General features: G+C 41.3%; 60 protein-coding genes, 11 tRNA genes, 1 rRNA gene and 1 riboswitch (1 of these 73 running past the window's edge). Of the genes, 16 read left to right on the top strand and 56 right to left on the bottom strand.

What is annotated here, in order from left to right; genetic code table 11:
* The 13 genes from J2S07_RS09535 to J2S07_RS09595 all read right to left on the bottom strand — a co-directional run.
* Positions 1–381: ribosomal RNA gene (locus J2S07_RS09535) — 16S ribosomal RNA — on the bottom strand; the annotation flags it as partial.
* Between the two features lie 112 nt (positions 382–493).
* Positions 494–567: transfer RNA gene (locus J2S07_RS09540), tRNA-Gly, on the bottom strand.
* A gap of 177 nt (positions 568–744) precedes the next feature.
* A tRNA-Pro gene (locus J2S07_RS09545) sits at positions 745–821 on the bottom strand.
* Positions 822–830: 9 nt separating this feature from the next.
* Positions 831–907: transfer RNA gene (locus tag J2S07_RS09550), tRNA-Arg, on the bottom strand.
* A 61-nt stretch (positions 908–968) separates the two neighbouring features.
* A tRNA-Leu gene (locus J2S07_RS09555) sits at positions 969–1054 on the bottom strand.
* 60 nt (positions 1055–1114) lie between these two features.
* Positions 1115–1199: transfer RNA gene (locus tag J2S07_RS09560), tRNA-Leu, on the bottom strand.
* A gap of 37 nt (positions 1200–1236) precedes the next feature.
* Positions 1237–1312: transfer RNA gene (locus tag J2S07_RS09565), tRNA-Lys, on the bottom strand.
* Positions 1313–1319: 7 nt separating this feature from the next.
* A tRNA-Gln gene (locus J2S07_RS09570) sits at positions 1320–1394 on the bottom strand.
* Between the two features lie 28 nt (positions 1395–1422).
* Positions 1423–1499, bottom strand: a tRNA-Asp gene (locus J2S07_RS09575).
* A 44-nt stretch (positions 1500–1543) separates the two neighbouring features.
* Positions 1544–1618: transfer RNA gene (locus J2S07_RS09580), tRNA-Glu, on the bottom strand.
* Between the two features lie 17 nt (positions 1619–1635).
* Positions 1636–1726: transfer RNA gene (locus J2S07_RS09585), tRNA-Ser, on the bottom strand.
* A gap of 3 nt (positions 1727–1729) precedes the next feature.
* Positions 1730–1804, bottom strand: a tRNA-Asn gene (locus tag J2S07_RS09590).
* A gap of 284 nt (positions 1805–2088) precedes the next feature.
* Positions 2089–2550: a SprT family protein gene (locus J2S07_RS09595; protein ID WP_307150174.1), complete on the bottom strand. Its 462-nt coding sequence runs from the start codon at positions 2548–2550 to the stop codon at positions 2089–2091.
* 93 nt (positions 2551–2643) lie between these two features.
* Here J2S07_RS09595 and cmpA point away from each other — a divergent pair, with 93 nt between their 5' ends.
* Positions 2644–2757 carry a cortex morphogenetic protein CmpA gene (cmpA, locus tag J2S07_RS09600; protein ID WP_136833854.1) on the top strand — a complete coding sequence of 38 codons (114 nt, stop codon included), beginning with the start codon at positions 2644–2646 and terminating at the stop codon, positions 2755–2757.
* Positions 2758–2962: 205 nt separating this feature from the next.
* On the opposite strand, the gene J2S07_RS09605 is transcribed toward cmpA, so the two are convergent.
* The 14 genes from J2S07_RS09605 to acpS all read right to left on the bottom strand — a co-directional run bounded on the left by J2S07_RS09605 (position 2963) and on the right by acpS (position 14189).
* Positions 2963–5140 carry a Tex family protein gene (locus J2S07_RS09605; protein WP_307150175.1) on the bottom strand — a complete coding sequence of 726 codons (2178 nt, stop codon included), beginning with the start codon at positions 5138–5140 and terminating at the stop codon, positions 2963–2965.
* 138 nt (positions 5141–5278) lie between these two features.
* On the bottom strand, positions 5279–5875 hold the full coding sequence (locus J2S07_RS09610; protein WP_307150176.1) for a PP2C family serine/threonine-protein phosphatase: 597 nt from the start codon (positions 5873–5875) through the stop codon (positions 5279–5281).
* Entirely contained in the window at positions 5872–6666 is a 795-nt protein-coding gene (gene sigB / locus J2S07_RS09615) for an RNA polymerase sigma factor SigB (RefSeq protein ID WP_307150177.1), read from the bottom strand. Before sigB ends, J2S07_RS09610 begins: the two co-directional genes overlap by 4 nt.
* Entirely contained in the window at positions 6644–7120 is a 477-nt protein-coding gene (rsbW, locus tag J2S07_RS09620) for an anti-sigma B factor RsbW (RefSeq protein WP_307150178.1), read from the bottom strand. Before rsbW ends, sigB begins: the two co-directional genes overlap by 23 nt.
* Positions 7117–7449 (bottom strand): anti-sigma factor antagonist, encoded by a 333-nt coding sequence (locus J2S07_RS09625; protein ID WP_307150179.1) that lies wholly within the window; start codon positions 7447–7449, stop codon positions 7117–7119. Before J2S07_RS09625 ends, rsbW begins: the two co-directional genes overlap by 4 nt.
* A 55-nt stretch (positions 7450–7504) precedes the next feature.
* Complete coding sequence (locus tag J2S07_RS09630) at positions 7505–8515, bottom strand: PP2C family protein-serine/threonine phosphatase (RefSeq protein WP_307150180.1); 1011 nt, start codon at positions 8513–8515, stop codon at positions 7505–7507.
* 11 nt (positions 8516–8526) lie between these two features.
* A complete protein-coding gene (locus J2S07_RS09635; protein ID WP_307150181.1) occupies positions 8527–8928 on the bottom strand; it encodes an anti-sigma regulatory factor in 402 nt (133 codons plus the stop codon).
* 4 nt (positions 8929–8932) lie between these two features.
* The gene (locus J2S07_RS09640; RefSeq protein ID WP_307150182.1) at positions 8933–9289 is read right to left on the bottom strand and encodes an STAS domain-containing protein; all 357 of its coding nucleotides are present in this window, start codon (positions 9287–9289) and stop codon (positions 8933–8935) included.
* Positions 9270–10118, bottom strand: coding sequence for an RsbT co-antagonist protein RsbRA (gene rsbRA, locus J2S07_RS09645; RefSeq protein WP_307150183.1), 849 nt, complete (start codon positions 10116–10118; stop codon positions 9270–9272). The genes J2S07_RS09640 and rsbRA overlap by 20 nt, the downstream gene beginning before the upstream one ends.
* A 290-nt stretch (positions 10119–10408) precedes the next feature.
* Positions 10409–10759, bottom strand: a complete 351-nt coding sequence (ndoA, locus tag J2S07_RS09650) for a type II toxin-antitoxin system endoribonuclease NdoA (protein WP_016201246.1) — start codon at positions 10757–10759, stop codon at positions 10409–10411.
* Positions 10760–10763: 4 nt separating this feature from the next.
* Positions 10764–11045, bottom strand: a complete 282-nt coding sequence (locus J2S07_RS09655) for a CopG family ribbon-helix-helix protein (RefSeq protein WP_307150184.1) — start codon at positions 11043–11045, stop codon at positions 10764–10766.
* 226 nt (positions 11046–11271) lie between these two features.
* Entirely contained in the window at positions 11272–12453 is a 1182-nt protein-coding gene (gene alr / locus J2S07_RS09660) for an alanine racemase (protein WP_307150185.1), read from the bottom strand.
* Between the two features lie 139 nt (positions 12454–12592).
* The gene (locus J2S07_RS09665; protein ID WP_307150186.1) at positions 12593–13615 is read right to left on the bottom strand and encodes a LolA family protein; all 1023 of its coding nucleotides are present in this window, start codon (positions 13613–13615) and stop codon (positions 12593–12595) included.
* 205 nt (positions 13616–13820) lie between these two features.
* Entirely contained in the window at positions 13821–14189 is a 369-nt protein-coding gene (acpS, locus tag J2S07_RS09670) for a holo-ACP synthase (RefSeq protein ID WP_307150187.1), read from the bottom strand.
* Positions 14190–14269: 80 nt separating this feature from the next.
* On the opposite strand from acpS, the gene J2S07_RS09675 reads away from it, so the two are divergent.
* Positions 14270–14866, top strand: a complete 597-nt coding sequence (locus tag J2S07_RS09675; RefSeq protein WP_307150188.1) for a rhomboid family intramembrane serine protease — start codon at positions 14270–14272, stop codon at positions 14864–14866.
* Positions 14867–14880: 14 nt separating this feature from the next.
* On the opposite strand, the gene J2S07_RS09680 is transcribed toward J2S07_RS09675, so the two are convergent.
* The 8 genes from J2S07_RS09680 to J2S07_RS09715 all read right to left on the bottom strand — a co-directional run bounded on the left by J2S07_RS09680 (position 14881) and on the right by J2S07_RS09715 (position 22137).
* Positions 14881–16317 carry a PH domain-containing protein gene (locus J2S07_RS09680; RefSeq protein WP_307150189.1) on the bottom strand — a complete coding sequence of 479 codons (1437 nt, stop codon included), beginning with the start codon at positions 16315–16317 and terminating at the stop codon, positions 14881–14883.
* A complete protein-coding gene (locus tag J2S07_RS09685) occupies positions 16310–16789 on the bottom strand; it encodes a PH domain-containing protein (RefSeq protein ID WP_307150190.1) in 480 nt (159 codons plus the stop codon). Before J2S07_RS09685 ends, J2S07_RS09680 begins: the two co-directional genes overlap by 8 nt.
* Positions 16790–16895: 106 nt before the next feature.
* Complete coding sequence (gene cshA / locus J2S07_RS09690) at positions 16896–18368, bottom strand: degradosome RNA helicase CshA (RefSeq protein ID WP_307150191.1); 1473 nt, start codon at positions 18366–18368, stop codon at positions 16896–16898.
* A gap of 453 nt (positions 18369–18821) precedes the next feature.
* Positions 18822–19505, bottom strand: coding sequence for an alpha/beta hydrolase (locus tag J2S07_RS09695; protein ID WP_307150192.1), 684 nt, complete (start codon positions 19503–19505; stop codon positions 18822–18824).
* Positions 19506–19645: 140 nt separating this feature from the next.
* Positions 19646–19951, bottom strand: coding sequence for an STAS domain-containing protein (locus J2S07_RS09700; RefSeq protein WP_307150193.1), 306 nt, complete (start codon positions 19949–19951; stop codon positions 19646–19648).
* A 25-nt stretch (positions 19952–19976) separates the two neighbouring features.
* Positions 19977–20381, bottom strand: coding sequence for an ATP-binding protein (locus J2S07_RS09705; RefSeq protein ID WP_307150194.1), 405 nt, complete (start codon positions 20379–20381; stop codon positions 19977–19979).
* Between the two features lie 2 nt (positions 20382–20383).
* The gene (locus tag J2S07_RS09710) at positions 20384–20701 is read right to left on the bottom strand and encodes a hypothetical protein (protein ID WP_307150195.1); all 318 of its coding nucleotides are present in this window, start codon (positions 20699–20701) and stop codon (positions 20384–20386) included.
* 62 nt (positions 20702–20763) lie between these two features.
* Positions 20764–22137, bottom strand: a complete 1374-nt coding sequence (locus J2S07_RS09715) for a globin-coupled sensor protein (RefSeq protein ID WP_307150196.1) — start codon at positions 22135–22137, stop codon at positions 20764–20766.
* A gap of 191 nt (positions 22138–22328) precedes the next feature.
* Between J2S07_RS09715 and J2S07_RS09720 the strand changes: the two genes are divergently transcribed.
* The gene (locus J2S07_RS09720; protein ID WP_307150197.1) at positions 22329–23468 is read left to right on the top strand and encodes a PP2C family protein-serine/threonine phosphatase; all 1140 of its coding nucleotides are present in this window, start codon (positions 22329–22331) and stop codon (positions 23466–23468) included.
* A gap of 159 nt (positions 23469–23627) precedes the next feature.
* Here J2S07_RS09720 and J2S07_RS09725 read toward each other — a convergent pair whose 3' ends face one another.
* The 15 genes from J2S07_RS09725 to J2S07_RS09795 all read right to left on the bottom strand — a co-directional run bounded on the left by J2S07_RS09725 (position 23628) and on the right by J2S07_RS09795 (position 36971).
* Positions 23628–25004, bottom strand: coding sequence for a UDP-N-acetylmuramoyl-tripeptide--D-alanyl-D-alanine ligase (locus J2S07_RS09725; protein WP_307150198.1), 1377 nt, complete (start codon positions 25002–25004; stop codon positions 23628–23630).
* A 61-nt stretch (positions 25005–25065) separates the two neighbouring features.
* Entirely contained in the window at positions 25066–26142 is a 1077-nt protein-coding gene (locus J2S07_RS09730) for a D-alanine--D-alanine ligase (RefSeq protein WP_307150199.1), read from the bottom strand.
* A gap of 274 nt (positions 26143–26416) precedes the next feature.
* Entirely contained in the window at positions 26417–27037 is a 621-nt protein-coding gene (locus J2S07_RS09735; protein ID WP_307150200.1) for a histidine phosphatase family protein, read from the bottom strand.
* Between the two features lie 12 nt (positions 27038–27049).
* Positions 27050–27745, bottom strand: a complete 696-nt coding sequence (locus J2S07_RS09740) for an AIR synthase related protein (RefSeq protein WP_307150201.1) — start codon at positions 27743–27745, stop codon at positions 27050–27052.
* Positions 27742–28236: an ECF transporter S component gene (locus J2S07_RS09745; protein WP_307150202.1), complete on the bottom strand. Its 495-nt coding sequence runs from the start codon at positions 28234–28236 to the stop codon at positions 27742–27744. The genes J2S07_RS09740 and J2S07_RS09745 overlap by 4 nt, the downstream gene beginning before the upstream one ends.
* Complete coding sequence (locus J2S07_RS09750) at positions 28217–28807, bottom strand: cob(I)yrinic acid a,c-diamide adenosyltransferase (protein WP_307150203.1); 591 nt, start codon at positions 28805–28807, stop codon at positions 28217–28219. Before J2S07_RS09750 ends, J2S07_RS09745 begins: the two co-directional genes overlap by 20 nt.
* 6 nt (positions 28808–28813) lie before the next feature.
* Positions 28814–29224 (bottom strand): bifunctional adenosylcobinamide kinase/adenosylcobinamide-phosphate guanylyltransferase, encoded by a 411-nt coding sequence (locus J2S07_RS09755; protein ID WP_307150204.1) that lies wholly within the window; start codon positions 29222–29224, stop codon positions 28814–28816.
* Positions 29176–29802 (bottom strand): histidine phosphatase family protein, encoded by a 627-nt coding sequence (locus tag J2S07_RS09760; RefSeq protein ID WP_307150205.1) that lies wholly within the window; start codon positions 29800–29802, stop codon positions 29176–29178. The genes J2S07_RS09755 and J2S07_RS09760 overlap by 49 nt, the downstream gene beginning before the upstream one ends.
* A complete protein-coding gene (gene cobS / locus J2S07_RS09765; RefSeq protein WP_307150206.1) occupies positions 29760–30563 on the bottom strand; it encodes an adenosylcobinamide-GDP ribazoletransferase in 804 nt (267 codons plus the stop codon). The genes J2S07_RS09760 and cobS overlap by 43 nt, the downstream gene beginning before the upstream one ends.
* The gene (locus J2S07_RS09770; protein ID WP_307150207.1) at positions 30560–31117 is read right to left on the bottom strand and encodes a bifunctional adenosylcobinamide kinase/adenosylcobinamide-phosphate guanylyltransferase; all 558 of its coding nucleotides are present in this window, start codon (positions 31115–31117) and stop codon (positions 30560–30562) included. The genes cobS and J2S07_RS09770 overlap by 4 nt, the downstream gene beginning before the upstream one ends.
* Positions 31114–32181: a threonine-phosphate decarboxylase CobD gene (gene cobD, locus J2S07_RS09775; protein WP_307150208.1), complete on the bottom strand. Its 1068-nt coding sequence runs from the start codon at positions 32179–32181 to the stop codon at positions 31114–31116. Before cobD ends, J2S07_RS09770 begins: the two co-directional genes overlap by 4 nt.
* A complete protein-coding gene (cbiB, locus tag J2S07_RS09780) occupies positions 32138–33118 on the bottom strand; it encodes an adenosylcobinamide-phosphate synthase CbiB (protein ID WP_307150209.1) in 981 nt (326 codons plus the stop codon). Before cbiB ends, cobD begins: the two co-directional genes overlap by 44 nt.
* Positions 33112–34584, bottom strand: coding sequence for a heme ABC transporter ATP-binding protein (locus tag J2S07_RS09785; protein ID WP_307150210.1), 1473 nt, complete (start codon positions 34582–34584; stop codon positions 33112–33114). The genes cbiB and J2S07_RS09785 overlap by 7 nt, the downstream gene beginning before the upstream one ends.
* Position 34585: 1 nt before the next feature.
* A complete protein-coding gene (locus tag J2S07_RS09790) occupies positions 34586–35650 on the bottom strand; it encodes a FecCD family ABC transporter permease (RefSeq protein WP_307150211.1) in 1065 nt (354 codons plus the stop codon).
* A gap of 309 nt (positions 35651–35959) precedes the next feature.
* A riboswitch (cobalamin riboswitch) is annotated at positions 35960–36141 on the bottom strand.
* Positions 36142–36194: 53 nt separating this feature from the next.
* The gene (locus J2S07_RS09795; RefSeq protein ID WP_307150212.1) at positions 36195–36971 is read right to left on the bottom strand and encodes a hypothetical protein; all 777 of its coding nucleotides are present in this window, start codon (positions 36969–36971) and stop codon (positions 36195–36197) included.
* Positions 36972–37213: 242 nt separating this feature from the next.
* On the opposite strand from J2S07_RS09795, the gene mgtE reads away from it, so the two are divergent.
* From mgtE to J2S07_RS09810, 3 genes are all read left to right on the top strand, one after another.
* Complete coding sequence (gene mgtE, locus J2S07_RS09800; RefSeq protein WP_307150213.1) at positions 37214–38572, top strand: magnesium transporter; 1359 nt, start codon at positions 37214–37216, stop codon at positions 38570–38572.
* Between the two features lie 169 nt (positions 38573–38741).
* Entirely contained in the window at positions 38742–39914 is a 1173-nt protein-coding gene (locus tag J2S07_RS09805) for an FtsW/RodA/SpoVE family cell cycle protein (protein ID WP_307150214.1), read from the top strand.
* Positions 39915–40072: 158 nt separating this feature from the next.
* Positions 40073–40507, top strand: a complete 435-nt coding sequence (locus J2S07_RS09810) for a Dps family protein (RefSeq protein WP_307150215.1) — start codon at positions 40073–40075, stop codon at positions 40505–40507.
* Positions 40508–40561: 54 nt separating this feature from the next.
* Here J2S07_RS09810 and J2S07_RS09815 read toward each other — a convergent pair whose 3' ends face one another.
* The gene (locus tag J2S07_RS09815) at positions 40562–41407 is read right to left on the bottom strand and encodes a hypothetical protein (protein WP_307150216.1); all 846 of its coding nucleotides are present in this window, start codon (positions 41405–41407) and stop codon (positions 40562–40564) included.
* Between the two features lie 182 nt (positions 41408–41589).
* Between J2S07_RS09815 and J2S07_RS09820 the strand changes: the two genes are divergently transcribed.
* The 5 genes from J2S07_RS09820 (at position 41590) to J2S07_RS09840 (ending at position 47504) form a co-directional block, all read left to right on the top strand.
* On the top strand, positions 41590–41817 hold the full coding sequence (locus J2S07_RS09820) for a hypothetical protein (RefSeq protein WP_307150217.1): 228 nt from the start codon (positions 41590–41592) through the stop codon (positions 41815–41817).
* A gap of 52 nt (positions 41818–41869) precedes the next feature.
* Entirely contained in the window at positions 41870–44464 is a 2595-nt protein-coding gene (gene adhE / locus J2S07_RS09825) for a bifunctional acetaldehyde-CoA/alcohol dehydrogenase (protein WP_307150218.1), read from the top strand.
* Positions 44465–44674: 210 nt separating this feature from the next.
* Positions 44675–45691 carry an AI-2E family transporter gene (locus J2S07_RS09830; protein ID WP_307150219.1) on the top strand — a complete coding sequence of 339 codons (1017 nt, stop codon included), beginning with the start codon at positions 44675–44677 and terminating at the stop codon, positions 45689–45691.
* Positions 45692–45785: 94 nt separating this feature from the next.
* Complete coding sequence (locus J2S07_RS09835; protein ID WP_307150220.1) at positions 45786–46346, top strand: FAD-dependent oxidoreductase; 561 nt, start codon at positions 45786–45788, stop codon at positions 46344–46346.
* A 135-nt stretch (positions 46347–46481) separates the two neighbouring features.
* On the top strand, positions 46482–47504 hold the full coding sequence (locus J2S07_RS09840; RefSeq protein ID WP_307150221.1) for a DUF1646 family protein: 1023 nt from the start codon (positions 46482–46484) through the stop codon (positions 47502–47504).
* A gap of 51 nt (positions 47505–47555) precedes the next feature.
* Here J2S07_RS09840 and J2S07_RS09845 read toward each other — a convergent pair whose 3' ends face one another.
* The 5 genes from J2S07_RS09845 to J2S07_RS09865 all read right to left on the bottom strand — a co-directional run bounded on the left by J2S07_RS09845 (position 47556) and on the right by J2S07_RS09865 (position 51611).
* A complete protein-coding gene (locus J2S07_RS09845; RefSeq protein WP_307150222.1) occupies positions 47556–48644 on the bottom strand; it encodes a GGDEF domain-containing protein in 1089 nt (362 codons plus the stop codon).
* A gap of 280 nt (positions 48645–48924) precedes the next feature.
* On the bottom strand, positions 48925–49584 hold the full coding sequence (locus J2S07_RS09850; RefSeq protein WP_307150223.1) for a hypothetical protein: 660 nt from the start codon (positions 49582–49584) through the stop codon (positions 48925–48927).
* Positions 49581–50321 (bottom strand): hypothetical protein, encoded by a 741-nt coding sequence (locus tag J2S07_RS09855; protein ID WP_307150224.1) that lies wholly within the window; start codon positions 50319–50321, stop codon positions 49581–49583. Before J2S07_RS09855 ends, J2S07_RS09850 begins: the two co-directional genes overlap by 4 nt.
* Positions 50302–51204, bottom strand: a complete 903-nt coding sequence (locus J2S07_RS09860) for an ATP-binding cassette domain-containing protein (RefSeq protein ID WP_307150225.1) — start codon at positions 51202–51204, stop codon at positions 50302–50304. Before J2S07_RS09860 ends, J2S07_RS09855 begins: the two co-directional genes overlap by 20 nt.
* A complete protein-coding gene (locus J2S07_RS09865; protein WP_307150226.1) occupies positions 51201–51611 on the bottom strand; it encodes a GntR family transcriptional regulator in 411 nt (136 codons plus the stop codon). Before J2S07_RS09865 ends, J2S07_RS09860 begins: the two co-directional genes overlap by 4 nt.
* Positions 51612–51718: 107 nt before the next feature.
* Between J2S07_RS09865 and J2S07_RS09870 the strand changes: the two genes are divergently transcribed.
* The 5 genes from J2S07_RS09870 to J2S07_RS09890 form a co-directional block, all read left to right on the top strand.
* Entirely contained in the window at positions 51719–52654 is a 936-nt protein-coding gene (locus tag J2S07_RS09870; RefSeq protein ID WP_307150227.1) for a nuclease-related domain-containing protein, read from the top strand.
* Positions 52655–53162: 508 nt separating this feature from the next.
* Positions 53163–53735: a TetR/AcrR family transcriptional regulator gene (locus J2S07_RS09875; protein WP_307150228.1), complete on the top strand. Its 573-nt coding sequence runs from the start codon at positions 53163–53165 to the stop codon at positions 53733–53735.
* Between the two features lie 110 nt (positions 53736–53845).
* On the top strand, positions 53846–55954 hold the full coding sequence (locus tag J2S07_RS09880) for an MMPL family transporter (RefSeq protein ID WP_307150229.1): 2109 nt from the start codon (positions 53846–53848) through the stop codon (positions 55952–55954).
* 147 nt (positions 55955–56101) lie between these two features.
* On the top strand, positions 56102–57040 hold the full coding sequence (locus J2S07_RS09885) for an EamA family transporter (RefSeq protein WP_307150230.1): 939 nt from the start codon (positions 56102–56104) through the stop codon (positions 57038–57040).
* Between the two features lie 13 nt (positions 57041–57053).
* Positions 57054–57671, top strand: partial view of an endonuclease I family protein gene (locus tag J2S07_RS09890; protein ID WP_307150231.1) — the 5' portion only. It continues 330 nt past the right edge of the window; 618 of the gene's 948 nt are visible here — the first part of the coding sequence; its start codon is at positions 57054–57056; its stop codon lies beyond the right edge, outside the window.

Genomic DNA, 57671 nt, shown 5'->3' on the forward strand with positions numbered 1-57671 from the left:
TGCGGAAGATTCCCTACTGCTGCCTCCCGTAGGAGTCTGGGCCGTGTCTCAGTCCCAGTGTGGCCGATCACCCTCTCAGGTCGGCTACGCATCGTCGCCTTGGTGAGCCATTACCTCACCAACTAGCTAATGCGCCGCGGGCCCATCTGTAAGTGATAGCCGGAGCCATCTTTTAGCAAGAAACCATGTGGTTTCTTGAGTTATCCGGTATTAGCTCCGGTTTCCCGAAGTTATCCCAGTCTTACAGGCAGGTTGCCCACGTGTTACTCACCCGTCCGCCGCTACATCTTCGGGGGCAAGCCCCCAAAGATATCGCTCGACTTGCATGTATTAGGCACGCCGCCAGCGTTCGTCCTGAGCCAGGATCAAACTCTCCAATAAAGAGTTGATTAGCTCATAAAAATTTGTTGTTTAAAACAACTAGAATTAACGTTGACGTATGATTTGTTTAGTTTTCAAAGAACAATGATTATCCACGAAAGTGGAAAATTCTTGGAGCGGGTGATGGGAATCGAACCCACGACAACAGCTTGGAAGGCTGTGGTTTTACCATTAAACTACACCCGCATAATGATTGTAAATTCATTCATTTTTGCTTACGTATTCTGGCCTTATCATGCCTCTTCCTCTACAAGCCAATTCAATGATGATTGATGTGTCGAGGCAACTCGCAGCATATTCATAGATGCGTAGCTCGTGGCTGTGGTTTTACCATTAAACTACACCCGCATTCTATGACCTTCATGGTCGGGAAGACAGGATTCGAACCTGCGACCCCTTGGTCCCAAACCAAGTGCTCTACCAAGCTGAGCTACTTCCCGATTAATTTATGGCGCGCCCGAGAGGAGTCGAACCCCTAACCTTTTGATCCGTAGTCAAACGCTCTATCCAATTGAGCTACGGGCGCGAATCTTTTTGAAGCGACCTATTTATTATATCAAAATAATAACTTTTGTCAACACTTTTTTTGGTGCGGCCGAGAGGACTTGAACCTCCACGGGGTTGCCCCCACTAGGCCCTCAACCTAGCGCGTCTGCCATTCCGCCACGACCGCTTAAATTAGCAACAAAAAATATTATATCATTTTTCTTAGCTGTTTTCAACTGAAAATACTTGGTGCGGGTGAAGGGAGTCGAACCCCCACGCCTCGCGGCGCTAGATCCTAAGTCTAGTGCGTCTGCCAATTCCGCCACACCCGCATATATTAATAGTTGTTTTCGCTAAAGCGAAAAAACATGGTGAGCCATGAAGGACTCGAACCTTCGACCCTCTGATTAAAAGTCAGATGCTCTACCGACTGAGCTAATGGCTCTAAGAAATGGCTGGGCTAGCAGGATTCGAACCTACGAATGACGGAGTCAAAGTCCGTTGCCTTACCGCTTGGCTATAGCCCATTGATAACACTTCATTTATGATAGAAAATGGCGGTCCGGACGGGACTCGAACCCGCGACCTCCTGCGTGACAGGCAGGCATTCTAACCAACTGAACTACCGGACCAATGTTTTTTCTAGATAAGTGAAAATGATGTTTCTCTATAAAAATGGTGACCCCTACGGGATTCGAACCCGTGTTACCGCCGTGAAAGGGCGGTGTCTTAACCGCTTGACCAAGGGGCCATGCAAAGGAAATGAAATGGCGGAGAAGGAGGGATTTGAACCCTCGCGCCGCTCGCGCGACCTACACCCTTAGCAGGGGCGCCTCTTCAGCCTCTTGAGTACTTCCCCTAATGGCTCCGCGGGTAGGATTCGAACCTACGACCGATCGGTTAACAGCCGATTGCTCTACCACTGAGCTACCGCGGAATATTAAGATTTGGCTATACGCCTTAGGCTTTCTTTGATTGTCCTCATCTCAGAAAGAGCATTCAAGTAGCATCTCGATGAGTACAACTCGTAGACTATTCATGATGTTTCGCTCGTTGCTCTACCACTGAGCTACCGCGGAATAATCTGCTTTTGAATGTTACTGTCTTATCGACTCTTCATATTATAATGAGATGTATTCTTCAAGTCAAGAACAAAATTTCGATTCAGTTCTTCGTTTTTTTGAGCCGAGGTTTATAAGATAACACCGTTTTTTTTGAAAGTCAACTATCCATTTTAATTAATTTCCCACGACATTTTCCGCACACGTAGCGTGTAACATTAATAGCCCTTTTTCTTTTAAATACAAGACCGCATTTAGAGCATCGGTAGCGAAGTATCTTATGACTTCGATTTGTAGCAGGTCTATCCGGCAGCATATTACAAAAGCGTGGGGCGCCCACCTTTTTCAATAGAGCCTTAAATTCTTGATCACGATGCTGATATCCTTTGCCTTCAAGATGCAAATGATAATGACAAAGCTCATGCTTGATAATCCCAATGAGTTCTTCTTCCCCCAGCTGTTCTAAATATTTTCGATTGATTTCAATATCATGAGATTGTAATAGATATCGCCCACCTGTCGTACGTAAGCGATGATTAAAAACAGCTCGATGCTTAAACGGCTTTTGAAAATACTCCATGGACAATCTTTCTACAAGCGCCTGAAGCTGATAATCTTCCATTATGACGAAATCCCCTCTAATTTAGTAAACATGACAACCCATTATAGCATACATTGTATATACCCTTTCATATCTTGAATTGGAGGTATTAATATGCCTACTTGGTTTCAAAATCAGATGCAAAGAGCCTTTCTTGAGAAAAATCGCTACCAAATTAAACTGCTTAATCAATGCTGGTTTTTTTACAGAAAAAAACACTGCTCATAGGAAAAGCGCAAGCGCCTCGTTCATCGCCGTACAAACTGGAAGGACCTGTTCTTTCGATAAAGGAAACTTGAATTGCGTTAGCAATTCTTAGTTGACGCAATCGTTGCGGAGGGGGCCTGAAGTTTGATAGGCGATAGGCGCTGGAGCTAGACAGTATTCAAATTTCAAAATTCATTCTTAATTGCAATTAGGCAGTGTTTCTACATTACTCTTGAGGAGAGAGCATCGTTAGTGCCACCCTTCCCTTCTTTATATCTACAGATTCCACCCAAACGGTCACAACGTCGCCAACCGAAACGACATCCATCGGATGCTTCACGTAACCTTTTTTTAGCTTAGAAATATGAACGAGGCCATCCTGCTTCACCCCAACATCTACAAATGCACCAAAATCGACGACATTTCTAACCGTACCCTGCAATTCCATTCCAGGCTTTAGATCCTCTAACTTCAAAACATCTTTCTTGAGCAATGGTCTCGGAAGATCATCACGCGGATCCCGTTCAGGACTCATCAAGGCTTCGATAATATCATGTAAGGTTAGCTCTCCAATTTCTAATTCTGCTGCCATCTCTTTTACTTGAATCTTTGAAAGTGCCTCCTTCAGTGCATCCGTGCCGAGATCCTTCGCAGTAAATCCTAGATTTTTTAACAACCTTTTAACCTCGGAGTAGCTTTCAGGGTGAATGCCTGTCCGATCTAAGGGTTCCTTTCCATCAATTACCCTTAAGAATCCGATTGCTTGCTCATAGGTTTTGGCACCAAGGCGAGGAATTTTCTTCAATTGATTTCGCTCAACAAATTTCCCTTCCTCTTCGCGCTTTTTCACAATATTATTTGCAACCGTCTTTGAAAGACCTGCGACATACTGTAGTAGAGATGAGGAAGCTGTATTCACATTGACTCCTACCTGGTTTACCGTTGTTTCTACGACGAAGGTTAAGGATTCACTGAGTTTTTTCTGAGACACATCATGCTGGTATTGCCCGACTCCAACTGATTTCGGGTCGATTTTTACCAGCTCAGCCAGTGGGTCCTGGAGTCTGCGTGCAATAGAAACGGCGCTTCTTTCCTCAACCTGAAAATTAGGAAACTCCTCACGGGCAATATCGGATGCAGAATAGACACTCGCTCCCGCTTCGTTGACAATCAAATAAAAAATAGGTGCCTCTTGTTCTTTAAGAATATCCGCAACAAACTGCTCGGTTTCCCTTGATGCTGTCCCATTTCCAATCGCAACAACCTCTACCTGATATTCCTTCAATATGGCATCCACCTTTTGCTTGGCCTCCCTTGGCTTTGCACTTGGTGGATGTGGATAGATTACATCAATTTTCAGAACCTTCCCTGTTTCGTCCACAACGGCAAGCTTACAGCCTGTCCGATAAGCAGGGTCAACACCAAGAACCACCTTGCCTTTAAGTGGAGGCTGAAGTAATAGATTTCTTAGATTCTCCGAAAAAATATGGATTGCTTGTTCCTCCGCTTTCTCTGTTAACTCGCTTCGAATCTCTCTTTCAATGGAAGGCTGAATTAACCTTTTGTACCCGTCCTCAATAGCTTCTAGAGCAGAGGAAGCCGTTATAGATGCAGGATTCTTGATCCACTTTTTCTTCAAATAATCGATCATTAAGTCCACATTAGGCTTAATGGTAGTTCTCAAGATCTCTTCTTTTTCCCCACGATTAATCGCAAGTATCCGATGGGGCACAATCTTTGATACAGGCTCTGAATACTCATAGTACATTTCATAGACATTTTTTTCGTCTTTTTCTGCGTCCTTTACCGCACATTCAACTACCCCTGTTTTAAAGGTTTCTCTCCTAATCCACTTTCGTCCATCTGCATCATCAGAAACCCACTCTGCAATAATATCCCTTGCCCCTGAGATGGCATCCTCTACTGAGGAAACCTCCTTCTCCTCTGATAAGAACTCCTCGGCTTTCCCCTCTAGCGAGCCGGAAGTCGGAAAAGACATCATCCACTCTGCTAATGGTTCCAATCCTTTTTCCTTAGCAATAGTCGCTTTTGTTCTCCTCTTCTGCTTATAAGGTCGATAGAGGTCCTCTACCTCCTGGAGCTTAATAGAGGCTTCGATAGCTTGTTTGAGTTCAGGGGTTAGTTTCCCCTGCTCTTCAATTAAACGGACAACCTCTTCCTTTCGTTGCTCGAGATTTTGGATATAATTCCACCGCTCCATAATGTCACGAATTTGCACCTCATCAAGAGCTCCTGTTGCTTCCTTTCGGTAACGCGCAATAAACGGAACTGTATTTCCATCATTCAATAAGGAAATCACGTTTTTAACCGATTTCAAGGGAATGGATTGTTCAGTAGAAATAATCTTTAGAAAATGATCTTGCTTATCTATTGTTTGCTCCACAAGACTAGCCTCCAGACAAATAATTTATCCTCTTCATTATTTTAACAGACATCTACTCTCAATTGCACATTCCAAAGGGGAGTGTCCGCCCCAGGTGGACACTTTCGCTCATTTGTCCACCGGGCGTACCTGGTACCGTTATAAGAGGCTGCCGATGATGAAGGTGGCGTCGTCTGAAGAGGAGGAGGGCCTTCCCTTAATATCTTCAGCGATGGAATGAAGGGGTTTTTCTACGTTTAAGATGGTTTTTAAGCCATTAAAATGAAAGCCATCTGAATATAGAAGGAATTTTGAAGCTGATTCATAAGGATAGCATTGCGTACGAAAAGTCTGCGGCTTTCCAGACAGATATCCTGTTACAGGTAATGGGTAGGTCAGTTTTCCGGAAGAGGAGTAGAGGAAAAAGCGGATATTCCCAACACAGCTATAGACAAATTCTTTTTTCAAAAAATATACTTTCAGAATGGCAACTGCTGCGCCTCTCTTTTGAGCAAGTGCTTCATTACACCTTCTCATGACCGAGTCCACATTTTCATGATGGTACTCTTTTGCGATTGAAATAACGGCCGTTGATGAATCATGAGCATTATATCCACTGCCTAAGCCATCTGCGAGGATACAAAAAAAATACTCATCAGTGCTGGTATAGTAGTACCCGTCGCCGCACTGCTCATTGCCTTCCTTTGTTCGTTGATGCGCAAGCACTTCAACTTCTTCACTACAAAAATGTTTCATGATAGACACTCCGTACTTTTATCATCATTTAGAATGGCTTCTCTTAGTTTTTTAATCGCCCTTCGCTGCAGGCGCGATACGTGCATTTGTGATATCCCCAATTTTTCGCCTGTCTCCTTTTGGCTCAGATTATCCAAAAACGCGCACTGAATGATTGCTTTTTCTCGTTTTGTTAACACATGCAGAACCCTTTCAAGTACTAGCCGCTGATTGACCTTCTCATACCCATCATCCACATTGCCCACAATGTCGAGTAACGTCACTGTGCCGCCATCTGAATCGACCTCTAAAGGGTGATCAACCGACAAGGCAGAATAGCTCTTTCCCATCTCCATCGCCTCAAGCACGTCTTCCTCTGAGATCTTCAAGGCCTCGGCGATTTCGTGAATTTTGGGCGAGTGGTGAAAAACCGTCGTTAATTCCTCTACCGTCTTATTAATTTTGGGGCTTAGCTCTTTTATTCTTCTAGGAACATGGACACTCCATGTCTTATCTCTCATAAATCTTTTGATCTCTCCCACGATCGTGGGGACTAGAAACGCCTCAAAGCTCTTTCCGATCGAAGCATCATACCGCCTTATCGCCCCCAGTAATCCAATAATGCCAACCTGAACGATGTCCTCATGGTAGGATCTACCCTTTGAGTACTTCCTGGCAATATGATCAATAAGAGCTTTATAATGGAGAACCAATAATGTCTGCGCCTCTTCATCCTGATGCTCCTGAAAGTATTTGATGTATTCTTCAATCTCCTCTTTAGTGAGGGAATTAGGTTGAGACGGTCTCTGCATCAAGCTCCACCTTCTCTCCCTCCAGGTATTTCGTCATATAGACCGTAACACCTTCCTTATGCTGAATTCTTACTTCATCCATCAAGGACTCAATCAAATACAGCCCTAATCCTCCCTCACGCATGATTTCAACGGAGACACCCTCTTGGTCATAAGGACCAAGCTGGCTCTTTAGCTCTTGAAAATTGAAACTCTCCCCATGATCAGCCACCATCACCTCAAGCCGATCTTTGAAAAGTGCAAAGCCAATCACGACCTCACCAATATTGGTTGATTTATAGGCATGCTGAACAGCATTTGTGCAGGCCTCACTAATCGCGATTTTCAAATCCTCAATATCATCGTAGGAAAATCCCATTCTCCCTGCTATGCCAGATGACGTTAATCTCACCACTCCAACATATTCAGGTTTCGCAGGAATTTTTATCTCGATGTAATCAAATGGCTGACTCATTCCGCTTCACCCTCAATCCGACTATTAATATTCATGATATCTGCTAATCCTGTTATCTCGAAAAGTCTTTTGAGGCGTCCTGTTAATCCAATGATTTGAAGTTCGCCCTGATTGGAACGGATATTCTTAAAAATCCCAACCAATACCCCCAGCCCCGTACTGTCCATATAAACGACATCTTTAAGATTGACGATTATCTTCATTTTCTCTTTTGTTGAGAACGGATAGAGGGCATCCCTGAGCTTTGGGGCGGTATAAGCATCTATTTCACCACACACATTTACCTCTACTGAGTTGTTATGCTCTAGTACCTCTATCTCGATATTCATCCTTAATCCCTCTCCCCCTAACAATCTTCTTTTCCATTACCCTCTGCATGGAGGATTAAACACTCCTTTTTAAAATAATCAAGGTAAAGTCGTCTCTTAATCGAAAATTCTGCAGCTTCTCAACATCCTTAAAAATATGGTTCACAATTTCTTGTGCAGACAAATGAATGTATTTCCGAATATTAGAAAGAATAAATTCCTTTTCAATAAACCCGTCAGCCGTCTTGCATTCCGTAACTCCATCAGATAAAAGGATAATCATATCACCAGGATGGACCATTTTTTCATATTGTGGATATTTGGTTTTTTTTTCGATACCAAGCAACAGTCCCTTTGCCTTGATTTCTTCAAACTCTTTCTTGCTCCCATCATAATAAAATCCCGGCTCATGTCCTGCCGAGGCATAGGAAAAAATATGATGTTCAAAATTGTACATTCCATAAAACATCGTCACAAACATGCTCGGGTCCACATTCTGTTCTACTACACGATTTAGATTTTCCAATAAAATGCTCGGTTCATTTCGATGCTCAGGCAAGCTATCCATCGCGTACTTTATCATGGACATACAGAGGGCCGCTGGAATTCCCTTCCCAATCACATCTGCAATCGCAATGCTAATGCTTTTGTTGTCATCCTGGACAAAATTATAGTAATCCCCGTTCATATGTCTGGCAGGTACACTAATCGCCCCGATATCTAGCCCTTCAATAGTGGGTATTTCCGTTTCAAGAAGAACCTGCTGAACGTTGGCGGCGATTTCCATTTCCGAGCGAAGCTCTTTTTGCTGATCCCTTAGGCTTTGATGCTCGCGATAGGCAAAGCCGTAACCGAGCATAATTTCAAGTAGGATGTCAAACGAATGGACGACATAATCTGGCATGTCGGGATACATCTTCTGCAAAAGCATTTTATGAAGACTGATAATTTCTTCAGGAGTAATCTGATTTTCTATGGATTTTCTGCTGAATTTTTGCCCGAGATAAAGGGTTGACTCCGATTGCTCATTAATATATCTAGTTAGAATATCTCGGTATTTCGCTTCCATCACATCACGAAAAGGCATAAGTACCCCTCCTACCGTATCCATTTGATGGCATTGATTTCTGTCCCGGTTTCTGGTGATGAAACAATTTGAAATTCATCCATAAGCCTTTTTACACCCGGAAGTCCCGCACCAAGACCACCAGAGGTAGAATATCCGTCCTCCATAGCCAACCGTATATCCATAATTCCAGGTCCATTGTCTATTGCTACAATACGTAATCCCGCATGTCCTTTTTCATATATTTTCTCAATACATACCTTTCCTTTATCTGCATAAATGAAAATATTTCTTGCCAGCTCACTAATGGCAGTAGTGATGCGCGCTTGATCCACAATTCCAAATCCAAGCTCTTTGGCAACATTGCGACCCAATTGTCTTGCGGCTACGATGTCCCATTCAGTCTGGATTCTCACGCAGGATTGGTTACTCATGTAGTTATTCCCCCAATTCCTGTTGTAATTTCTCCAGGCCCTTTTCTAAATCCAAGGAGGTCAAAACATCATCCAGTCTTATTCCTAACTCTATTAAAGTAATCGCCACGGCAGGCTGTATCCCTGTTATGACCACCTGTGCTCCCATTAGCTTTGACATGCTTATCACATCGCCCAATACCTTTGCGATAAAAGAATCGATGAAGTCAATCGATGTAATATCAATGACAACTCCGCTTGCGCTCGTTTCATGAATCTTATGTAGCAAATCCTCTTGAAATTGCAAAGCTGTTTGATCATCTAGTTCCCATTGAATGGAAACCAATAAATAGTCATACAATTTAAGAATTGGAATCCTCACTTTTTCCACCCACCTGTACAATTTTCTTGTTCGTCTGCTCCAACGCTGCTTCCATCCTTTTTTTCAATGTATTCTTAGTCGTAATCTGATTCAAACTGATTCCCAGATTCACGATTGTTTGTGCAATTTCCGGACGAATTCCTACAAGCATGCATTTTGCGCCAACAAGTCTCACTGCTTCAGCAGCTTGAATAATATGGTGAGCAACCATTGTATCGACTACCGGAACACCAGTAATATCAATTAAAACGACTTCTGAACGATGCTTGACTACCCCGTTGAGAAGGTTTTCCATGATTTGTTTGGCTCTTTCCGTATCGATCGCCCCGATCAGAGGCATAACAGAAATGCCGTCAAAGACAGGGATTAACGGGGCTGAAAGCTCCTGTAACGCAATTTTTTGCAGAGAAACCGTTCGTTCCCAAGTGGTTGAATAAATATGGACAATTTCATTGGTCATCGGAGTTGTCCACTTATCCAGGCCATAGAAAACCTTCATTTCATCCTCTTCACTAACTAGCCGATCCGCTTTTATTCCCTCAAAGACAATCGAGGAAAACACCCGGATTCCCTCGGTAACAAAGCTTAATGGCCAACCAAGCTTCACCACTTTTTCCGCAAAATCATGGAGCCTTTCGCTATATTCATCATTTGTTTCATTCAGATTAGAGATCACCATTTCTACAAATTCTCTGCTAGTCCCCACAAACACATGGTTGGAGACCACTCTCAGAACACGATCATCTGATTTTTCCTTCATTTTTTCGACCCATTGCTTGAGGATATGCTCCTTTTGTTCTTGAATATAATGGATGATAACCCGATTCATTTCATCCTCTCCCATCCAAATAATAAAATGTAAACCAACTTTCTATTTATGATAACAGCCCTTTGATGATAATACAAAATATTCACAACTTACCGACTTTTCTATTTACCCTCTTCCCATTCTATTCAAACCTTGGCAAAAATAGAGTACAAAAAAAGACGAGTATTCAACTCGCCCTAGGGGAAATCGCCTTATATTCAGTATTCGGCTTTTGCACTCATATTTTAGAAAGAAATGTTTATACTGATAAAACAAATAAAAAACGCCCTTTGAATAAGGAGCGTTTGGGATTAAAATTCTATGAGACCTAAGCTGATTTGTAATGCTTCGTCCACTTTTTCCATCATTTCTTCATCGAGATGAGTAATCTTATCGGTTAAGCGTTGTTTATCGATTGTTCGTATCTGTTCCAACAGGATGACCGAGTCTCTCTCGAAACCATATCGCTTCGCATCAATTTCAACATGTGTAGGCAGTTTTGCTTTTTGAATTTGTGCAGTTATTGCGGCAATAATGACTGTGGGACTAAACCGATTCCCAATGTCGTTCTGAATCACAAGTACTGGACGGACACCGCCTTGTTCTGAGCCAACAACTGGGGACAGGTCTGCAAAATATACGTCTCCACGTTTGACAATCAAAGGATTATCCCCCGCTTACAAGACGTTCAACTGTGTGTTCTGCCTCATATTCTGCATGGAAGCTTTCAGAAGCAATAGATAAGTTTATTTTCGCCATTTCCATGTAGCCACGTCTCATGGATTCACGAATTTGTCTCTTTTTCCGTTCGCGCAAATACATTTTTGTTGCCTGATAAATGAATTCATTTCTGTTTACATTCTCTTGTTTGACATAACCATCTAATTCAGTTAATAAGTGCTCAGGTAAACTAACCAAAATTTCTGTTGTTGCGCTGGACTCAGACACAAACATACACCTCCACCATCACTACACACCATTTTTGACCGTACTTACTGTCCGCAAAAGTTCCGGTTTCTCTAGTTATCATTGCATGAGAAAGTTGTATCACTTAATCTATACCATATTTAATAATACCATCAATCCGTCTAGATGCAAAGGCAATTTATCAATTCTACTGTATTATCAGCCAAGAAAACACCCTTTTATGCATGATCATCACAATAACTTTTTTTTATGCTTTTTTCTTGTCCAAAAGCTTGAGTATTGGATTGCTAACGGCCATTTTTTTCCCGGCCTTTACATAAATCCTCGGAACCCGACTCGAAATCAAGCATGGAATTTCGTAGTTGATGGTATCGAGCCACGATGCAACCTCATCGATCGCTATCGCATCATTCTGATCCTGTCCAATTAAAGTAACAACAGTTCCAACAGTAAGCTCACATGGAAGTTTAATCATACACTGATCCATGCATATTCTACCCACAATTGGCACTCTCATACCATTAACTAGAACAACATTCCCTTGGAGTTTGCGAATCCACCCATCGGCATAGCCGATTGGAAGCGTGCCGATCCATTCTTCCTCCTGCGCTTCATACGTAGCTCCATAGCTCACCGTTTCCCCGGGCAAGAGCTTCTTCACGTGAATAAGCTTTGTTCTTAATGAAAAGGCCTCTTTCAATGAAAAGGGTAGCGCTTCTTTCATTTCGACGGAAGGGGACAGCCCATACATCGCAATTCCAAATCGAATCCCATTAAAAAAAGCTGCAGGTTCTCTTAAGGAAGCTGCGCTATTGCTTGCGTGAATCATCCTTGGCTTTGTCTTAAGGGCGCTTATCATGCTTTTGAACTTGCTTAACTGTTCTTGGAAGTAGCTTAAATCGCCACTATCGGCTGTTGCAAAATGAGTAAACACTCCATCTAGCTGAAACCTCGGATCTTCCCCTAGAAGCCCTTCAATCTTAAGCAATGTTTCCTTGTCTCGAATTCCAATCCTGCCCATTCCCGTGTCTAATTTAAGATGTACAGATACCGTTGCGTCCTTACCGAGGACCTCTTTTGCTTCTCGGACCCAATCCTCTTGAAAAATCGTTAGCGTAATTTGATGCTCGGCTGCTATTTGGACGTAAGAGGGATTTGTCGCACCAAGCACGAGGATCGGTGCATCAATCCCTTTTTGCCTTAGTGCAAGTGCCTCATCCAAAAAGGCTACAGCTAAGGAAGAGGCTCCCGCTTCGAGGGCTGTCTTTGCCACCTGAACATCCCCATGACCATAGGCATTGGCCTTTACAACGGCCATCATTTCAACATCCCCCGGTAAAAGTGATTTCATTTGAGCCACATTGTCCCTTATATGATCAAGATTCACTTCCACCCATGTATCCCGATAAAACTGTTCTTCATTCATCATCCAATTCCACTTCCCCCTAAATTCCGGACATTTCTAAATAAAATTATCAAACTCTAGAGAGGGATTGTCAAATCGGAAAGGTAAACAGGCCTAACCAATACAAAAAAGACTCTTCCGTTTGGAAGAGCCTCATCATTCTTTATTTTCCCATCTCACCTTGTACCTCGACAGAACGGGCAAGCATCAACATTTCTTCCTCTGTCAAGTCTTTGGAAGCTAGTGTATAATCGACTCCCTGGTGGGTCCAAGTGAGTGTATTAGAAGAAAGAGCCCCGATCGTGAAGCCTAGATCAACCGGTTCGCCGCTGACCGTTGTTGCAACCATCGTCGTCGGAACAACAACCGCTTTTTCCTGAATAAGAGTAAACGATTTTTCGCCACCACCATAGGTTAGGATGACACGTTTGCCATTTTCCGTATTCATCGGCTTCTCTTCAATCAGCTCCACCTCTGGAATTTCAGCCGTTGGGTATTTCACTGTAAACTCCTCGTCCTCTAAATCCCCCATCACAGGCACCTCTAGCTGTGCACCCGTCATATTTTTCGCCATATCAAAGTCCTTTTTGTCAAAGGTAGCATTAAAATTAGTTGCAGAAAATTCAACAGTCACGAGTGATTTACGATCAGAATCCATGACCTTCACACTGATGGGTGTAAGATCCTTCCGATTGAGCTTGATCTCTTGCAATGGCAGCATTTTATTATTTTGATAGCGCGTTTTTGTTTCAAACACATAATGCTCCTTTGTTGCTGTAAACTTTGCTTCTTTATCCTCAATAATGTCCCTTATAAGCGACTCATATAGATAGGCTTGGCTGCTATTTTCTGGCCAATCACTTTGGAATCGGAAGCTCTTATTTAGCGCAGGTGTAAGAACAAAAACTCCCTCACCATTGCGAAGAATCATTTGGCTTTGATCCTTTTGGGCATTTTTTAAATCAACGCGATAGTAGGTTGGTTCCTTATGCCAGATTTCCACATCATAGGTTTGTGGATCCGTGCCCATTTGCAGGGTCATCTTCGCCTTTACCTTATAACCCTTCAAATCCTCCAGCTTTTTGTTCAAATCCTTCACGACATCTTCCTGTGACTTCGACCCACAGGCGGACAATGCAAAAACTACCATTAACCCGGCGAGAAGCAGTACAATCCATTTCTTCATTCTTTCAACCCCTTCGTCTCATTTGTGCTTGTTCTAGCTTCAGTATCAATGGAGGGAGTAGACAGTATTTAGACATTGGCTTAGATTCTCAATGTTCCCGCCGCCTAGTCTTGTCTCCCCTATCGCACTATGAATATATGAGACAACCATTGGGATTATGACGAGCCTTATGGAAAGACTGTTAAATTTTTTCGATTCGCCTTAATCATGAACCGTTGTGTGAACTCTCTTCGATGATGACCTGCGCAACCGCATAATCTGTACTATGAGAAATGGATAAATGAACAAGCTTTTCTAACGGCTTACTTATATACGGTTTCCCCTTTTCATCAACAACAATTTCAATATCTAAAAAGGATAACTCCTTGCCGATGCCCGTACCATTTGCTTTTGAGAAAGCTTCCTTTGCGGCAAACCTTCCTGCAAGAAATTCAATTTTTCTCTTTCCAGATAAACCTTCAAAGGTTTGTTTTTCATTTTCGGTTAAAATTCTTTCTGCGAACCTTTTTTGTCGTTCCACGATGCTTTCAATTCTTTTCAATTCTACAATATCAATACCGATGCCAGTAATCATAACCGTTCTCCCTTACATTTTTCTCAACAGACAAGCATAATAGTTATAATGAACTTAAAGAAGTACGAGGAGGTTTTCATTTGTTTGTACGAACGGAAAGCTTTAAAGAATTTATCCGCTACTATCCTGTTGTTTCCTTCATTGTCCTTATCCATATCCTATTATATTTGCTAACCGTAATACCAGCCTTCCCTTCTGCATGGCTGTTTGAAACCTTAATGGGTGTGAACTTATATATCGTTCAAGGGGAATATTGGCGTCTTGTCACTCCAATCTTCATTCATAGCGGGCTTGCACATGTATTATTTAATAGCTTCTCACTCGTCCTGTTTGGTCCTGCTCTTGAACGGATGCTTGGGAAATCGCGCTTTATCCTTCTATATTTAGCGACAGGGATTCTCGCAAATGTCGCTACATTATTGCTGAAACCATTAACCTATACCCATGTTGGCTCGAGCGGGGCCATATTTGGTTTATTTGGCGTGTATCTTGCCATTGTGCTGCTAAGAAAGGATTTAATGTCAAGTGAAAATACTCAAGTGATCTTAACCATTGCCATCATCGGCGTCTTAATGACCTTTCTCCAGCCAAATATTAATGTGACCGCCCATCTCTTCGGGTTAATTTCAGGATTCGTCCTCGGCAGTATGCTCATTGGAAAAGGCCGACAATATTAAGAAAAAGCGCTGAGTCACAGCGCTTTTTCTTCCCTTGAATACCATTCGTACATGGTACGAACATCCTTTTCCTCTAAATCAACAACTGCCCCACCTGCTCCTCCCATCCCAGACATGACCTTGGCCTCGACCGAAGCCAGCTCCTTCTTGCTCTGAAAAAAGCTTTTCTTCATCGCCAGGGATTGGATCTTATTCTTCTGCATATAAACCGTATGCTTAACAACATTCCGATAGGATAGGGTTAATTGATTTCCAGTTTGATTCCAACCCGCCGCCTTGAACTTTAAATAAGACCAACCCGCTGAGAGCGGCAATAATAATAAGGACAGAAAACCCCAAGGTCTCAAGAAAATGATTAAAAGAACGCTGATTGGAACAACTAAGAACCAGCCTCTAAATACATATCTTCTTAAAGAACGTTTTGGAGCGGAAATCATCTCGTCAGATAAGGTATATCCGTCGATATTCCCTTCAATAATACCCCGTACCTTATCCCTTTTGATAAACGGAAGGATGTTTACCGCTGCACTTTCAGCGTTTTGCGCTGAGCCTCCAGCACTTTCAATATAGACGCTTGCATAGCCTAATGGCTGACGCAATAGGTTTTCACTAATCCGGATACCTTGGATTCGATTCAACGGAATCGTCAGCTGCTTTTTTTCTAATAATCCCCTAGTGATAATTAGATCATTATCAACCTTCTTCAATGTAAAATCAGCATACTTCAGCATCATCCCAATGACTGCAATGATCCAAGCAAGCACAAAGCCGATAAAAACAAGGATACTTATAAAAATCACGCCATTTGCAACTAAATCCTCCAGCTGATGAAAGACGGTTTCATAGGGGATGATGTCATCAAATTGAGATAGGAATGCAACAACGGCTGAAATAACCACTCCGACACCACCGGATGTCGATGCCAATAAGAGAAGTTCTTTCGCTGAAATTTTATATAAAATTTCCTCCTTCACTTCTTGCGACAGTACATCTTCCGAGCGATTATTTTTTGCATTTTGAAGGACATCCTGAATGGCGGCAGCCTCCACCTTTGAAATTGCCGTTAAAACGGCTTCAGCGTCAGCTCCACTAGAACCCGCTGTTTCAATCTTTACCTTGACCAATCCAAATGGACGATGGAATATCCCTTCCGAAAAATCAAGGCTTTGAATTCGCTCAAAGGGGATATAGCGTTTTTTCCTGACGAATAGACCGTATTCAATTCTAAGCTCTCCTTCTTCCAATCTGTATGTGTAACGAAGCCATGACACGATTCCAGAAGCTAAAATTAGAATAAGGATGACCGCTCCTCCAATAATAGGGATAAGAATCGTACCTATTCCTTTGCTTCCGAATACAACGAATGCGAAAAATGGAATAATGAGCTCTTTCAGCGTCTTTAATCCGTTGAGGACCGCTGTGATTGGATGAAGTCGTTTCGGTTCAGACATCCTCATCAGCCACCCTTGCTAACCTTGATATGAACACCCTTAGCTCCTCTGCCTCCCCTAGCTCTAGTGCAGGGATTTCATGAACCGTCGCTGCCGTCGAAACCGCCACCGTTGCGAGGTCGTATTTTCTCAAGATCGGCCCCTGCTTCGTATCCACATGCTGTACCCGAATCATTGGAACCAAGGTCCGCTTTACGATAAAAATACCATGCTGCAATTCAATTTCCTGATCTCTAACCTCGTAGCGCCAGCGTTTCCATTTTAGAAGCGGGAATAAATAGACAAAAAAATAGATATCGAGAATCAATAAGATGATGGCAGCTGCAATAATCCATACGGGCCACTCCAAAATAATGGTTAGTGCAATGGCACCTCCACAAATAATTAACGCAATCAAACTGTAAATGCCACCTGTAATTCTCCAAACAGGCAAGGCACGTTCTGAAATCCTTTTCTGTGGTTCAAATAACATAGGCTCCTCCTTCTTGAAGCAAAAATTCCATACTTCTTTTACGCAAAAACCTAAGAATAGGTTTCAATTCAGCAAAAAAGAGCACATCACTGTGCTCTTTTACAACTTATTTGTAGCTATTTGATCTTGGCTTGCTGTTCGTATGTCGCTTACCGCCTTGTCCCTGGCCTTGCCCTTGTCTTTTGTTGTACGGAGCTCTTTTACGATCACGGGACTCGAATTTTCCTCTGCGGTCCTGTGGTCGTTTGTCACGCTTCGAAGGCAGTGGCTTTTCTTCTGTTAGCTTAACTGGTGTTGTATCCGGCTCTTTCGTTAACATTTTAAGCACAGCCGCAACAACCGTAGTCGCATCCTGCTGTTCGAGCAATTCTTCTGCAGCTTGCTTATAAAATTGAAGATTGTTTGTTTCGATTGATTGAAGAATTTTCTCGAGTACAGCTTTTTGCTGTCCTTCCAAAGCTTCATCAAGAGTTGGCGGCTTCATGCGATCCATTTTTCTCTTTGTCGTTTTTTCTACAACTGCAAGATAGGATTTTTCTCTTGGAGTGATGAACGTCATCGCCACTCCCTCTTTCCCAGCACGGCCTGTACGTCCGATACGGTGAACATAGCTCTCTGGATCCTGAGGGATATCAAAGTTATAAACATGCGTAACTCCGCTAATATCCAATCCACGTGCGGCCACATCCGTAGCAACTAACACATCGATGGAGCCTTCCTTGAACTTGCGCAGTACCTGTAGACGTTTGGCCTGACTTAAATCTCCATGAATTCCTTCAGCCATATAGCCTCGTAAGTTAAGAGCCTCTGAGAGCTCATCCACTCTTCTTTTTGTCCGCCCAAACACAATGGCTAACTCTGGCGTTTGAATATCAAGGAGTCTTGTCAAGATATCAAATTTGCTCTTTTCCTGAACCTCAATATAATATTGTTCGATTAATGGAACCGTCATTTCCTTTGTCTTCACACGAACAATCTGTGGGTCCTTCATGAATTTTTCAGCCATTCTTTGGATTGGAGCTGGCATCGTTGCTGAGAATAATAGGGTTTGACGCTCCTCTGGCGTTTTAGAGAGAATCGTCTCAATATCTTCAATAAAGCCCATGTTAAGCATTTCATCGGCTTCATCCAGAATAACAGTGTGAATATTTTCTAAGCGAATCGTTCTACGGTTAATATGGTCAAGAATACGTCCTGGGGTACCTACAATAATTTGTGGGTGATTCTTTAAGGCTCTAATTTGGCGATTGATGTCCTGACCTCCGTAAATCGCAAGAACCCTCGCTCTTTTACCATAGCCAATTTTGTAGAGCTCCTCGGAAACTTGAACAGCTAATTCGCGGGTTGGGGCAATAACAATTCCTTGGATTACATTGGATTCCGTATCAATTTTATCAACTAAAGGAATACCGAATGCTGCTGTTTTTCCAGTACCTGTTTGAGCTTGCCCAATAAGGTCCTTATTTTGCAAGCTTAGTGGAATCGTTTCCGCTTGTACTGGGGTAGCCTCCTCGAATCCCATTCTTTTCAGGGATTTCATCGTGGCGGGGCTAATACCTAAATCTTCAAACTTCGTCAATGTTTTCATTCTCCTTCTTTATTGTAAAAATTATATTCTAAACAAGTAATGAGACTGCTTAGGCTGTTTTCGTTCGGATTGATATATTGGAATGGCTCTAGTGCCAGCCATTCCGTTCATATTGGGCGTGCGATACGCATAGAATAACCAGCTCTTTTCTCCGTTGTATCAATAGATAAGCTGAAAAAATCATTGGTTATCCCTTTATTTTTATCCAAAAGTAACAATGTTTGAGAAAAGAGCCTTTGCTAAAAGTGAAAAAAGACATTCCCCGATTGGAGTATGTCCGAAATTAAATTCTCGTTGACACTTTCAACCAATTCTAACACTTTAAAGTAGTAAATGCAATGAAGGGGGAGCGACAAATCATATTTTTTTATTTTCTACAATAGAACTCAATTCACTATCGGAATACCTAGCCACCTTCATCAACAGAAGTATCTCTAGCTAAGCTCACTTTAAGAAATCTACAATTTCATGAAACAGCCTTTCCCTTTCATTACTATGGCAAATTAGATGCTTTGATTCCTTTAAAAAAATCAGCCTTTTCTGCGGAGCAGCGATCTTTTCATACAAATACAAAGCACTTCTAGGCGGTACCACTCCATCAATTTCTCCTTGGGCGATCATCGTTGGAATCGTCACTCTACCTAGCAATGGTTTAATGCTTGCCACTAGCTTTCGAAATTGTAGGGCTGCAGCAACTGGGGTTTCCTTCATTTTTCTCCTATATCTTATAAACAGTTCGTTTTCCTTTAGTTTCCCCTTAAAGGAATCCTTTACCATTTCAATGATATCGATGGTCAATTGCTTTGGATGAACATAGAATGCAGCTGCGCTGAGCAAAATAAGCTTCTTTATCGGATAATGGACCGCCAAATAGCTTGCAATTAATCCTCCCATGGAGAATCCTACAACAAAGACTGTCTCACAAGTATCAAGTAGGTTCTCAAGCTCCTCTTCAGCATGCTCAATCCATTGATTATAGCTAATTCCTTTTAAAGAAAGCGATTCCCCATGTCCTGGCAGGGTTGGCACCTTGATCTTCCAATTCGTGTGCTTTTGCAAAAAGTGAACCAAAGGCTCTATCTCCGAAGGATTTCCTGTAAATCCATGAATACACAAGCAACCAATCAAGCCAATCATCACCTCTTTTAGACTCGAATCCCAAAGTCTTTACGAGATTTTTTCAGCTAGGTATACGCCTATTATTTTACACATTATTCAGCAAACAATTCCAATGATACAAAAAAAATCTTGCAAGGAATACAAGATTTTTAGGAGCTAATTTGGGCAAACTGATCTAGTTTACATATTTTAAAGATATTTTGAACGGGCTCGCTCACATGAACCAATTCGACCTTGGCATGACTAGACATCGGGTAAATCCATTTCAAAAGCAAGCTGATACCAGAACTGTCAACAAAGCGAACATTTGAAAAGTCAATAACAATTTTGTTATATTCCTTTGCTGGACTGAAGTTGGATAATTCTTCTTCTAATTGTCGGGATGTTTCAAAATGAATATCGTTCATAAATGAAGCCTCGAGAACATCTCCTGAATTCATAAAATTTATAAGCATATTACCCCTCCTTTCTGTAGGTTTCCTATTTCTTGAAAATCATCTTAGCTACTTGTCCATTTTGTTCATATGAAAAATGGTGGCAAATCTGTTGAAGAATATATAGCCCCCTGCCCCTTACTTCATGAACATTTGGACATTCATTATCTAGGTAATCCTCCCATTCGAATTCATTTCCGATTGAAGTCACTTGAATGAGAATCTCTGAATCAGATTCGTCAATTGCTACACGAATATCGCTACAGGACGAGTCGGAACCGTGACACAAAAAGTTTGTAAATACTTCCCATAAGGCCAGCTTAATATTATAAATAATGCATTCGGAACTATTTTCATATGGACAAGAGCAATAGGCAATCTGATTCAAAATTTGATCAACAGTAGATGAAATGCTATTTCGTAATAACCGATCAATATGACAAATGATCATTTTCAGAAAACCGCAGAACGCAGCCTTTCCAATAAATTTTTTAAATATGGGTTGGAATCATTCCCCTGATGCTCTAATCGATATAGTTGACTCCATAACGAATTATAGATAGAACGATATCCCTCATAGATTTCGCCTCGAAAAGACCTCTCTAAATGCATGAGGCGAAATTTCACATAATTTCTTTCTTCTCTGGTGTTTTCAATCTCTCCTAAATCAATCAGGACAATTCGTTCATTGGCTTCATTAAGAAGTGTTGCTGCCATTTCATCTAGATTTGCAAACTCACAGTTCTCAAACTTCAATCGAACTTCTTTCATCCCCATACCCCATTTCAATAGAAAAATGTTTACTGTTTTTCGGTTTGGAATTTAAAAAGGGCCTAGTTTCTAAATTTATCTGTCAATTCATTATTCAGATAACTGAGTTGTTCGGCCATTTCAGCAATTTGATGGGAAGCATCAGAGATTTCCTCAAATGTTTTTTTGAACTCAAAAATGAACCCACTAAAATTATGAATACGGCTATCATTGGACTTCACATTTTCGACAGAAGCCTCTAAAATTTGGATGATATTTCGATTCGTTTCTCTAAATAGACTTGTTTCATCTACAATATGTTTGAAGCTATTCTCGAATTTTTCAATCGTCTCCTGGACCGTGCTGATTTGCCCTTGAATATGGTCGAGCGCTTGCTCTGTTTGATGTGCCAGTTTTCTTACCTCCTGGGCAACGATCGAGAATCCCTTCCCATGTTCACCTGCACGAGCAGCTTCTATTGCGGCATTCAAGGATAGGATATTTGTTTGATTTGAAATGCCACGAATCGTCTTAACAACCTGTCCGATCTGGGTAGAGCTATCACTTAATTCTTGGGTTAATATTTTTGTATTGGCTATTAAGTCTACTACCTTGTCTACCTTGGTTAACGCCTCTGATACATCTTGCTTTCCATCATCAACCGTAGCAATCATATCTTTAGATAACTGTGTAATCGATTCCACTTCTGAAAGCATCTGCTCAACCAAACCCTCTTTATCGGCAATAGAGGAAGTTGTTTCTTCTGCACTAGCCGCTAAAGTAGAGGCAGAATCATTTAACCGGCTTTGAAGCTCTTCGATTTCATTAAGCTTCATCATAGATGAAGTGTAGGATTCAATATACGTTTCAATTCCAATTTGCATATCGAAGGAACATAGACGCTGGAAGGAGATATAGTACTTCATAACCTCTTCCCAAGTATCTAATTCTCTTGTTAATACATGAAGCATCTCGTTCTGAATTAGGGTATATGCCCCGATATACCATTCTGGGAAAAGTCCGATTCGATTATGGACATTCCCAATGACCTTTCTGCGAATGACATAATTCTCATCAATTCGTCCAGAAACCATATCCAACAAATATTGAGTAAGTGTTTTTCCTAATTTCTCAATAGTTGAATGTTTGTTGATAATGGTTAGAAGGTTCGGCATATCCTGAAGCTTCCCGTAGAAGGCATCCACAATCTGTGCGGCGTTCCTTTCCATAATGGGACGGATTTCTGCTAGATTCATAATATCCTCTTCAGAAAGACCGACGAATCTAATTTGATTTCCTACATTATTATGCAAGAGCTTTTGAAATTCCTGGTTTTTTGGTTGATATGAGTTGTTTTCAATTTTTGTGTTAGCTAAATGATGATTATCTTCTTTGCGGAATAATCGGAATGCTCCTTTTTGATTCCCTAGAATAGATTTAAACGGACATCCACTCATACGCGTCCTCCTTACTATAAGCACAACTTTTTACCTATATAGAGTCAGTATATACGATAGAAAAATAGAGTAATTTAGAATTTATAACAATTTTATGAAAGTTTTATGTACAAACCTGTTTTTAAACAACGATTTAAATTCCCTATGGTAGAATGAATAAAATTAGAACATTTGTCTAAGGAGAACAAGGAATGGCTATTTACATTGTTGAATCAAGGTTAGATAATGCAAAGGAATTAAAGACCATCCTGAAGAGACAGTTTGATGATGTTTACAACGTAAATTTGAATAGTCTCGTAGTCGAATCAGGTTATTTACGAATCAAACCAAATTCAATTATTGTTTACCAAGGATATTACAATGATTCAACAATGGAATTGATTAAAAACTTCTGCCGTAAGCATCAAATCCCATTCCTTGCCATTATAGACAAAGAGAGCTTCTCTTCAGAGCATCCTTTCTTGGAGGATGATCTTTTAATTGATATCGTTACTGAACCAACGGATATGGAGCTCTTGTTGCGGGTAAATCTGCTCGTTAAGTATCAGAACGAAATCGTTAAGAGAGTCGATAAGGAAAGACAACTAGAAAGTGCACTCCATCACATCACTGAGGAACTAGAGTTTGCAAAGAAAATTCAACAGCTTGTCCTGCCAAGACAATTTTCAGAGCCCCATATTAATTTTAGTGCGGTCTATGAGCCTTCTGCTCAGCTATCAGGGGACCTTTACTTTTGGAAAAAAATTTCCCCACATGAATATGGCTTCATTTTAATAGACGTAAGCGGGCATGGAGTCCATGCAGCGTTAGTTAGTATGGCCATGCGCTCATTATTCCCCGGTCTCTTGAAACGTGTTAAGGAGCCGATCAGAATTGCCCATGAGTTGAATGAACATATGCTAGCAATGTTTGAAAAGTTCACAGATCACAAATATGTGACGTCCTATTTCACTGCCATTATATTAACCATTGATACCATGAAGAAAACGATAAAGTATGTAAACGCAGGGCATCAACCGGGACTTTTACTCCAGAACGGTACATTAGAAACCCTTGAATCGAGCATGATTCCAATAGGACTAATTGAGAATCCACAAATTGAGATGAAGACGATTCACTATAAGAATCCCGCCAGATTGCTTTTATTTACAGATGGTTTAACCGAAATTCCACAATCGCTCATGGTGAATCGCATAGACAAGGTAAAAAAAGATTTTGCTGACCATACTCAGGATGATGATAATGCATTGCTAGAAAAACTCCTCACCGAGCGCAAAAAGGATTCTAAGATTTTTGATGACATCTGTGCTGTCGCAATATCATTAAAATAGTACGAAGCTCTATTATTGCCTGTGTTGATTTCAGCCTTATATGGGTATGTGAACGGGTTTTATTCGGTACGAATAACTTAGAGAACATACACATATAAGGCGGGTATGTTGATTAACAAAAAAATGAAACCCTATTTTAAAGGTTTCATTTTTTTATTCTTAGCGTTGCAGTCCTTGCACGATTTCTTCCAGTCGCATTCCACGGGAGCCTTTTACAAGGATAAGTGTTTCTTCATTTGTATGTTTTCTTAATTCCTCGAGAAGCTTTTCTTTTTCTAAGTAGGAAAATACTCGTCCTTCTGGAAAAACCTCCTTCGCTCCCTGAGCGATAAATTCTCCCAGTCTGCCGAATGTGAATACATAATCAATCTTATCGCTATCAATATCCTTTCCTACTGCAACATGAAAGGCCTTCTCCTCCGGTCCCAATTCAAGCATGTCGCCTAAGACAAGGATTTTATGTTGATAACCATTTAAGCTTGTAACCAGTTCAATCGCCGCTTTCATGCTGGTTGGGCTGGCATTATAGGCATCGTTAATAATTTTTTCTCCATTCGTACCTTCCACAAGCTCCATTCGCATACCAGTTAATTTCAACGAAGCGAATCCTTGATTCATCTCATCATAAGGAATGTCAAAATAATGAGCCACGAGCATAGCAGCTAAAGCATTTAAGATATTGTGAGTACCAAGTACAGGCAGTTTAAATTCTGTCCTTAGTCCATTTACATTAAAATAGCTGCCATCATCTGTTTGTTTTATGTAGGTTGGATATAAGGAATTCGACTCCATCCGTCCAAATGTCTGCTTGTTTGCATCCCCACTATATTCCATAATTCTTTCACGCAATAGCGGTTCATCCCCGTGGAAAACAATGAGTCCATTTTGAGCCAATCCCTTAATGATTTCAAGCTTCGCTTCAGCTATTCTTTCCCTCGAGCCTAAATCCTGAAGATGCGCTTCACCAATATTCGTAATCACTACCACATGTGGACGGGCAAGCTTTGTAAGAAACTCGATTTCCCCCATGCTGCTCATTCCCATTTCCAGCACGGCAATTTCCGTATCCTTCTCGAGCGCTAACACGGTAAGAGGCAAACCGATATGGTTGTTATAATTCCCTTCCGTTTTCTGTACTTTATAGCGAGTACCCAAAAGATTGGCCGTCATATCCTTCGTTGTCGTTTTTCCATTGCTCCCTGTAATCCCAACGACTTTGACATCCAGTTCCGAACGGTAGCTTCTTGCCAATTCCTGTAAAGCAACGAGCGTGTCCTCTACCACAAGAATTGGGAGATCCTTTGGCGGGTTTGGAACATCCTTCTGCCAAAGTGCAGCCGCAGCACCTTCTTTTATAGCTGCCTCTACATAACGGTGGCCATCAACATGCTCCCCTTTCAAAGGAACAAATAAATGACCCTTTTTTATCTTTCTTGAGTCAATGGTTACACCGTTAATCTCTACATCCGCAAATGATTCGATATTATTACAAATTCGTATCATACTTTCAATTTGTTTAATCGTTTTCTTAATCACAAGGGACCTCCTATTTAAGAAGCACACGGCGAATTTTGCCGTGCACTTCATGCTATCTAAATTAAAATGTATATTTAATCCTTTGTTTTTCATCATATCGTTCAATTCCAAGCTGCACAAGGCGCTCGATCAATTGTGGATAGTCCACACCTGTATGCTTCCATAAAAGTGGGAACATGCTAAATGGTGTAAAGCCTGGCATCGTATTCACTTCATTAATATAGGCCTTTCCATCCTTCGTTAGGAAGAAATCGGCACGGACTAACCCAGAGCAATCCAATGCTTTATACGCCCTTTTTGCTAATCCCTCAAGAAGCTTATACTCAGCCTCTGTTATCTCTGCAGGAATAACCAATGCGGTATTTCCATCCTCATATTTCGCCTTGTAATCATAAAATTCTACCTTCGGAATGATTTCCCCTGCCACCGAGCATTCAGGCAGATCATTTCCTATGACCCCTAATTCAACCTCACGTGCAGTTACACCCTGTTCAATGATAATTTTTCTGTCAAATTGGAAAGCCTCCTTAAAGGCAGTAACCAGCTCTTCACGATTGGTACATTTGCTAATCCCTACACTTGAACCTAAGTTTGCCGGCTTAACAAAGCATGGATAGCCGATGTCCGCTTCAACCTTCTCATAGGCAGCCACCGGATTATGCTCCCATTCACTACGGATAAACCATACATAATTGACCTGAGGCAATCCTGCTTGGGCGAAAATGTTTTTCATGATAACCTTATCCATTCCCGCAGAGGAGGCAAGGACTCCATTACCTACATAAGGAAGGTTCAGTAATTCCAACAATCCTTGTACAGTACCATCCTCACCATTCGGTCCATGAAGGAGCGGGAAGATGATGTCAAAAGGGGCATTTTGGCTATCGGCTGTAAATAAAGCAGGAGCCAAAGCAGTAGGCGGCAGGGATTCCCCATTAGAAAATTGTAAGGCCGCCACTGTTTCAACCTTTCCTTCTAATAAAGGACCTTTGATCCATTCACCTTGTTCTGTAATGTATATTGGATATATCTCAAATTTTTCATAATCAAGCGCATTTATTACAGCAAGTGCCGTCTGTAAGGAAACCTTATGCTCTGCAGATTTGCCTCCATACAGTAACCCTATTTTCTTTTTCATTTTGAGTACCTCCATTTTTAAGGCAGCATCTAGCCCAAATCAAAACATACCTCTATATTTTATCACTTTATCAGAAGAGGACGTGAATTTTTTTGTGTATTTCCTTTAATATTTATGATGGAATAACTTGACTAAAACCTTACAAACCTAGAGCATAAATGTCAATTTTCTTTCATTTTCGACCATGTTCACGTATATATGCCCATAATCAATCGTTTGATTGAAAAGAAGATGCAAAAAAATAAGGCTAGAGCACTATGCCCAGCCAATTTCATTAAAAAGCTCCTTTTCTCTCTTTATGTGCAATATCTCCTTCAAGCAGCAATTCTCTCTTATTATCCTCTATTTTGACCAACGTTACGCTCGTTCCCTCGATAAATGGTGGCTCCCATACTAAATCAATCGGATTTTCCTTGCAGATCATTTGTAATACTTTAATGACCACCCCGTGTGTAACAATTAAGAGATTACAAGAATCATGTGTCCTTTCTAGGTCACGCAAGACAGCTTCCAATCGCGACTCTACATCCTCAAAGGTTTCCCCATTGTTCGCATATTGGCTAGGAGCATTTTCGTAGAGATGATACCGGTCAGGATCCATGGCTTTAATTTCGTCTATGGTCCTACCTTCCCAATCCCCGAGATCAATCTCCATCAGTCTTTCATCTGTCTTGAACGGGAGCGTCCGCTCGCCTATCACGAGCTTAGCGGTCTCGATTGTGCGCAAGCTTGGGCTCGCATACACGGCATCGAAATCTATTTCCATAAGTCTCTTACCTAATAACTTAGCATCGCGAATCCCATTCTCTGTTAAATTAGAATTCAGGCGGCCTTGGAGTCTGTGCTCTACATTCCACTCCGTTTCCCCATGCCGAATAAAAAATAATTGCAGCATCCTCATTTCTCCTTATATTAGATCATGAAAATATTTACCCGATAAATCCCTTATTTCCTTTTCCTTCTCTCGTGGATAGATTACTAGAAAGCTTGTAGCTGGACCACCAGACTTATATAGATCAATTCCATCAGAAGAGATCTCTTCAAACAGCTCCGGCTTTACTCTTTGAAGCTCATGCCCTACACCCTTCGAACCCACCGGCCATACCCTCACGTTTTCTAATAAGCTGATTTGATAAAATACAGAAAGCGGGGCAACAGACTCAGGGTGGGCTAACACTTCATCTCCCACTAATGGAAGGCCAATTAAGGCAATCCTCCCTTTGTTCGCTTCCCTTGTTCCACCATTGTTCGATTGTAACCCAATCACATTGATTCCGACAACAGATTGAATGAGCGGGAAATTGCTTTCTGTGCTGCCTGTTACCTGCACATTCTCCATTCCGAGCTCCTTCAGCCCCTTTTGCACACCTGATACAAGCTCATGCCATTCCTTTTCCCCGCATAGGTTATGGATGACAACGGCCAAAGGAATAGCACCAGTGGCTAAGCATTCCATCATGGCGACTCGAAAGGAAAAGTAGCCAACTATATCGTAGGCTACTTGAACGAAATCCTCTTCCTTCATACCAATTGCACCGCTGTTATCCGTTGTGATGACAAGTGACTTACCGTCATCTATCGGAATTATGACTGCATCTCTCACCCTTTGATCGCTCCTTTGTGGTAGGCTCCTTCAAAAAACGAGCTTAGTCTTGGAATGAGAAGATACGCTACTACCATGTTAAGCAGAGAACCAACGAACAAGGACGGCAGAAGCGCTACATAAAAGGTCACATCAAAGAAAAATATAAATGGCAAAGGAGCTAAAAAAGCATTTGCGATCACAAACACGACGCTTGCAAGCAACCTCTTTTCTCTTCTGTACATAAAAGCAAATACAAAAGCCAATAGAGCCATTTCACTGGCAACAACCAAATGAAGGGGACCCATTGGCATTCCGCCAATAAGGGCTGAGACGAAGTGACCGAACGCTCCAACGATCGCCCCCGCTCCACCCCCAAAGAAAGCCGCTGCCAAAAGAGATGGAAAAGCATCTAAGGCAACGCTTCCGATGATGGCTGGGATTTTAATTGCAGCCCCCATGACAGAAAGCCCAATAAAAACAGCCAGTAGACTAACTTTCCTTCCACTCATCCCTTTTTCCTCCTCTAAAAACCTTGGCACTTCGTTCATATTCCACATCCTTCACACCTAGACGGAAATTAATCACACGTGCCAATGCAAAAAAGTAGTCTGATAGTCGATTTAAGTATTGGAGGCAAACCACTGGGGTCGTTTCATCTGCCTTCAACAGACTGACAACTAATCGCTCTGCCCTTCTCGTAACGGTCCTTGCAATATGAATCGTTGCGGAAGCCTTTGCTCCCCCTGGCAGGATGAACCTCTCAAGCTCTGGAGCTTCAGTAATCAGCTCGTCAATTTTGCTTTCCAAATAAGTAATTGCATCCTCTGTCAGCTTCGGAACTCGCTTTTCCGTAATGTTAGCAAGATCGCCCCCGCAATCGAATAGCTCGTGTTGAATTTTTTCCAAATCATGAAGAACATCCTCGAAATGCTCTGGATCTAACTCCGCCACTGCCTGCCCAACAAAGCAATTCACTTCATCCACCGTTCCATACGCCTCAACCCGGATATCATCCTTATCCACTCTACCACCGATAATACTTGTCTTCCCCTTATCCCCTGTTCTTGTATACAATTTCATTTTCCTTCACCCCTTAATCCTTTGATTAATACCATACCAAATCATATCTACTCTTTCACAGGCTACAACCATATCCTGATAGACCCAGCCAGTTTGATCGCGCCAGCTACGATTTTCTTTTTCGATGGGGACAATGCCCTTACTTATATCTGTGCCAATGACAATGACCTGTCTGGCAGGTGCCTGCTGCTCCCATTTTCTCCAGCCTGAAATGATGCTGCGCCATTTTTCGCGAGAGAAGGATAGCTCCTTAACCCAGGCCTCCAAGCCTTCAAGCACAACGGTTGCTGCGTGAAGAGCATTTAAATCCTCCACCAACGCTTCACCCTTATAAGCTGAAACCCATTTCCCATCTGGGTATCTGGCAATCACCCATTTTCGTTTTCCATTGAAGGCACCTCCCGTAACGAAATGCATCGCTCACCCCTCCTTAGCTGATCTAGTTGAAACGAAAGTTCATAGCCGTTCCCATGTGTGACGTGCCAATCCCAGAAATCTTTTTCGTTTGGAGCATATTGCTGCAATATATATTTTATGACACCACCGTGGGTGACAATGAAGGGATTTCTGATGTGGTTAACCAGTATTTGATGAACTAGCCTGTCCCACCCCTTGTCAATCCGCTCTGCGAACTGTACGAAGGATTCCCCGTTTGGCGGGCTGTATTGAAAAGAATCCTTGAGCCAAAGCTGGTAGGCTTTATCCTTCTTTAAATCCTCATAGGTTTTTTCTTGAAAATCACCAAAATGGAGTTCTCGAAATTCCGTATATTTTTCCGGACTCACCTCCGGAAATAAAAGCTTCATCGTTGCAAGACATCTATTTAAATCGCTAGAAATAAAGTAATCGTAATGGCTTGGTTCCAGCTTGATAGCTGTTAGCTGTGTAACAGCCTCCTCACTTAACGGAGAATCATTCCAGCCCATATAGGCTCTGCGCTTATTTCCTTCTGTTAAACCATGGCGAAACAATGTAATAACCACAATGTCATCCATAACATGAGTTCAGTCCCTTCCACAGAAGCCCCTAATACATCACCAGTAATCCCGCCAAACCATTTCACTGCTTTTACACGAACCCAGACATAACACAATATGGTGATAATAAGCAATATAAGGATCGGAACAAAAATCCCTGACCATCGATACAAAAATGCCCCACCCACGAGAACGAGATAAATTGGGTATACGACAAGGGACCTTCCATTTCCTGCTTCCTGGAATAGATATGCCAAGCCCTCCTTTTTCGCTGCCTGCACAGTGACGAGGACCATTCCCATTACTCCTTTACTGAGAAAAGGAAGAAATATCACCAGTAAGTAGGTCGCCATCGTCATGTAGGTTGTGATTTCATAGATAAATAAGAAGCGGCTGCTTAATAAAATAATGACTGACAGAACGCCAAATGCTCCTGTTCTAGGATCTTTCATGATTTCTAGCCTTTTCTCCTGACTTTGATAGGAAAAATAGGCATCACTGGCATCCATCCAACCGTCGAGATGAAGACCCCCGGTTACCACAATCGTTAAAAGCCAGATGGCAAAAGCTACCGCTACACTGGAGAGGGGCGTCCAGTTCAGTAGCAAGTAGAGGACGAGACTATAGAGAAGCCCTTGCAGCAGCCCGACTAATGGGAAGGTTTTGATGCTGCCATCAAGGTGCGTTTTGTCCATGGGAAGTGCGGCGCGAATTGGGATAGCTGTAAAAAATTGCAGGTTTAAGAGAAATCCCTTCACCAAGATCAAAATCCTCTTCATCCCCTCCCCCCTTTCACCAATATCGGGATTCCTGACTCGACCAAATAAGCGCGATCCGCTCTTTTTACCAATTCCTGATGGAGATTTCCAAGCATGAAGCTATACTTCAGCACCAACTCATTTGTGCCTAATGGCTCGTTTAAAACTTCATTGCTGACTAGAACAAGCTCGGCACAATTCGCTTGAAGGACCCCTATACCATCAAGTAGACGCTCAAAAACCTCTCGTAAGAATTCTTCCTCCCATTCCTGATTCAAAAAGAATAATTCATTATTTAATAAAGTCGTGACACAATCAAGGAGGACGACATCCTTCTTAGAAAAGCTCGAAGCTAGCCGCTCAATATGCCTTGGTTGCTCCCATGTTCTCCACATGAATTCACTTTCCGATCTTTTCTGCTGATGACGCATAATTCTTTTGCTCATTTCTTCATCACTCGGTGCTCCAGTAGCAAGATAATGAAGCCTGCCTCCTAACTCCTTCGCTCTTTGGGCCGCCATCTGTTCTGCAAAAGTGCTCTTCCCACTGCGAACTCCACCCGTAATAAAAATCATCTGCGCCATTCCTCTAATACTTGAAGTAGTTGATCATTTTCCGTCTTGCTCTTAATGGCAAACCTCAGCCATTCTCCTCCTAGACCAGGAAAATTCATCGTATGTCTGGGTACGATTCCATGACGGAGCAAGAATTCAAACAAAGGCAATTGACTCTCAAGCTCCGGGTCTCTCAATAGATAGAAATTGACCTTTGATGGTGACATTTCAAACCCTTCTTGTGTGAAAAAGAGAGAGAGCTTTGCTCGTTCTTTCTCTATGTAATCAATCGTTTGATTGATAAATTCCTCATCCTTTAGACACTCCTGTCCTGCTAGCATGGCGAGAACATTGACACTCCAATGTGGCTGATATTGCGCAATCTGCCCCACCACTTCCTCACTTGCGATAAGATACCCTAATCGCAGACCCGGGATCGCATACATCTTCGTCATCGAGCGGATGAGAATGATATTTTCACAAGTCCTTTGCAACGGAGTTAGAGGTTCATAGTCTTTCCAGAAATCGTAGAAGGCTTCATCAATAATTAAATAAATGCCTTTTCTCGTGCAGGCTTCCGCTAAGAACTGAATCTCCGCCAAGGAAAAGCACACACCTGTTGGATTGTTCGGGTTGCAGAGAAAAACTGCAGCCACACCATCTAATTTTTCCATTAAGCCCTGAAGATTTAAGCTCCATTTCTCATCTAAGTAATGATAGGATATATGACACCCATTTGCCTGACAGGCCTTTTCATATTCAGAAAAAGTTGGCTGAACAATGAGGACATTTTTTTGAGCTAGCATTCGACCTAAGAGCATGATCAGCTCTGCACCGCCATTGCCAATCAGAATCGATTCCTTCGCTACCCCCGCCTGTTGTGCGATTTGTTCCTTCAATGCGTTCGCAAAGGGATCCGGATACTCCCCGATGCTTTCATAAAAATGGAGCCATTTTTCCAAAATCGACTTCGGCGGTCCTAATGGATTAATATTGGCACTTAGGTCAATCCATGTGTTCGGCTTTGGAATGTTCATCGCTTCATATATGTATTGAGGATTCGAACCATGTGCTGGCCAATTCAAATAGTATTCCTCCCATCCATAAGGCAAGTACAAAAAGCACGGACGCCTTTGTTAACAGACGATTTGTTAAAAGGATATGTTCCTTTTGCAAGGGAACGATAGGATCCCCCATTTCCGCCCGCTTGGAAATGATCCCCTTGTATACATTCACCCCACCAAGTTGAATCCCCAAAATAGCGGCCACTGCCGCTTCCATCCAGCCGCTATTGGGACTTGGATGTCGTCTAGCATCACGAAACAGAATTTTCCATGCCGCTCCCCTATTGGTATACATAGGCTTGCTTGACAAAAGCAGCAAAAAGCCAGTTAACCGACTAGGAATCCAGTTGAGGAGGTCATCCAGTCGTGCTGACGCCCAACCAAAATCAAGAAATCTCTCATTTTTGTAGCCCACCATCGAATCACAAGTATTCACAGCACGGTACACAAGGGCAAGCGGCGCCCCGCCAATCAATGCCCAAAATAATGGAGCTGTGACCCCATCGCTCGTATTCTCCGCCACCGTTTCAACAGTTCCTCTGACAATCTCTCGCTCCTCAAGTCTTTCCGTATCACGACCAACAATATAAGAAAGCTTTAGCCGTGCTTTCTGTAGCTCCCCTTTATGCAGTGGATAATAGACGTCAAGAGCCGCTTCCTTAAGACTTCGGCGTGAAATAGTCGTCGCTATAAGAATACTTTCCACCGCGATGCCAAGATATAGGTGTGTATGATAAGAAATGGATACAAGCGTGAAGGATATAAGAAAAACGATGCACACAATTGTAAGTACCATTACGATTCCCTTCGCTTTTCTCCCGTTGCCACCATTTAACCTTTTTTCAAGAAATGCGATCCCAGAACCCATCCACTTTACAGGGTGAGGCCAATGCGGGGGGTCTCCAATCAACCCATCAATCAAAAAAGCGATCGTAATTGAAATTATATGGGTTAGCATAAATTTCGAATCCTTCTTCGGCTTTTTTTAATTGCCTCAGTTGTGCAATCATACACGCCCCTGCTGATGAGCTTTCCGAGGGGAGTAATGGTACCTGCAAATTCAAGCATCCTTCCATTCTGCGTTGCTGCAATCAGGATGCTATCGGTCGATGTCCCAGTAGCAACGGTGCCCGTTATAGTGTCTAGTACCTCCTGATCCTCCATCACCTTCACCTTTGCTTCCGTCGCTGTCATGATGCTTTGAATAAAAGCCTCTTCTGTGAGCTCTCCATTCACAAATACCCATATATTAATGGTACCTGGTACCGCCTCAAAAGCGTGCTGGTCACTTTTCGATGCATCTACTGCATTCCCAACTCCCGCTGTGACGACGACCATGACTGAAAACTCTTCCCCTTTTAATACTTTGTAGGCGACATCCTCCAAGACAACAGCAGTCATCATGCCGATTGTTACGGAAGGGTCAAAGCCGTTTTTCTTCAAGTAGTCCTGCATCTCCTGCCGGTGATCGAAAGCATGATAATTTTTATCGACGTGGCGGTTTACAAATGTTTGGTTCCACCCTACACCCGCACCAACCACTCCAGATGACATCGTACGAAGCGGAGCATCGGATTGAATAGAAATATGCTCCTTCGTCATCCGCATATGTTCTGGACCAATCATGACTTGCTCCGATTCACCCTGCCAATTCGGAATCAGCACCATTTGCGGGACAGGAATTTTCGGATGTGGCTGCTTTTCAATATCCGTACGGTAGACCTCTTTAATTTTCTCGACCCGGACGACCTCATTTGGATGATCATTGGAATGTATCCGCCCCTTCTCAAGCAAAAGAAGCTGATCACAATAAAGGCTTGCTAGGTTTAAATCATGAAAAATTGAGATCACGGTTAATCCTTTTTCCCTTGTCCATCTCTTTAGTAAATCCAGAAGCTCCTTTTGATAGGACAAATCGAGATGGTTGGTCGGCTCATCCAGCAATAGAATTTCAGGCTCCTGGGCGAGAGCTTGAGCAAGAAAGACCCTTTGCCTTTCACCACCTGAAAGCTCCTGTATGTTCTTCTCCTGAAAGGCAGCAACTCCCGTTTGAGTCATGACCTCCTGAACGATTCGTTCATCCTCATCGCTCCATGAATGAAACCAGCCCTTCTGATGTGCATAACGGCCAAGCGAGACCGTTTCCTTCACCGTATAGGAAAAAGCCTGTGTAGAATGCTGTGACAGCACGGCAATCATTTTCGCAAGCTCCTTCGTTGAATAGCTGCCAATCGACTGCCCTTTAATCAGGATGGTCCCATTATCAAATGGAAGAATCCCACTGATCATTTTCAATAAAGTGGTTTTGCCGCTCCCGTTCGGTCCTAAGATCCCAAACAGCTCTCCTTTTTGCACCTGGAAGGATACATCCTTTACGACCGGATCTCCAGTGTACCCCCCTGATAGATTATCAACATTCAGCATGCTATCCTCTTCTTTCTCCGCCTCGTCTTTTTAGCAAAATCAATCCAAATACAGGCGCCCCAATAAGTGCGGTAATTACCCCAATGGGAAGCTCGACGGGTGAAATAATGGTCCTTGAGACTAAATCAGCAAGAATGAGGAACCCGCTCCCCGTCAAAATGGATAAAGGAAGGAGATGGGTGTGATCGGGACCCCATAGTATTCTTGTTAAATGGGGAATCACCAAACCGACAAACCCAATTGTCCCCGACACAGCAACTGCCGCTCCAGTTAAAATGGAGCCAGCAATGAGAATCGTTAATTTTCTTCTCTGTACATTCACTCCTAGATGCTGCGCACGTTCCTCTCCAAAGGACATCGCATTGAGCTCCTTGCTATTTGCGATCAGGATCAATGAGCCAACAATAAGAAACGGAAGAATCATTTTGATATAGGGCCATCCCCGCATGGATACACTGCCTAGGAGCCAACCGAGGATTTGTCTTAGCTCATCACCCGTTAAGGCGATGAGCAATGAAATCATGGCACCTAAAAACGAACTAAAAATGATCCCCGTCAAAATAATCGTTTCGACCTTCATCGAGCGATCGATTCTCCTCGCGAAGCCAAGGACTAAGAAAATTGTAAGAAACGCACACAATATACTGATGAACGGAAGGGTAAAGGAACCGATTACTGGAAGCGAAATTTGAAAAAACAAGGTCATGACAGCCCCAACCGATGCCCCAGAAGAAACGCCAAGTGTATAAGGATCAGCAAGCGGGTTTCGCAGCAAGCCTTGGAAGGCCGCACCTGCAATAGCTAGAGCTGCCCCAACTAATCCTGCCAAAATGACCCGTGGCAGACGAATGTTTAGAACAATGTTGGCATACATCGGATCAATGGGTTCCCTCGGGATAAAAGGAAACATTTCCGACCCAATAATTTTAATAATACTAATTATAGGAACCGAGACCGTCCCTATCGAAATCCCTATTAAAGCCGATGCGATTAAAAACAAAACAGCTAGACAATACGCAAATAATCTGTTATTTAAAAAATTCCCCTGAAAAAAATGCTTTAGCAAATCACTCGATCCCCTCTAGAAAATAAAGGCTCTTTTCTCAAATATTGTTGCCTTTGAACGACAAATTGTAGAATGAATTACTACTTTTAAACAGTTAGATGATCGAAAAAACGAGAAAAGTGCCTGCATACCAAATGCGTGGCACACACTCCGTTGAAACGCAATGGTCGGCAGTAGGACCATTGCAAAAACTACAATCCGTACAAAAAAGCCATAATAAAAAACATCCCCATACGAAACAAATGGAGATGTTGGAATCATCTATTTTATCAAACACATGTCTTCCCAACACCTCCCTATCCTCGTAGCGGGTGTAACAAGATGTAGGCAGGTCTCCTGGCTTATGGTCATAGCAATGCCGCACCTTCCCATACATATGTACAGTGGCTCATATACAGCTTGCTCCCATTTACAGTGGCGGGACCGCGTTGGAATTTCACCAACTTCCCTATTAAGTCTTTGCTAAAGACACCTATATCTATAGATAATTATGAAATTGACTTATACAAAAATTATACACGATCGTTTGTCAGATGACACACTATTAATTTGTGTATAATTTCCATTCCGTTTTCTTTTTATCATAAATGAGCTTGGCATCAGGGCTCCCTTTAACTAGCTTTTCATAGTCCTCATACATATCATCCATATTATCAAAATCGCCGAGAATCCAAATCGGCACCTCTATACTGGTGCGGCTTTGAACGGAATCATAAATAGAAATAAGAATACCTTCCCTCATCATCGTCTTCATCTTTAAGAGAAGCTCGATCGGCAGGGGCGACAACACACGCTTCTTTTTTAAGCCTAATAAGTTCTTTTCGGTTTTGCTTTCCGTTAGCTTACTAACCAATGTATCTCCAAGCATCCGATAAAAATCCATCATATTCCGATAGTAAATCTTATTCCACCAGCCATCATCATGGGCCAAATAAACAAAACGATTTCGCAGCTTCTGGTAAAAGGGAGGCTTCAAATGATCCTTCATATGCCCCAAATAAAGTAGCTCAGCCAATTCCTGACCCGTAAGCTCATTAAGGCCTTCCTCTTCTTCAAAATCAACCCAGCAGAAATCACCATAACCATATACATCATCCTTAACCAGCTTCTTCAACCGCTCGTTTGGAACAAACTCCAGCAATGAATGCCTATTGAAATCCCCGTCATCAAAATGGTGCTTTAGAAGAAGAATTTGATTGATGAGGTCTGAAAGAGACTCGGTAAATTCAGCAAACTCAATCCCGTAGGAAAGAACATATTGTTTCGTCTCATTTAAATGAACATAGACGACAGCCCGCCCATTGCTGTTGTTTTTTTTCAAGGGAATAACCTCCGAACCTTTTGATAAGACTTATGAAGAATATAGCAAATCCCGATTCATAACTCCAAAATCCGTTCCCAAGCTATACTTTATTCCATATTATCAAAAAACCCTATTAATTCCTATTTAATTGGATGCTGTCCTCCAACTGTTTTTCTATTTATCCATATCAATTCTAGAATTTTTTCCTTATAATGATAAAGACCATGCAAAATATATTTCCGGTAAAGGAGCGTGATCTCATGATAAAAAACATGACAGAGGATCAAATTACTCTTTATATTATTAAAGCGTTAAAAGAAAATAAACGCAAAGAGTTTGAAACCATTGTCGATGAACTACAGCCATATGACATTGCACAAATATATGAGGATTTGCCGGAAAAGCACCGAACGCGCTTTTTATTTTTTCTTCATATCAATAATCTTGCTGATTTACTTCAGGAATTAGACAGTGAGGAGCAAATCGATGTATTAAATCGTCTTGGCATTGAAAAGTCAGGTAAAGTGCTAGACATGATGGATAACGACGACCTCGCTTCACTCCTTGAGGATTTATCCCCCGAAAAAATTGAAGCGTTACTCGCAGGAATGAAAAAGGAAGAATCCCAAATCGTTCAGGACATCATGAATTATCCACCTGAGACAGCTGGTCGCTTAATGACGAACCGGTTTGTGTGGATTCGTGATTATTATTCCGTACGGGAGGCAGTCGATAAGCTTAAAACATTTGCTGAATTGGCCGAAACCATTAACTATTTGTACGTCATTGATCAAAACCGTCGGCTTGTCGGGGTCGTTTCCTATCGGGACCTACTCATTGCTGATATGACGGAAAAGATTAGGGATATTATGTATGAGCGTGTCATATATGTCTTAGAGGAAACAGACCAGGAAGAGGTCGCACGACTGATCGAGCGCTATGACTTCTTGGCCATCCCTGTCGTCAATAAGGAACATATTTTGATGGGAATAATTACGGTTGACGATATTATTGACGTCGTGATTCGAGAGGCAAACGAAGATATTGAAAAGCTCTCTGCATCTGGTAAATCCATAGACTTTGATACGAAGTCCTTTGTTGCTGCGTATCGGCGCTTGCCTTGGCTAGTCCTGCTGCTTTTTATCGGAGTGATATCAGGGAGCATCATTAGCTCTTATGAAGCGACTCTTGATAAGGTCGTCGCCTTAGCCTTCTTCATGCCTATGATTTCTGGGATGACTGGAAATACTGGAACTCAGTCATTAGCCGTTGTCGTTCGGGGTCTTGCTTCCAATGATATCGACAGACGGGTCATTACAAGGCTAATCTTCAGAGAACTCACTGTTGGGATTATTATTGGGGTTATTTGCGGGGTCCTCATTTCTGTTATCGCCCTAATTTGGCAGGGCAACATGGTCCTTGGACTCGTAGTAGGGAGCTCCTTATTGATTACACTTATTATTGGAACGCTTGCTGGAACTGTGATCCCCATTATTTTGTACCGATTAAAAATCGACCCAGCGATCGCATCAGGTCCTCTGATCACGACATTAAATGATATTTTTTCTCTCGTCATTTATTTCGGTATTGCCACGATGTTTTTAAATTATCTTCTTTAAAGGTTTTTTCTCAAACATTGTCACTTTAGAAAATCACGAAGTTTTCTTCGTGGTTTTTTTCAAGAGTCCGAAACCCTTCTTTTCTTATTTACGTCTTAATAATGGTGGTTCATTTGTTTAGAACTCTGTTAATATAAAGGGAGATTACATGAGACTAGGTGTTGGAACGATGGAAACGAAGAAGAACGTTGCGGAAAAGTTTGATTGGACATTATGCTTTATTTTGCTTTTGTTCGCAATTACGAGCTGTGCGGCCATTTATAGTGCTCAAACAACTGAACAATATAATGACAATTATTTCATCAGACAACTTGTTTTCTACATTATTGGAAGCATCATTGTTGCTGTTGTCATGGTTTTTGATAATGAGCAATACCGAAAACTAAGCTGGTATTTATATGGAATTGGGATCTTCCTCATGGTTTTCCTTTTCTTTGCTCCAGAGTCAATTGCCCCCGAAATTAAAGGTGCAAAAAACTGGTTTAAGATTCCAGGGCTCGGAAATATTCAGCCCTCTGAATTTATGAAGATATTCCTGATTATAACCCTTAGTAAATTAATTTCAGATCACCATGAGAAGTTCACCGAAAAAACATTGCAAACAGACGTTTTCTTATTAATAAAGCTTGGCTTTACGACTATTTTACCCCTTGGTTTAATCGCACATCAGGATTTAGGATCTGCCCTAGTTGTTCTAGCTATTTTTGCCGGAATGGTTCTTGTTTCCGGAATCTCTTGGAAGATTATTTTTCCTATTGTTATGTTAGGCGTTTCCTCTGCTGGAGCTATACTCTATGTGGTCATTAAAGTTCCAGAATTATTAAAGCAATATTTGGATATAGACCAATACAAACTTAACCGGATATACTCTTGGCTTGACCCAGAAAGTTTTCAAAGCGGCATTGGATATCAGCTTTATAAATCCCTCCAAGCCATTGGTTCAGGACTTATTACAGGGAAGGGCTTTGGGGAAAGAGCCGTATATATTCCCGATAATCATACTGATTTTGTTTTTAGTGTGATTGGCGAAGAATATGGTTTTGTCGGGGCTAGTTTTGTAATAGGGCTTTTCTTTATCTTAATCTATCATTTAACTAAAACTGCCCTTGATACAAATGATCCTTTCAATACATATATTTGTGTTGGAGTCATAAGCATGATTACCTTCCATGTTTTTCAAAATATTGGAATGACCATTCAACTCCTTCCCATTACAGGGATACCCCTTCCCTTCATAAGCTATGGAGGAAGCTCCCTTATGGGAAATATGTTTGCGATGGGGCTGATTTTCAGTATTCGCTATCACCACAAAACATATATGTTTGGCTCTGATTCTAAGTAAATCAATTCTCCTGAAAACAAAACCCTTAAGCTGCGACATGCTTAAGGGTTTTGTTATTTATAATAATTATTATTATTTAAAATTTATTTTAATTAGATATTGATTTTAATATAATATTTGATATAATAAATATATAAATGATTAAGGAGGAATATTAAATGAATCTACAAACTGCCCTAAACGTCCAAATTTCTAACTGGAGCATCCTTTATACAAAGCTTCACCGCTTCCATTGGTATGTAAAAGGCCCTCTTTTCTTTACCCTTCATGAAAAATTTGAAGAGCTTTACAATGAAGCAGCACTTACAGTTGATGAAATTGCAGAACGCTTATTAGCTATTGGCGGCCAACCCGTTGCCACTATGAAAGAATACTTAGAAACTGCCACACTTGCTGAAACAAACAACGAAGCGAAAGCAAGCGACATGGTCTCGACTCTTGTTTCAGACTACAGAGCCATTAAAGAACAGCTTCTTGAATTGGCTTCCTTAGCAGAAGAAAACAATGATGTCATCACAAATGACTTAGCAGTCGGTCTAATTGAAAAAATTGATACTCATGTTTGGATGTTAACTGCTTACCTTGGAGAATAACGAAATTTACCAATGGAGTCAGTGAGAAATCTCACTGACTCCTTTTCTGTAACTTCAATAGACTTCATTTTCTTCCCTGATCTCCCTGTAGATAAATTTTCGGAACCAGCTTGCCATGTAAACCATGACTCCTCGTACCATGAAACGAATAAACGCATTCTTAACCTTCAAAAATCCACACCGATACAATACCCAATCAAGAACTAAACCAATTACAAATGCCTGGATTTTTCCTCTCAAACGATCCCTTCGAATAAACCAGGTAGTAATAAGCGCTTGGACAAAGCCATATAACGGAGTAAAAAGAAAGTGCTCTCTCCATGTATATACTTTCCCCCTTCCCATGCGGAAATTTCCAAACACTGCCATCAAGTAGTTTATATTGATTTCTGTTCCCATCGTACAAAGGTAGAAGGATGCATTTAGTATAAAACGATTTCCTTTTTGTAGGAGCTCGTACCATTTGTCACTTAAGGGAAAGAAAATAGCTAAGAAACCAGTTGTATATAAAGGACTCCACCAAAAGGTCTTATATAACTTCAACCGGATAAACAAACGTTCCACTACTTGAAAATAAAGAAGGAAAATTAGTTTTGCTTTCCATTTCAGATGAAACCCTGATATAAAAACAGCCGTAAACGGAATATAAATAGCCTGTGACAAAATCGCACCGAATATATTATCTAAATAATTATTTTTAAATATTTTCGGCAAATATTTATAAGCATCTAATAAATTCAAAATAAGAATCTCAAAAATATACCCTAATCCAACATGAGATAGCAGAAGAACTAGAAGCGTTTTTCTTTTCTCTTGCTTTCTAAAGGTATACAGTAGAAGAGCAGAGTGGATCATAAGCAGTACAATAAAAGGATACTTATTAGAACTTTTGCGCTTCATCTTTGTCCCTCCAAAACTTAATTGTAGTTTAGTTTTTGAAAGAATGAGAATCTTATTCAGTGAGTTGAATCAATAAGAATACGCTCTCAAAATAAGATTCAAAGTTTGTTCAATATTTCACAAACTTTTTCCGGAAAGATTATGTTATTCTTAATTCGTAAAAAATGTAAGGAGTGAGCCTCATGATTATATGCGAATGGAAAACTTTTTCTACTGACACAGAAACGCACACCCAAGAAACTTTTGAAGAAATTGTTCAGGACGAATTTGAAGCTATGATGTATAAGGAGCATGAAAGCATACCTTCGTACATTTGGACCATAAACTATGTCATTATTGTAAAAAGAAGCTCCAAAATACTATCAGAAATCAGCTTTGAAAAGATTCCAAGAAATCCTGTTTGCGAATAATTTTTTTTGCGATATTATGTGAAATATTTCACAATAAAAAGGAGAAGATATTATGGCAATCGCTGAAAAAGAAATTCAAGAAAATCAACAAACTGAGAAGATGATTAACCAGTTGGTCGAGAATGGACGTCAGGCTCTAAAGGAATTCAGCAGCTTTGATCAGGAAACCATTGATGAAATTGTTAAGCAGATGGCTCTTGCTGGGTTGGACCAGCATATGCAACTAGCTAAGCTGGCCGTTAATGAGACCGGACGCGGTGTTTACGAAGACAAAATTATTAAAAACATGTTTGCCACAGAATACATCTATCATAACATTAAGTACGATAAAACCGTTGGGATCATCAATGAAAATATGAATGAAGGAATCATCGAAATTGCTGAGCCTGTTGGAGTGATTGCCGGTGTCACACCCGTAACAAATCCAACCTCAACAACGATGTTTAAAGCATTAATTGCTATCAAAACGCGCAATCCGATCATTTTTGCCTTCCACCCTTCTGCACAAAAATGTAGCAGTGAGGCGGCAAGAATCTTACGGGATGCTGCTATTCTGGCAGGTGCCCCTGAGCACTGCATTCAGTGGGTTGAAAAGCCTTCATTAGAAGCAACTCGACTGTTGATGAATCATCCAAATATTTCTTTAATCTTAGCTACTGGCGGTGCTGGAATGGTCAAGTCCGCTTACAGCTCAGGGAAGCCAGCTCTAGGCGTAGGGCCAGGAAATGTGCCATGCTATATTGAAAAGTCTGCCAATATTGGGCGCTCCGTTAATGACCTAGTCCTATCAAAGACCTTTGATAATGGGATGATTTGCGCCTCCGAACAGGCCGTCATTATTGATAAAGAGATTTATCAAGAGGTCAAAAAAGAACTGATCGCACATCGCTGCTATTTCCTTAGCGAGGAAGAGAAAAGGAAGGTTGAGAAGCTCGTTATCAATGAACATTCCTGTGCAGTAAATGCAGATATTGTCGGAATGCCCGCTGTTAAGATTGCAGCCATGGCCGGCGTAAAGGTACCTGATGAAACGAAAATTCTAATTGCTGAACTTGAAGGTGTTGGGCCAGCATTTCCACTTTCTCGCGAAAAGCTTAGTCCGGTTCTCGCATGCTATAAAGCAAATAGCTTAGAGGATGGGTTGAAAATTGCAGAAGAAATGCTTGAGTTTGGTGGACTTGGCCATTCAGCTGTCCTTCACTCGACAAATGAAGAAGTGATGAGAGTGTTCGGCAAAAGAATGAAAGCAGGTCGTATTATTGTCAATGCACCGTCCTCCCAAGGTGCAATTGGGGATATTTATAACGCCTACCTCCCATCCTTGACCCTCGGCTGTGGTACATTTGGAGGTAACTCCGTATCCACCAACGTCGGGGCCATTCATTTAATCAATATTAAGAAAATGGCGATGAGAAATGTGAATATGCAGTGGTTTAAGGTTCCACCTAAGATTTATTTCGAGAAAAATTCAATCCAATATTTAGCAAAAATGCCAAATATCTCAAAAGCAATGATTGTCACCGATCCAGGAATGGTGAAGCTTGGTTATGTCGATAAGATTCTTTATTATTTAAGAAAACGCCCGGACTATGTGCACTGTGAAATTTTCTCTGATGTTGAACCAGATCCGTCCACTGAAACCGTTATGAAAGGCGCAGAAGTCATGGCAAGTTTCGAGCCAGATGTCATTATCGCCCTTGGAGGCGGGTCAGCAATGGATGCAGCAAAAGGTATGTGGCTCTTCTATGAGCATCCAGATACGGACTTCTTTGGATTAAAACAGAAATTTTTAGACATCCGGAAGCGTCTCGTCAAATTTCCGAAGCTTGGGGAGAAAGCTCAATTTGTTGCTATTCCTACCACATCGGGGACTGGCTCTGAGGTAACATCCTTTTCTGTTATCACAGATAAGAAGGCAAATATGAAGTATCCTTTGGCAGATTATGAGCTTACACCTGACGTTGCGATCATTGACCCACAATTTGTCATGACGGTACCAAAGCATGTCACAGCAGACACAGGAATGGATGTATTAACCCATGCGATTGAAGCTTATGTTTCGGTAATGGCAAATGATTATACAGACGGATTAGCAATGAAGGCCATTCAGCTTGTTTTTGAATACCTTCCTAGAGCTTATCGGAACGGCAATGATGAAGTGGCAAGGGAAAAAATGCATAATGCCTCCACGATTGCAGGGATGGCATTTGCCAATGCATTCCTAGGAATTAACCATAGCCTTGCTCATAAACTCGGCGGGGAATTCCATATTCCTCACGGACGGGCAAACACGATCCTGCTTCCGCATGTGATTCGATACAATGCTACCAAGCCTAGGAAATTATCTTCATTCCCGAAATATGAGAAATTTATCGCGGACAAACGGTATGCCGAAATTGCTCGAACACTCGGATTACCTGCTCGGACCACAGAGGAGGGTGTCGCAAGTCTCATTCAGGCGATCATTAAGCTTGCTGAAGAACTGCAAATACCAATGTCGATAGAAGCTTGTGGGGTCAATAAGAAGGAATTTGAAAGCAAGGTTGACTTCCTAGCTGAACGAGCATTTGAAGATCAATGTACAACCGCAAATCCTAAGCTGCCACTTGTGTCTGAACTAGCAGATATTTATAGGAAAGCTTGGTAATAAGAAAAGCGCAAGCACCTAGACATAAATTTAATTGGAACCAGCTCTTAAAACGGGCTGGTTTTAACTTTTTACAAAAATAGTCCATAATGAAAATTAACGGGGAAAATTCCTTCACTTTGTGACCCTTTTGACACATTCTCATGACCATCTATGCTAAAATATGTTTAAAGTCTGAAATTTACTTGTACTGGGGGACCCTCTACTGCGATGGAAAGAATCAATGATTATTTGCAAAAGACCGGATTAAAGCGGGTGATTATTTTTGCGATTATACTTCTTGTGCTCATTGCATTAAGGAGTATGCTCAACGTAATCCTCTTAACATTTATTTTCTCTTTCCTTATGGATCGACTTGTGGAACTCGTAACAAGAAAGTTCCGTTTGCATCGAAACATTACTGTCCTTCTTTCCTATATGACCATTATTGGTCTATTAACGTACGGAATCGTCAAATATCTTCCAGTCATTACCGCAGAAATTACTCAATTGTTTAGGCAGCTTCAAGCATTTTATCTTCAACCACGTGACAATATTCTTTTTAATTATGTTGTCGACATGATTGAACGAAATGGGATAACGAATTATGTTGAACAAGGTGTTAATTTTATTTTAAAATCCTTTACCGATATTAGCACCATTGGGATTCAAGTCTTTATTTCCCTCATTCTAAGCCTATTCTTTTTGTTGGAAAAGCAAAAATTGATTGAATTTACGGCGAAATTTAAGAATAGTAAAGTTGCTGATTTTTACAAGGAAATAGAATTTTTTGGAAAGAAATTTGTTCTTACCTTTGGAAAAGTACTCGAGGCCCAATTTATTATTGCGGTCGTCAATTGTACCATTACAACGATTGCCTTATGGATTATGGACTTTCCGCAGCTACTAGGTTTATCAATCATGGTCTTTTTCCTTGGCCTTATCCCTGTCGCTGGGGTAATTATATCCCTCATTCCTCTATGTACCATTGCATACACAATTGGCGGAGTAATGTATGTGGTCTACATTCTAATTGTTATCATGATCATCCACGCCATTGAAGCATATATCCTAAATCCAAAGCTGATGTCTGCGAAAACCAACTTGCCAGTCTTTTATACGTTTATTGTCCTTATTTTCGGCGAACATTTCTTTGGGGTTTGGGGGCTTATTGTCGGGATTCCCGTTTTTATCTTTATCCTTGATATTTTAGGAGTCAAAAGCATTGGGAATGAAGAAATAAAGTAAGCAAAAGCATTCCTCCAATCATAAATTGAGATATTTTCAAAACATTTTGGTAAGATAAGAAATGTTAGGAATGAAACAAAGGAGGAATTCGCAAATGTATGATGTAGTAATTATTGGAGCAGGACCTGCAGGGGCTAGTGCTGGCATTTTTATAGCAAAGGCTGGTAAAAAAACTTTACTTCTCGATAATGATAAAAGTGTAACCAAGCGCGCTTGGATGGAAAACCATTATGGTGCACCTTCAATCTCTGGCCCGGACCTTGTGGAAACAGGAAAAAATCAGGCTAAGAAATTTGGTGCTGAAATCATTCAAAACGAAGCAACCACGATTAAAAAGGAAAGCGATCATCTTGTTGTAGTTACGGACAACGGAGAATATGAAGCCAAGCATGTAATTCTTGCAACTGGAATGTCTGTTGAGCTCGGTGAAAAATCCGGGGTAAACACAAAGCCTGGTACAGAGCCACGCATCAAAACCATTTTTGATGTAGATCAGAATGGTAAAACGAATATTGAGGGTGTATGGGCAGCCGGCACCTGTGCAGGTGTTAGCATGCATACGATTATCACCTCAGGTGACGGTGCTAAGGTGGCAATTAACATCATTAGTGAACTAAATGGCGAACGTTACGTTGACCATGATGTAATGAAATAAAGTGATAGCTTGATTTAGGAGAAGACAGTCGGTCTTCTCCTTTTTTGGCTTAAAAAAGTTCTGGCATATTTGGGGTAGACAAGCATATGATCCTTTCTAGACACACCAATAAATTGGATTGGAAAGGTATTGTATATGATAGGATTAATTCTCATTTTATTATTGGTACTCTTCTTGCCTTTCACTGTGAAGATCGTGGAAAGAAACCTGGAAATATTTCTATTTATGATGGGGATATGTGCTGCCTGGGTAAGCCAAATTTTAAATTTGGAGCTATGGCATAAGGCCTTAATAGACCCAATAAAAATAACGCTCGCTGTGCTTATTGCTGGTTTTCTTTTTAAATGGTTGAGAGTTCCGTTAAAAAAGTCTATCCAAAGAATAAGCCAATCGGTCCCCTATTCACTATTTTTCGCTCTTGTGGTGATCATTCTTGGACTGCTTTCAAGCATCATCACCGCGATCATTGCCTCTCTCGTTTTAGTTTTGATCATTTCCGTTCTTGAACTAGAAAGAAAGGCGGAGATCAAGCTGGTCATCATTGCTTGTTTTGCCATTGGTTTGGGTGCAGCTCTCACCCCCATCGGTGAACCCCTCTCGACAATCATTATTAGTAAATTAAATGAGGACAGCTTTTTCCTGCTTAGGCTTATTGGACGTGAGGTCATTCTCGGAATCATCATGATGGGAATTATTGCAGCCCTTTTTGTTCAGCCCAAGTTCAAAAACAGCTCCGCCTCCCTATCCAGTCATGACGGAGAAACCTACAAAGAGATTATTGTTCGAACCGTTAAGATCTATTTATTTGTAATGGGATTAACCTTGCTAGGAGCAGGCTTTGAGCCCTTTATCAACACTTACGTCCTTGGACTCCATCCAAATTTGCTCTATTGGATTAACATGATTTCGGCGATTCTTGATAATGCAACGCTTGCTGCGGCAGAAATTAGTCCAGCCATGGATCTAGAGACGATTAAAGCCATTTTGTTGGGGCTTATTATAAGCGGCGGAATGCTGATTCCAGGTAATATCCCCAATATTATTTCTGCGGGAAAGCTTAATATTACCAGCTCGGAATGGGCAAGGTTTGGTTTCCCTTTTGGTCTGATGGCCATGATTATTTATTTTATTGCCATTGTTGGTGAGAGATTATTATAGTAGGTAGTCACTCAAGAAGGAGGCCCAGAAATTCTGGAGCCTCCTGTAAATTTACGAAGTCCTTAAGATTGATGCATCATGGGGCGTTACCACTCTGTTGCGACCATTTTTCTTGGCTAAATAGAGGTTTTTATCAGCTTGATTCACAGATTCAAGAATATGAGAGTTTTCATCAATCGGGGACAATCCGAAGGAGGCGGTAATTCTAATGGGCTTCTCCTGATGCGTAATAAAGCAGGTTCCTTCAATTTCTGCCCTTATTTCCTCCAGAATTTGTGAGGCTTTTTCCAGACTTTCGTTACCGATATACAGAATAAATTCTTCCCCGCCATACCGTGCAATCCTTATTTGCTCCTGCTCATGTCTCTTGAGAATCCTTGCTACCTTGCACAGTACTTCATCCCCTATCACATGGCCATATGTATCGTTCAGCTTCTTAAAATGATCAAGGTCCATCATAGCAATATAATGCTGCAATCTTTCACATCTAATCTTACCCTCGATAATTTCATAAAATCTGCGCTTGTTAAGAAGCTTTGTCAGAGGATCCTCTCCCGCAAGCCTTTGAAGCTTTTCATTAAGGGTTCTCCGCTGACGCTCAAGAGCTATAAATGTATACAAGATAACAGCGGTTGCAATAAAGGTAAATAGGCGCACCAAGGCGATATCTTTAAATACTTCCAGACCATTTGGAATAATAAAGATGATAGGAAAATCGCTTATGAACCAACAACCGATAATTAATAATAGCTTTTCTGTGTACTTTCCTTTCAACTTTGCACGGTGATGGAAAGCCAATGCTAGCAGGGTCGGCCCTACCATGCCAAAAATAATCCCAGGTAATGCACCATCTCCGCCCATAAAGAAACGCCATATGGAGACAATCAAAAGCGTCGGAAATGCATATTTCCAGCCCCAAATATAGGACAAAAAGACAAGAGGGATAAATCTCAGATCCAATGCAAAATTGCCAAAGAGAATGGGCAAATAAAGCATGGAAATGACTGAACCAGCTACTAAAAGGATCATAGCTGACCGAAAAATCCAAGCTGATAGTTCCTTTCTGAAATTAACAAGCATACTCATGAACAAATGCATCAGCAAGATAATCGCCAAGTTCGATAAAATGGATTGAATCAACGAATACACCTCTTTTGGATCTCAGTCGCTGTAGTGGCAAGGAAAATATTTTCAAATATTATTCTATAACACAACATTAACATAATTATCCAAAATGATGTTTGGAATTATGACATTTGTCACATTATGTTCAATAAATTCCAAAAAAATTCAAAAAAACTGCACCCACAAAAATCACTGAATGCAGTCTTACTTTATTTATTTTTACCTCAATCACGAACAGAGTGTCCACCCCACGTGGACAAAATTGGGTATTTGTCCACGAACGGTACCAGGTACCTTAATTGATGTATTCGATGTAGATATCTGGGTTTGGGCTTATTTTTAGGTTTTGCGGGATTTTCATGTAGATGATTGTGCTGTCATAATCGACCATTTGATGTAAGCTCTTCTGATTTTTAAATTGATTGATCATGAACTCATTTTTCACAAAAGCGATTTTCATTTCCTGAAAGCCCGGGTAAGTAACTGTTAATATCTCCCCGTTAAGTCTTGTGCTTGGAGGAATTACTCTTTCTGTAAAGTCTAATCCACTCACATTCAATCCATTTCCATAAAAATAGACTTCAAGGCGGTCATCACCCTCCTTTTTTCTTTCAACAAAAATCGTCTCTGGAACAGATGATTTGATGGAAAGAGATTCGCCCTTAAACTCATAGCTATTCTCGGCCAATACGTACTCCTTCCCTATTTCTGACATCCTCCCCTTATTAGCAGTCTCATAAAAATCAATTGGCTTTTTCTGATAAATTGTTGGCTCTTCAGCTTTTATGAAAGAAGACATTGCCATTGCGATTAAAAGGACCCCGCCATATACCAGCAGAAGCCAATGGGTGATTTTTACAGAAATGGCCTTCGTCTTAGACCTTGCAAAGATGATGATCACTGGCAAAATAAGAAAAATTGCAATCGGAATAAAGGTTGTGAATATTGCGCTCATCGTCTTACCTCCATTCTGTTAAGGATAATAAATGACAAACCAAAAACAAATGCAGTGGTAAGAAGCATTTTTATCGCAAAAAGAAGGATAGATGATTCCATTAGATAGAATTGGAAAATCCCCATTAAGGACGGTTCCCTTTGCATAGAGGCATCAAGGAAAATAGAACCGATAATCAACCCCGGAACGAGTAGAACAAATAATTTATTCACTTGAACGAGGGTTCCAATCAAATAACCAATCGCACTAATGCAGAATATATAAAGAAAACCCGCTGCGATACCAAGGAAAATATCCCCAAATGTAGTTGGAGTTAAGTAAACCTGATTATGCATGATAAAATAGCCAATGACCTGAATGAGGTAACGAGATAAAACGGCCGTGATCGTTCCAAGTAGGCTCGCCGTTAGAAGAAAGAGCATATTCGAAAGATTGCTGCTCAACCGATTCGTCACAAAGGTAAAATCATAACTGCGATAGGGCTTTGTTGTAATCGTAATCGCCGTCACTAACGCCCAAATCATCGTAAAGATAACGACAATATCTGCCGAATAATAGGTTACATCCAAGCTCAGCGTTTCTGAAAAAGTCCCTGAAGAACCACTTCCGTTAAGGGAAAACAGGATAGCTAACAGCTGGATCCCAACAAGAGAACTAAAGGCATCAATATTTGCCTTAAGCTTAAAGCCGTATTGCTTCTTTACCGTCTCCATTAAATTAGCGGTCACTAAAGACATCATCAATTCCCCCTTTCGTGTCATTTGTTAAATAGACGCATAGATCACTTGCCCGCACAGGTAAGACTTCTATTTGAGCACGCCGCACTCTTTGAATTTCCTCATCTGTGAAATCATTCCTTACAACAGCCAGCATCGTATCCTGCCCAATATACTGTTGATAGATCATTTCCCTTCCTTCCGCCCATTGTCTCACCAACGCTGAAGACCCTTTTAATCCAACAGCCCATTCCTTTAATTCAGAAATCGGCATATGCAGCTTGACCTTCCCATTTTTTAAAAGGAGTACGTCTTCAAGCAAATCTTCAACTTCATTCAAGTGATGGCTTGAAATCACAATCGTTCTCGGATGAGCAATATAATCCTTTAACAGGGCCCGATAGAAATCATGCCTTACCGCTTCGTCCATACCCGTTGTCGGCTCATCAAAAATAGTGAGAGGACATCTCGATGAGAGCCCAACAATCATATTAAACGTACTCGTTCTTCCCTTTGAAAGTGTATTGTGATAGTGCTTCGGTTCAAAACCAAAATAGTTAAACAACCGCTGTGCCAGCTCCATATCCCAATTCGGATAAAAAGCTTGTGCCGCTTCAAGTAATTCATGCAGCTGCAAAGCTGGTGGAAAGCTCATTTGATCATCTACAAAAATCGTGTTGACGGATGCATGTAGATTGTTGAAGGGATGATTTCCAAAGACCTTCAATTCACCTGACGTTTCCTTAATAAAACCGGCGATGACCTTGAGCAGCGTTGTCTTCCCTACTCCATTCCTCCCAATTAGACCGATAATCTTGTTTTCCTCTATGGTAAAAGAGATTTCGTTAAGAACCTTTTTGCGCAAATAGGTTTTTGTTAGGCTTGTGCATTCAATTGCGTTCACTCTTTCCCCTCCTCATTTCGTGCGGCCTTAATCATTTCAATAAGCTCCCCTTCACTGACCTGTAATCTACTCGCTTCCAAGACAAGCTCTTGGATAAGATGCTTTAAAGTACCGCTTTTCCGCTTCATCAATATCGCTTCCCTTGCATTTGCCGTGACGAACATACCAAGACCTCTCTTTTTATAAAGAATCTTCTCATCTGCTAATAAATTCAATCCCTTTGCTGCTGTCGCTGGATTGATCGTAAACATCTCTGCCAGCTGATATTGCGAATACACCTTTTCATCACTCTTGAAATGGTCATTTAGAATCTCTGTTTCGAGCCATTCGGCAATTTGCATATATATGGGCTTTGTCCCGTCATGATTAAAAATAGTCGCCGCCTCCTCTCTTGTATCATAGTGCATTACTGTTGTAATGTACTATATATTAAATTTGCAAATATGACAAGATCATAATGGAAAATGATATAATTATCTTGCTTAGCTAATTTTAGAAGAAAGGCTGTGAGGTGTTGATTGTTAAAGAACGCAAGGAATCGAAGGAATTACTTTTATTTAAAAGTCTTCATCCCCGAAAATGCTTATTCGAGAAAGAAAAACAGTATTATCTTAGTCTTGAGAAGGGCTATGAAGGGGAGGTAGAATTCGACCATTGGATTAGAGGTTTTTCAGGTGGATGGCTTTTTTTAAACGATTTATTGTTGGGGCATAACAACACTTTTTTTCAAATTGATTCGTTAGGGCTTACCCATGATGATGTATATCTCTTTGAAATAAAAAACTATGAAGGCGATTTCGTAGTGAAGGGTGATACTTGGCAATCAACTGCCGGGAAGGAAATTAAGAACCCCTTGCATCAGTTAAAAAGATGTGAATCCTCATTGAAAAGATTTCTACAGGACCGCGGATTACATTTTAACATTAAGGCTTTCCTCATCTTTGTGAACCCCTTTTTCACACTGTATCAAGCCCCAGTGAATCCATCTATTATTTTTCCATCACAACTCAACCATTTTTTTAGTAATCTCAGTAAAATAAGTAGACCTGTCGGTGCAAAACAAACAAAGCTCACAGAGATTTTGATCGCTGCTCACAAAGAAACCTATCCAAACCCATTTATCCCCGATTATGAATATGATGAACTTGCAAAAGGGATCCTTTGTGAAAAATGCCGTTCTTTCATGCGATTTGCAGGTGATAAGCGTAAGATGATCTGTGCACACTGTGCGGCTAGCGAGGAACTTGAATTCGCTATCATACGAAACGTGGCGGAGTTTAGAACCCTTTTTCCAGAAAGAAAGGTGACCACAATCGGCATGCATGATTGGTGCGGTGGCATATTCAGTACGAAAACAATTCAAAGGGTGCTAGCGAGGAATTTTGCTTACGCGATGCAAGGGAGAGCCACTCACTATGTTGAAAAGGAAGCGATGTCCATCGAGATATGAGTATTTGATTTAGGATGCTTTGCGCGAAACGAGACTGGAATCAACTTTTGCTCTTGATCCAGTCTCGATTTGACTGGTTTCGGGAATCAGATTCCGCTTTTTCGCTGTTCCCGGTCCCGATTAACCATTTTTCGAGACTCAGATTCTACTTTTTCACTGATCTCAGTCCCGATTAATCTGGTTTCGAGACTCAGATACTACTTTTTCGCTGTTCCCAGTCCCGATTAACCATTTTTCGAGACTCAGATTCCGCTTTTTCGCTGTTCCCAGTCCCGATTTGCTACTTTTCGAGACTCAGATTCCGCTTTTTCGCTGTTCCCAGTCCCGATTAACCATTTTTCGAGACTCAGATTCCGCTTTTTCGCTGTTCCCAGTCCCGATTTGCTACCTTTCGAGACTCACATTCTACTTTACTGGCATCCTCAGTCCCGATTACCAGCTACAACATTCCCAGAGATGGGATTCCCATTTGTCCATCCGTTATCTTATAATAGACTGGGGTGAGCACATGGCACGTGAACGGAAATTTTCAACGGATGAACTATTTCAACTAACAAAGAAGAACCTTCTGGAGTATGGATACGAAGGCTTTACCTTTAGTCTTTTAGCGGATCAATTAAATGTCTCTCGGGGAACGATTTATAAGTATTACGAAAATAAGGATGAACTCATCACCGACTATATGCTATATGAAATGAATCTCTACCTCACAGAGCTAAAGCAAATTGAAGAATACGATGGCTTTGAAGCACAATTTGACTTTTTACTGGACCTTATTTTAAAAAAATCATCGATATATCAAATCATTGAAATCGGTCAACGCATCCCGTCCAAGACCAATCAAAATACCAACTCAAATAAGAATCGGCTTGCGAACTATCACTTGGATATGTATCAATACCTGCAAGGATTTATCAAGTTAGGCAAGACCGAAGGGAAAGTGAAGCCACATATACCGGACGCTTTAATTTTGGGATATATTTTTCAGTCTATTGCCATTCCAAACCACTTTGGAATTCCACAGGACCTGTGGAACCTGTCTATTAAAGAAATTATTCGGCATGGAATGTTCATGAAATAAGTAATTGACACCACTGTCACTTATAAAAGATAATAATGTTGAAAATCGTAACATACATTTTTATACCTAAAGTGACACTACTGTCACCCTTAAATGAAGGGAGTTTTACGATGAAAAATATACTAGGGGCAATCACGGATCGGGTTGCGACAAAAAAAGGGATGTGGATTACTCTCACCATCTGGCTCATTATCACAGTGCTTCTTGCTCTTTTTGCACCAAGTGCTAAGGATTATGAAGTGACAAAAATTGATACCCTCCCTGAGGATGCACAATCCGTCATTGCACAAGCGAAAATTGATCAATATTTTAAAAATAGCGATGGGCTTCCCGCCATTCTTGTTTTTCAAGCGAAAAAGGATGAAATCAATTTCGCCGCTCTCGCTGCTATTTTTGATGAAATCAAAGAAAAGAATATCAATGGGGTTGAAAAGGTCATTCCCTTGTCGTCATTACCTCCTCAAGCAGCGGCTGGCTTCTTGTCCGATGACAACAAAGCGGCTGTCATTCCTTTAACCTTTGATTCATCATTAGAATCATCGGAAATAAGAGAATCCTTAAAACAGATTACGAAAATCGTTAAGGACCAATCTGATTTGACCCTTCACATCACTGGTCCAGCAGGAATTGCCGTCGATTCTCTCGATCTTTTCTCTAGGGCGGACGTTGTGCTTATTCTCTCAACAGTTGGCCTCATTCTAGTTCTGTTAGTCATTATTTATCGGTCACCTTTATTGGCCCTAATACCCCTTCTTGCAGCGGTCTTCGTCTATGAAGTCGTGAACCAAATTCTCGGTCTTATGGGGAAAGCCGGACTTGCAATGAGCAAACAAACGATCTCGATCATGATGATTCTGTTATTTGCGGCGGTCATTGACTACTCCCTCTTTGTCTTTTCACGTTTCCGTGAGGAGCTTAAGAGTCACGAGGATAAGTATGAAGCAATGAAAGCGACGATGTGCGGAACGGGGATGCCTGTCTTCTTTTCAGGAGGCACGGTCTTGGCTGCGATGCTCGTGCTGTTCTTTGCCAAGTTTGGAGACTATAACAACTTTGCGCCAACCTTCTCTACGACGATGGTTGTCATTATGATCGCATCGGTAACACTCGTTCCCGCATTATTTACCTTATTCGGGCGAAAATCCTTTTGGCCAAAGGTACCAAAGATGGGCGACACGAAGGTCAAAAAGAACTCTGTCTGGAGTAAAATTGGCCGATTTGTCGTAAACAAACCTGCTTTATCAGTAATCGTAATCGGCGTATTCCTACTGATTTCTGCTAGCAATTTATTCAATCTTCAATATGAGTTCAACACCATGAAATCATTCCCTGAAGATATGCCTTCACGTCAAGGCTACGAGATTCTAGAACAAAAGTTTGAAAAAGGAGATCTGGCTCCAACTACGGTTGTATTTGAAAGCAACGAAGCAATCTCGGCAGAACAGCAAGAGGCACTCAGGGCTGAACTTGAAAAACAAAGCCTTGTCAACAATGTTCGCATGAGTGGCGTGACCGAAGATAACAAGGTCGCTCAGTATAGCCTCACCTTCGAGGAAAGTCCGTATGACATTGAAACCATTCATGCCTTAGAAAAAATAATCGAGCAATCTGATCAGCTTGTTTCTAAGCAAAAGTTAAGTGGCACTCTATATTTCGCAGGCGAAACCGCATCCCTCGTTGATGAAGAAGCAATCAATGACCGAGATGTAATCGTCATTGTTCTGCTCGAAACCATTTTGATTTTCTCTTTATTGATTGTTTTAACGAAATCCATCAAAATGCCGATATACATGATGGGAACCATCCTCATCTCCTTTGTTGCGGCCCTTGGATTAGGCACTTTCTTAAGTGATTTGTTCTTTGGTATTGATACGATAAGCAGCCGCGTTCCACTGTATGCATTCGTCTTCCTTGTGGCACTCGGCATCGACTACAATATCATTCTAATATCAAGATTCCAGGAGGAGCGTAAGAAACATTCCGTAAAAGAAGCCGTTGAAATCGCAGTCGCTAGTACAGGTGGAGTCATCTCTTCGGCAGGTCTAATTCTTGCCGCTACCTTTGCCGTCTTAATGACACAGCCGATTCAGCTCCTCTTCATTTTTGGATTCATCGTTGCCGTCGGTATTCTATTAGATACATTCCTCATTCGGGGAATATTACTGCCTGGCTTAATCATGCTGTTTGAGAAAGAAAAAACAGTAATAGAAGCAAAATAGCGTAAGCATGAGCTTGTATCTAATACAGGCTCTTTTTTTTCACGCTTCTCTCCCCTCAAATTTTCGCAATTGTTCATTTCTTTCCTCTTCCGGTTGTATTATGATTAATTCTAGATTAATAGATAAAAAAACTTGTGAGGTAAAAGCATGAATAGTGGGAGTACAATCGCAGCCATTCCTCGAACGAAGGGGTTTGTTTTAGTACTGATAGCTGCATTATTATGGGGAGTATCTGGGACCGTTGCCCAATTCTTGTTTCATCAACAGGGATTTAGTCCAGAATGGTTAGTTGTCGTACGGCTATTGACCGCAGGAGTCATTTTACTAACCTTTGCATATAGAAAAGAAAAACAAAGGATCTGGGACATATGGAAAAATAAGTATGAAAGCATAGGCCTCGTTCTTTTTGGAATCCTCGGAATGCTGGCTGTCCAATATACCTATTTTGCCGCCATTGCCCACGGAAATGCAGCAACAGCCACAGTGCTACAGTATTTATCACCGATTCTAGTGACTAGCTTTCTTGCATTTAAAGCGAAACGATTGCCAACCCTTAAGGAAATGATTGCTGTTGTTCTCGCAGTTCTCGGGACCTTTTTCCTTGTCACACAAGGAAGCATAAAAAGTCTTTCTATCTCCGGATGGGCTCTTTTCTGGGGGCTTTCAAGTGCGTTTGCTCTTGCCTTTTATACCCTGCAGCCAGGAAAGCTTCTTGCGCGCTGGGGCTCGATGATTGTCGTCGGCTGGGGAATGTTCATTGGCGGAGTTGGCTTTACCTTTGTCCACCCTCCCTGGAAATTTGAAGGAGAGTGGTCCTTTTCAGCCTATCTAGCTCTTATTTTCATTATTCTGTTAGGAACGGTCGTCCCGTTCTACTGCTATTTAGAGAGTTTGAAATATTTACATGCATCTGAAACAAGTTTATTAGCTTGCGTTGAACCGTTATCTGCCGTTCTTTGCTCAGTCATATGGCTTCATGTATCCTTTGGATTACCCGAATGGTTTGGAACTGCCTGCATCTTAAGCACGATTGCTGTACTATCAATCACAAAGGAAAGCTCTCAAAAGGGGAAAAGCAAGCACTAGAGGTGAAGAGATTTTGAAAGAAGAACATCATACCACGCTAAAGAATTACATACAGGAACTTGAGCAATCCTTTAAAAGCAACATCAATGAGCCATTGGCGGTACTTCAAATTAATCGCGAAAAAATCCGCCTGAATTTACAGCTGTATTACAATGCGAAACGGGATTTAAAGGATATCGATCGTTACTACAAAACGATAAAATTTGACAATGCCACTGGCAGACAGCTTTTTCATAGCATCCACCAACTGATTAAGCGGACACACCGGCACCAGTATCCCTACTATATTAGCAAGGATCAATACCTTTACACCTGGGTTGATTTGCATCCAGATGGTTCGGTCAAAAGCATTTACTCTGGTGAGCATCGTGATCCAAAAAATATGATCCAGGAAGACTTTGAAACAATAAAGAAAAAACATAGTGAGTTCCAATATCTTCTTCACCATGAAAAGCATGCAGAACGACTTGCTGAAAAAATGATCCACATTGACAGTGAGCTGAAATATAACACCGAGCATATTGTTCCGCAATCATGGTATAGTTCTAGGGAGCCAATGAAGGGAGATTTGCACCATCTCTTTGTTTGTCAGCCGGAATGCAATACGGTTCGATCTAATTTTCCTTATGAT

Source organism: Anoxybacillus andreesenii, from assembly GCF_030813005.1.
GTDB classification, from domain to species: Bacteria; Bacillota; Bacilli; order Bacillales; family Cytobacillaceae; genus Robertmurraya; species Robertmurraya andreesenii.

Bases quoted from the DNA above. Each gene is read 5' to 3' on its own strand.
- sigB (WP_307150177.1), bottom strand. From the start codon at position 6,666: ATGCAGAGACCGTCTCAACCTAATTCCCTCACTAAAGAGGAGATTGAA.
- J2S07_RS09880 (WP_307150229.1), top strand. From the start codon at position 53,846: ATGAAAAATATACTAGGGGCAATCACGGATCGGGTTGCGACAAAAAAA.
- J2S07_RS09705 (WP_307150194.1), bottom strand. From the start codon at position 20,381: ATGATCATTTGTCATATTGATCGGTTATTACGAAATAGCATTTCATCT.
- J2S07_RS09820 (WP_307150217.1), top strand. From the start codon at position 41,590: ATGATTATATGCGAATGGAAAACTTTTTCTACTGACACAGAAACGCAC.
- J2S07_RS09710 (WP_307150195.1), bottom strand. From the start codon at position 20,701: ATGAAAGAAGTTCGATTGAAGTTTGAGAACTGTGAGTTTGCAAATCTA.
- J2S07_RS09595 (WP_307150174.1), bottom strand. From the start codon at position 2,550: ATGGAAGATTATCAGCTTCAGGCGCTTGTAGAAAGATTGTCCATGGAG.
- adhE (WP_307150218.1), top strand. From the start codon at position 41,870: ATGGCAATCGCTGAAAAAGAAATTCAAGAAAATCAACAAACTGAGAAG.
- J2S07_RS09635 (WP_307150181.1), bottom strand. From the start codon at position 8,928: ATGAGTAACCAATCCTGCGTGAGAATCCAGACTGAATGGGACATCGTA.
- cobS (WP_307150206.1), bottom strand. From the start codon at position 30,563: ATGAAGAGGATTTTGATCTTGGTGAAGGGATTTCTCTTAAACCTGCAA.
- J2S07_RS09785 (WP_307150210.1), bottom strand. From the start codon at position 34,584: ATGCTGAATGTTGATAATCTATCAGGGGGGTACACTGGAGATCCGGTC.
- J2S07_RS09875 (WP_307150228.1), top strand. From the start codon at position 53,163: ATGGCACGTGAACGGAAATTTTCAACGGATGAACTATTTCAACTAACA.
- rsbW (WP_307150178.1), bottom strand. From the start codon at position 7,120: ATGAGTCAGCCATTTGATTACATCGAGATAAAAATTCCTGCGAAACCT.
- J2S07_RS09685 (WP_307150190.1), bottom strand. From the start codon at position 16,789: ATGTTATTTGAACCACAGAAAAGGATTTCAGAACGTGCCTTGCCTGTT.
- J2S07_RS09720 (WP_307150197.1), top strand. From the start codon at position 22,329: ATGGCTATTTACATTGTTGAATCAAGGTTAGATAATGCAAAGGAATTA.
- J2S07_RS09745 (WP_307150202.1), bottom strand. From the start codon at position 28,236: ATGAGTGGAAGGAAAGTTAGTCTACTGGCTGTTTTTATTGGGCTTTCT.
- J2S07_RS09865 (WP_307150226.1), bottom strand. From the start codon at position 51,611: ATGCACTATGATACAAGAGAGGAGGCGGCGACTATTTTTAATCATGAC.
- cbiB (WP_307150209.1), bottom strand. From the start codon at position 33,118: ATGCTAACCCATATAATTTCAATTACGATCGCTTTTTTGATTGATGGG.
- J2S07_RS09885 (WP_307150230.1), top strand. From the start codon at position 56,102: ATGAATAGTGGGAGTACAATCGCAGCCATTCCTCGAACGAAGGGGTTT.
- alr (WP_307150185.1), bottom strand. From the start codon at position 12,453: ATGATGAATGAAGAACAGTTTTATCGGGATACATGGGTGGAAGTGAAT.
- J2S07_RS09680 (WP_307150189.1), bottom strand. From the start codon at position 16,317: ATGTCTGAACCGAAACGACTTCATCCAATCACAGCGGTCCTCAACGGA.
- cmpA (WP_136833854.1), top strand. From the start codon at position 2,644: ATGCCTACTTGGTTTCAAAATCAGATGCAAAGAGCCTTTCTTGAGAAA.
- rsbRA (WP_307150183.1), bottom strand. From the start codon at position 10,118: ATGAATCGGGTTATCATCCATTATATTCAAGAACAAAAGGAGCATATC.
- J2S07_RS09610 (WP_307150176.1), bottom strand. From the start codon at position 5,875: ATGAAACATTTTTGTAGTGAAGAAGTTGAAGTGCTTGCGCATCAACGA.
- mgtE (WP_307150213.1), top strand. From the start codon at position 37,214: ATGATAAAAAACATGACAGAGGATCAAATTACTCTTTATATTATTAAA.
- J2S07_RS09850 (WP_307150223.1), bottom strand. From the start codon at position 49,584: ATGAGCGCAATATTCACAACCTTTATTCCGATTGCAATTTTTCTTATT.
- J2S07_RS09810 (WP_307150215.1), top strand. From the start codon at position 40,073: ATGAATCTACAAACTGCCCTAAACGTCCAAATTTCTAACTGGAGCATC.
- J2S07_RS09855 (WP_307150224.1), bottom strand. From the start codon at position 50,321: ATGTCTTTAGTGACCGCTAATTTAATGGAGACGGTAAAGAAGCAATAC.
- J2S07_RS09625 (WP_307150179.1), bottom strand. From the start codon at position 7,449: ATGAATATCGAGATAGAGGTACTAGAGCATAACAACTCAGTAGAGGTA.
- J2S07_RS09730 (WP_307150199.1), bottom strand. From the start codon at position 26,142: ATGAAAAAGAAAATAGGGTTACTGTATGGAGGCAAATCTGCAGAGCAT.
- J2S07_RS09755 (WP_307150204.1), bottom strand. From the start codon at position 29,224: ATGCATTTCGTTACGGGAGGTGCCTTCAATGGAAAACGAAAATGGGTG.
- J2S07_RS09735 (WP_307150200.1), bottom strand. From the start codon at position 27,037: ATGCTGCAATTATTTTTTATTCGGCATGGGGAAACGGAGTGGAATGTA.
- J2S07_RS09805 (WP_307150214.1), top strand. From the start codon at position 38,742: ATGGAAACGAAGAAGAACGTTGCGGAAAAGTTTGATTGGACATTATGC.
- J2S07_RS09715 (WP_307150196.1), bottom strand. From the start codon at position 22,137: ATGAGTGGATGTCCGTTTAAATCTATTCTAGGGAATCAAAAAGGAGCA.
- J2S07_RS09630 (WP_307150180.1), bottom strand. From the start codon at position 8,515: ATGCCTTTTCGTGATGTGATGGAAGCGAAATACCGAGATATTCTAACT.
- J2S07_RS09815 (WP_307150216.1), bottom strand. From the start codon at position 41,407: ATGAAGCGCAAAAGTTCTAATAAGTATCCTTTTATTGTACTGCTTATG.
- J2S07_RS09770 (WP_307150207.1), bottom strand. From the start codon at position 31,117: ATGATTTTTATTACGGGTGGAGTTCGCAGTGGGAAGAGCACTTTTGCA.
- J2S07_RS09760 (WP_307150205.1), bottom strand. From the start codon at position 29,802: ATGGATGACATTGTGGTTATTACATTGTTTCGCCATGGTTTAACAGAA.
- J2S07_RS09750 (WP_307150203.1), bottom strand. From the start codon at position 28,807: ATGAAATTGTATACAAGAACAGGGGATAAGGGGAAGACAAGTATTATC.
- J2S07_RS09840 (WP_307150221.1), top strand. From the start codon at position 46,482: ATGATAGGATTAATTCTCATTTTATTATTGGTACTCTTCTTGCCTTTC.
- J2S07_RS09665 (WP_307150186.1), bottom strand. From the start codon at position 13,615: ATGAAGAAATGGATTGTACTGCTTCTCGCCGGGTTAATGGTAGTTTTT.
- J2S07_RS09830 (WP_307150219.1), top strand. From the start codon at position 44,675: ATGGAAAGAATCAATGATTATTTGCAAAAGACCGGATTAAAGCGGGTG.
- acpS (WP_307150187.1), bottom strand. From the start codon at position 14,189: ATGATTACTGGCATCGGTATTGATATTGTAGAATTGAAAAGAATTGAA.
- J2S07_RS09835 (WP_307150220.1), top strand. From the start codon at position 45,786: ATGTATGATGTAGTAATTATTGGAGCAGGACCTGCAGGGGCTAGTGCT.
- J2S07_RS09700 (WP_307150193.1), bottom strand. From the start codon at position 19,951: ATGCTTATAAATTTTATGAATTCAGGAGATGTTCTCGAGGCTTCATTT.